Genomic DNA, 57671 nt, shown 5'->3' on the forward strand with positions numbered 1-57671 from the left:
AATGATATCGTGCAATTGTTTAAGGATATATTGACCTTGAATTAATTCAAAGTACGTTCCTTCGTAAAGAGAAGAAATTTTGTCCCATATATCGGACGAATGTATTTCAATATGTAAGAAAAATTCATTTATTGTGTTAAGCCATAATAAGTAATTTTGTTCGTTTTTATAACTATTCCAAAGTGATGAAACCATTTGCGTAAATTGTACTTGATCTACATTATTTAACGTAACTAATACTTCATAAAAATAATCTGGTGAAATATGTTTAGTAAATCTTTTATCGATATATCCTTTTAAAACCTCAAACCACGGATAAGATTCTGTTCGAATTAACTCATTCACAGCAAGCTCTACTGCACTATCAAAATCTTGCTGCTCCTCATAAAAGGAACGGGCAATTTTTGTGACATTTGGATAATCCGGATTTAAAGAAACTGCTTCTTTAATAACAGCGAAGGCAGATTCAAAATTATTTTGCTCTATGTAAAGAGAAAGTAATTGTAATCTAATCTCCGTCATCAATATTATATTATCAGTAGTAATGGAAGTATAAACATTTTCAGCAACTGGTAATTGATTAAGCTCGAAGTAAGCATCGGCAATATTTTTTTGTGCCCATGGTGCTAATTCATTACTAACTTTCTCCCATTTAAAGATAGCTGCTTCAAAATCTTGATGGCGATAATAAAATTCACCTTGTGCAAAGCGAATGTAAGATCCATCAGAAATCTCATTTCTTTCTTCGTTTACATAAGCTTCTCCAAGTACGTCAAGAGGTGATTTTGTTTCATTCTCCATTAGGAATGTTTCATAATACATCTTTTTTATTAATTGTTTTTCTACTCTCATCTTTTCCCCCACTATATCTTGAAAATACATTTTTCAGATATGTCAATACTTTTTGTATGTATGCTTTTTATCTTAACAAAGAATATCTTTTGGAAAATTTCATTTTCCTTTCATTTTTCAAGTTAGATTGAATTTTTATGAGAAAAGTTTCAGTTTTTTTTCATTTTCCTTTCAGTTGTGAAACAGCATTAAATGTTCCTAATAACCTAATAACACTATAATCTCCCGCATTATATTATCAGGAAAAGTCTATATAAACCATATTATAAAAACAATTTATAACGAATATATATGCAATATTTCTTTCCCTAATAAATAAAAGAAGCATTATCATATATTTCTCACATTGTTTTCCTTTAAAATATTTCAGTAGTTACGTAATTTAATTCCATTAACCTCTATAAATAACTAGTCCAAAAAAAATATATATGCATATCATGTTATAGTAAAGAATTCAGGAAATCCTAAAAGGAGGCATTTTCATGTTTGAAGATAAATCTAAAATAAACTACCCATATGAATTTACTGAAACTACAACAATCCCTCTAAAAAACCCCATCAATAAAACATACAAAAACGGCTCTGGTACACATACTTTCCCAATTAAAAAACACTATAAAGAACAGGTGTTATATACGGAAAAAATTAATAATAATAAAAACAAATAACCTTATACACTTTTATAACAATTAATCAAATAAGAATCTATATTAGACCTTGCATAGTTATAGGTAATATATAAATCTTTCTTATACAACCCACGTATTTTTAAAAAGTGCTGATATACGGCGCTTTTTTATACATAGATAATAGAAGAACAAAAAAGGTATGGATATTTTCCACACCTTTTTTTGTTCTTTACTATTTATAAATGGAGTACGTCCATGCTTATTTTACCTAATAGCACTTTAATGGACCTTCTAGAAGAAATAAAAGCTAGTTCAATGAAAAAATAAGTTTCTTAGCTAATGCTCCTACCAGCAGAATTTTACTGGTTGGAGCCATTGGCGAAAGGAGTAGATTTATGATGGATTACAAAGTTAAAGAAGCACCCAAGAATTATATAGGCCATTATTGCTCTATTATATATATTTTAAAATTTACCAAACGTTGTTTCAAAGCTACTTAGTTTTCATAAAATATTTTTTGTTTCCGTTGGAATGGATAGGCTTTAATCTCATCTGTATCTAAATTTTCATGAAATAAATGAATGGCTATAATTTGTCTACAATCGTAGGTATGATAATAATATGTTCCGGACTCCATACACATTACGCTTGTATAAATGGTATTATCTAATGCACCTTCTTCTGTTATTACTCCGCCTTTAGGAACTTCGCAATTTGATAAGATATGAAATAGAGCCGATACTCCCTCTTCTTCACTATCTATACCTTGAATGTTTTGTTTGCCATATGCTGCCCGCACAAACCTTGATGGCGGGGTGAAATCTCCTGGAAGTCCCATTGAGCCTGAACCCTGACCAAAAGCACTTAATGGTACATTACTCCACTCTGTTGGCGCGAATGGCTGCGATTTAAGGCCAATATATTGTCTTAAATTTTGTAAATGCCAACTAAACTCCGGACTATTCGTCATCACTCCTAGTGGGTTGTCATGCATTTTTAATCCTTCATTTGTCGGCTCCAGTACAATGCAATCTCCCCATTTATCCGCTAAAATCCAATGTAGTGGTGGTGTAAGTCCTAAATCCGGTAATGGTATATCCAAAAAGGTAATGCTATCTACAGATTTCTTTAACTCTTTGACAGAATTGAATTGTGTGAGACTCCAAGTCACAAAATCAAATGGAGCCAAATTCGTTTTGTTGTCATCTATGCTTTGACTATAAGTTGCGAATCCTGGAAAATAGAGTGTTGCACATGTCATACCTGCTTCATTTACTCCGTCCGCCATAATGATCCTTCCTTGATGATTAATTCCCATTCCGACAGTAGCATGTTTCGTATTAATGATTTCACCAGTTATATTATTCCACTGGTAATGTCGAGGAATGATTATTACTTCTTGATTCAAATCTAATGTGAAGTCCATCGTTCTTGCAAAAAGGTGCTGACCATTTTTTGTCTGTAATGTCAAACTAGTACACATAAAGAACACCCCATTTTATGGTTTTATCTACACTTTACATAATTCTGATAAATCTGTAAATTAAAACCTCTTTCCTTACAAAAAAATTGAGAAAGCACATATAAAGTACAAATAGGTTAAGGTTATCTCTAGTTTATAAATGATTTTTTAAAATATAGTTGCAAAAGAATTATATTTAAAAGGAGCGACTTGTTACTATCGCTCCTTTTTATTTCACTCTATATTTTATTAAAATAACAAGAAACCATTTTTTCTCTATGAACAGTATCCCTACATAACCCTCTTAAACATCTTCTCCAATTCATAAGTAGAATGATGCACAAGAATCGGTCTTCCGTGCGGGCATGTGTATGGGTTTGTTGTTGTACGTAGTTCTTCCAGTAAAGCAAATATTTGATCGTTCGTTAAATATTGATTTGCTTTAATGGATGCTTTACAGCTCATCATGATGGCTGCTTCTTCACGTAACTTTTTAATATCAACTTTTTTTAGTTTAACGACTTGTTCCATCATTTCGTCGATAATTTCTGTTTCTTGACCTTTTGGGAACCACGTTGGGTGCGAGCGGACGATAAAGGATTGATGGCCGAATTGCTCCAAGAACAGTCCAACTTTTTTCAGTTCTTGTAGTTGCTCTTCGACACGTAAAAATTCAGTAAGAGATAGGTCAATACGGTACGGTACAAGTAGTTCTTGTACTTCTTGCGCTACTCTTCCTACTTTATCACGGAAGTATTCATAATTAATACGTTCCTGCGCGGCATGTTGGTCAATCATATATAAGCCTTTATCATTTTGAGCGAAAATATATGTTCCATGCATTTGTCCAATTGGATAAAGCGGTGGTAAGTCATTACCGTTCATTTCAATCTCTTCTATTTCCTGAACTTCTTCCAATTCCTCTAATTCAAAGTCTTCATCGTTACTGTTCCACGATTGCTCTTCTCGAATTGTTTCTTCCATTATCAGTTTAGTAGATGGCTGCCAACTTTGTTCTTCTCTTACGAGCGACTGTGGTGGCTGCCATTCTTGTTTCGGCGGTTGCCACAGTTGTGCTGGCTGTTTCACTGCCAGTGGCTCTTCTCGTTTTTCATCCATGCCAGTCGGTAAAATAATGTCCGGCATAGATGGCTCTTTCGGCTTCGCATGCTCAAACTTGAACTGTTCTTGCACACTTTCATCTTTTTCTTTTTTCTTCGTTGTTACACCTGCATCTGGAATGAGCTGTATTTTTTTGAATGCCGATTGCAATGTTTCTTCGATAAGCTTTAGCAATTCTTGTTCTTTACTAAAACGAACTTCTAATTTCGCTGGATGTACGTTAACGTCAACAAGCATTGGATCCATTTCAATCGATAGGAAGCCGATTGGATATCGTCCGACTGGCAATAATGTATGATATCCTTGCTGAATGGCTTTCATTAATACGAAATTTCGAACATAGCGACCATTTACGATTGTTGACATATAATTTCGAGATGCTCTCGTTACTTCTGGTAATGTTACATAACCTTTAATTGTGAAATCTAAAGATTCAGCTTCAATTGGAATAAGCTTCTTCGCAACTTGAATACTGTAAATTGATGCAAGTACTTGTCTTACATCACCATTTCCTGAGGTGTGAAGCAATTTCTTTTCATTATGAAACAGCTTTAACGATACTTCTGGGTGTGACATTGCGATACGATACACGATATCTGTAATATTCCCAAGCTCTGTATGAATGGTTTTCATATATTTAAGACGCGCTGGTGTATTAAAGAATAAGTTTTGTACTGTAATATCTGTTCCTTTTCGGCTCGCTGTTTTCTCCTGCTTTATAATGTCTCCACCTTTAATCATAAGGTGCGTACCAGGCGCATCACCTGTGCTAGTGATTAATTCTAATTCACTAACTGAGGCAATACTCGGCAATGCCTCACCACGGAAACCGAGTGTTCTAATGCGAAACAGATCGTTTTCATCTTTAATTTTGCTCGTCGCATGTCGTTCAAAAGCGACGATACAATCTTCTTCTGCAATGCCATCCCCATTATCAATGATGCGAATTTTTGATAAACCAGCTTCTTCTAAGTGGATTTCAATAGATGTACTATTCGCATCGATAGAATTTTCCACAAGTTCTTTTACGACTGAGGCAGGGCGCTCTACTACTTCCCCTGCCGCAATTAAGTTAGAGAGTTGATCATCGAGTTTGCGAATTTTCCCCATCTACTTACTCATCCTTTCTTTAACTTTTTCTGCAAGCGATACAATTCGTTCATCGCCTCTAAAGGTGTCATATCAAGTAAATCAATTTTTTTAATTTGCGCAAGTACTGCCGTTTCTTTTGCATCTAGAACTGACTTGTCTTGTTTTTTCGAAGACTGTTCTCCACCAAAGAATGATAATTGCGATTCTTCCTCAGTCTCTACTTTCGTCTCTTGTATTTCTGCTGGTTCTTCTTTTACAACAGCTGGTTCTGGAGCCACTTCTTGTACTTTCACTTCTGTACGCTTTGGAATAATAATTTCTTCTTGTCCTTCTAGTTGCGCTAACACTTCTTTCGCACGAGCGATTAAGCTATCTGGAAGCTCCGCAAGTTGCGCAACGTGAATTCCGTAACTTTTATCAGCTGCTCCATCTTGAATTTTATGAAGGAATACTACTTTTCCGTTCTCTTCAATAGCTGAAACGTGTACATTCTTCAATTGTCCTAAACTTTCTTCTAGCACCGTCAATTCATGATAATGCGTAGAGAATAACGTTTTCGCACCAATTTGGTCATGAATATGTTCAATGATTGCTTGTGCAAGTGCCATACCATCATACGTAGATGTACCGCGTCCAATTTCATCGAATAAAATTAAACTTCTTTCTGATGCATTTGCAATTGCATTTTTCGCTTCTAACATTTCGACCATAAATGTACTTTGACCCGAAATTAAATCATCCGCTGCACCAATTCTCGTAAAGATTTGATCGAATACAGGTAATACCGCTTCTGTTGCTGGTACGAAACAACCAATCTGTGACATAACAGTTACAAGTGCTAATTGTCTCATATACGTACTTTTACCAGACATGTTAGGTCCTGTAATTAAAAAGACATCCATCTTCTCCGGCATAATACAATCATTCGGTACATACAATTTCCCGTTCAATACTTTTTCAACGACAGGATGACGACCATCTTTAATAAAGATTTCTCGCTTAGTTGTTAAAACAGGTTTTACAAACTGTTCTTCTTCACTAACTGTCGCAAAACTTTGCAGTACGTCTAGTTCACTAATTACTTTCGCTAAATGCTGTAATTTCGGAATGAATACTTTGACTTCTTCGCGAAGCGCTGTAAATAAATCGTATTCTAATTGTACAATTTTCTCTTCTGCTTCTAAGATTAATGTTTCTTTTTCTTTTAATTCATCTGTTATGAAACGTTCAGCATTAGCTAGCGTTTGTTTACGCTCATAGCGGCCTTCTGGAAGCGCTGCAAGATTCGCCTTCGTCACTTCAATGTAGTAGCCGAAAATACGGTTGTACCCGATTTTTAACGATTTAACTCCTGTAATATCACGCTCTCGTTTTTCAAGCTCAGCGATCCACGTTTTCCCATTTTTACTAACGTAACGATATTGATCAAGCTTGTCATTATAGCCGTCTTTAATAATATCTCCATCTTTAATAGAAAGCGGTGGGTTTTCTTGAATACTTCTTCCTAGCAATTCAGTTAAGCTCTCACATGGATCCGCACCTTGAATTAACCTTGCTGCATAAGCATTATCTAACAGACTAATCGCTTCTAAAATGGCTGGTACTTGAAGTAAAGATCGTCTTAACTGTAATAAGTCCCGTGCATTCACATTACCAAATGCAACTTTCCCTGCTAAACGTTCTAAATCATATACTTCTTTTAATTTTTCTTTTAAATCTTCACGTAAGAAGTAATCATTTACAAATGTTTCAACCATTTCTAAACGCTCTTCTACCTTTTCTTTTTGGATTAGCGGACGTTCCATCCACTGTTTTAACATACGACCACCCATAGCTGTTTTCGTTTTATCTAATAGCCATAATAATGATCCTGTTTTTTCTTTCGTTCGAAGTGTTTCTGTCAGCTCTAAATTTCGCTTTGAATGCACATCAATTTTCATAAACTGGTTCGTATAATAAATTTCCACTGGTTGCAAATGGTCTAACGAACGTTTTTGCGTTCTTATCACATAGTTAAATAAGCGTCCAACTGCTTTAATTAACTTTGCTTGCGACACGTTTTTCACAAGATGTTCTAACCCTTCCGGAATCGTTGTTGCATCTTCATACGAAATCGTCATTTTTAATGTTGCAGTTAATTTATTTAATTCATCTTTTGAAAATGTAGAATCTACAACAATTTCTTTTGAACCAGTTGCATACACTTCTAATAAAATATCTTCTACTGAACCTGTTAACAACGTTACTGTATTTTGTCCAGTCGTTAAATCATTACAAGCTAAAGCATACGATCCATCTTCAAAATGTGTTAATGCTGCTAAGAAGTTATTTTCTTTCTCATCAATAGTACGCCCTTCCATCATCGTTCCTGGCGTAATTAGTTGTACGACTTCACGGCGCACTACACCTTTAGCTGTTTTTGGATCTTCCACTTGCTCACAAACAGCTACTTTATATCCTTTTTCAACAAGTTGTTCAATATAATTTTTAGCTGCATGATGTGGCACACCGCACATCGGTATACGATCACTACTACCACCATCTCGGCTCGTTAATGTAATTTCAAGTTCATGAGCTGCTTTAACCGCATCTTCAAAGAACATTTCATAAAAATCACCTAATCGGAAAAATAAAAAGGCATCTTGATAGTCTGCCTTAACCTTTAAATATTGCTGTATCATAGGGGTATATTGCGTCATACTTTTCCTCCATAATTCTTACATAGTAATCAATTTTCATATATGTCACACTTCACGGACATCCATATCTCCTATTTCAGGAGTCTTTCCTCATTATAGCACATTTCATAAGGAATCATGTTCATTCGAGCATCACTTATGTAAAGTAAAAAGCTAGGAAGAACTTCTCCCTAGCTTTCTATTACTCTTCTTCTGCATCGACGATAAAGTTCGGATCTAATTCTTCAAACTCATCATCATCGATTTGGAAATCCTCATCTGTTTCTACGCAACCTTCAGGATTTACACTTACACAAATTTTCGTTTCCCCAACTACTTCTGTTACAAATTCACGTTCTACAGTTACAACAATTTTATTACCATTTGGTGATACAAGGGCTTCTAAACAATTTGGTGGCTGAATGACACGAGCAATAATTTCTAAATCATCACCAGAAAAGTTTTTATCACGATACCCAATGCTCACTTCATCAGTGTAGTTCACACGTTCTGTTACAACTTCTGTCTTTGTATTACCATCAAATGAATACCAAGTGTTCACATCATAGAAACCTTCAATTTCCACATGCTTTCCATTCTTTCTTGCTTCGTACGAGTGGTTAATTACCCAGCACCCTAAAATACTTGTTGGCTCATTATTCGATTCACATGTATGCGTTGACTTTGTATACTTACGTCCTTTTCCAACCACTGCTTTTGTAATAATCTCTCTAAATTCGGACATTCGTAACCCTCCTCAATCACTATTCACTTAATCATATGCGTGACAATAGCGGAATGTGTCATTCTTTTTTCGAGAAGAACTTACGTTTAACCCACTAAAAAAAGAGATGTCAATTCGACATCTCTTTAACAACCACAATTTCCTTTTTTACTTTCTACCGCCGCACCCGTTTCACCCTTCAATACATCGCCATTAGTTGAAATTAATATTTCATCTGTTACGTTGTTAGAAATCGTACTTGCAACTAGCTGTAGTAAGTCATTTACATATGTTTGTGAAGATTTAAATTCTTGCACAACTGGGATACTATCCAACTTATCTTGCAATGCATCAATGTCAGCTTCTACTTTTTTCAAAGCTTCCCATTTCCCGTAATGCTGCAAGTTTACTGCTTGTTTTTGCAGTGCTTTAATTTCATCAATTGCGCGCTTTACATTTTCATTTTTATGAATTTGCGCCTCTGCTTTCTTAAAGAAATCAACTTCTTCTGTTTCAGAAATCATTTTTGCTAATTCTTTCGCTTGTTCAACAATTTCATCTTTCGAATATGCTTTCATCTATTATTCCACCTCAATCGGCTCTTCAACTAATTCCCCGTTAAGAGACCAAGTTTTTGCTTCCGTTACTTTTACTTTCACAAGCTGACCAATTAAAGATTTTGAAGCGACGAAGTTTACAAGTTTATTCGTACGAGTATAACCTGCGAGTACTTCTGGATTATTTTTACTTTCCCCATCAACTAACACTTCTACAATTTGACCTTTGTAACGATTATTCTTTTCAATTGCCAACGTATTTACTAGTGTATTTAAGCGTTGAAGACGTTCTTTTTTCACTTCCATCGGTACATTATCTTTCATTTTTGCAGCTGGTGTACCTTCGCGCGGAGAATAAATAAAGGTAAAGGCAGTATCAAATCCTACTTCACGATATAACGACATCGTTTCTTCAAATTGCTCATCTGTTTCATTTGGGAAACCAACGATAATATCAGTTGTGAATACTGCATTTGGAATTGCTTCTTTAATTTTTCTTACAAGTTCTAAATAATGCTCACGTGAATATTTACGCGCCATAATTTTTAACATATCTGTGCTTCCAGATTGAACTGGTAAGTGAATATGTTCTACTAAGTTTCCAGATTTTCCAAGCACTTCAATTAAGTGATCATCAAAATCACGTGGATGACTCGTTGTAAAACGAATACGGGCAATATCAACTTTACGGAGTTCGTCCATTAAATCGCCAAGTCCGTATTCAAAATCTTCAAAGTCTTTACCATATGCATTTACGTTCTGGCCAAGTAAAGTAATTTCTTTATAACCATTCGCAGCTAAATGACGAATTTCTTGGATAATGTCTTCCGGACGTCTGCTTCGCTCTTTTCCACGTGTATACGGTACGATACAATATGTACAGAACTTATCACAGCCATACATAATATTTACCCAAGCTTTAATATCACCACGGCGTACTTTTGGAAGGTTTTCAATTACATCCCCTTCTTTTGACCAAACTTCAACTACCGTCTCCTTCGAGAACATTGCATCTTTTAGAATATACGGCAATCTATGAATATTATGCGTTCCAAACACCATATCTACATGCTGATTTTTTTGCATAATTTTATTGACAACAGATTCTTCTTGAGACATACAACCACATACACCAATTAAAAGGTCCGGATTTCTTCTTTTTAATGACTTTAAATGACCTAATTCACCGAACACTTTATTTTCAGCATTTTCACGAATTGCACAAGTATTTAATAAAACTACATCTGCATCTTCAGTTGAAAAGGTTGGCTCATATCCAAGTGCGGTGAAAATACCCGCCATTACTTCCGTATCATGCTCATTCATTTGACAACCATATGTACGAATATAGAACTTTCTTCCTGTACCAAAATTGCGAAATTCTTCAGGTAAGCCAAAATCCCGTTCAATTTTAACTTCTTCTTTCCCTCGCTTTTTCGCGTCTTTTAAGGAAGGTGGTTGGTATACACTTTCAAAGTATTTACTATAATCTTTCTCTTCTTTTTTCGTAGAGGAATTTGCTTGTTGACTTGCTAATCGTTGTTGCTCGTTCATCGGTAATCTCCTTTCACCCTTAACTATACACACTCTATAGTCCATTTTAATGCGCTTTGACTCACCTCAAAAATGGTTAGATAGCTTGAGAGATAACTTGTCCTTTGAAACTTGAGTAATCAATCTAATCATTCATAAGAATGAAGTCTTCCCCACACAAATAGACATTCCCTTTTCATACTTCTTTTTGTCCTATCCAAAAGCATATTGCTTTATCCCTATAAACATTACCATAGTATGAAGCGTTGCGCCAATTTTAACAAGAAAGAGGCTCTGTCTGATCTTACATTTCATAAGTAATGAACTCGCCATTTTCATACAACGATTTATATATTATTTTACCATTCTGAATTTTCTAAGTAAATAAGACTATCCAATATTTTTCTCATAAAAAAAGGTTGCCAAATGGCAACCTTCTCTTCTTACATTACATAAATTCAGCAACAAGTTCATCAAACATTTTCTGATCCATATTTAAATCAGCTTGCACTAAAGGCTTCTCACTATAGCCTTTTACAAGTTCTTGGTATGAAGGTTGCGCTGTATTTTGATATATTAAACCTGTTACTAATCCGTTATTTTCCATTAACGTTTGCATAGCCATCATGCGATTAGACGGATCATATCCCTCTACTGTACTTAGTTTTGTTAAATTTTCTTTAAACCAATCGTAAGTATTTACTTTATTGTAAGTAACACATGGGCTGTATACGTTAATTAATGAAAATCCTTTATGGTTAATACCAGCTTCAATAATTTGTGTTAATTCTTTTAAATCACTTGAAAAGCTTTGCGCCACAAATGTCGCACCAGCTGTTAAAGCCATTTCCATAACATTTAATGACGGTTCAATTGAACCTTGTGGTGTGCTTTTCGTTTTAAATCCAGCTTCACTACGCGGTGAAGTTTGCCCTTTTGTTAATCCGTAAATTTGGTTATCCATTACGATATACGTAATGTCGATGTTACGACGAATAGAATGGATTGTATGTCCCATACCAATCGCAAATCCATCACCGTCACCACCTGATGCGATAACTGTTAAATCACGATTTGCCATTTTCACACCTTGTGCAATTGGAAGGGCACGACCATGAATACTATGCACACCATATGAATTAATATAACCTGAAATACGACCTGAACAGCCGATACCGGAGACAACAGCAAGTTCATCTGGATTTAAACCAACGTTAGCTGCCGCACGTTGAATTGCAGCTTGCACCGAGAAGTCTCCGCAACCTGGGCACCAGTTTGGTTTTACGCTGTTACGAAAGTCCTTAAATGTTGCCATTTAATACAACCCCTTTTTTGCATTCGTTGTAAATCTCTTTCGGCAAGAATGGGTTCCCATCATATTTTAAAAGACTAGAAATTTTCTCACCGTTACCAAGATTCATTTTCATAATGTTAGCAAGCTGACCTGTTGCGTTGTTTTCTACCACTACAACACGCTTTGCATTTTTCACAAGTGGATCGATTTCAGCTGTTGGGAACGGATGAATTAAGCGTACATGAGCATGGTTTACTTTCATACCCTCTTGTTCTAAGCGCTCCATTGCCTCTTCGATCGCACCACGAGTTGAGTTAAATCCAACAAGCAATACGTCTGCTTCTTCATGCTTAACATTTTTATAAACAGGGGTGTTAAACTTCAAGTTCTCCATTTTACGGAAACGTTTGTCCATTTGATCTTTACGGTTTATTGCTGATTCAGATGGTTTACCAGTTTCATCATGTTCTACACCTGTAACATGGTGAACACCATTTTTCATACCAGGTAAAACACGTGGTGAAACGCCATCTTCTGTTACTTCATAACGCTTGAAGTATGCTTTATTTTCACGTTCTGGTAATTCCGCTTCTAAATCAAGCTTACCGCGACGGATTTCCACTTTATCTAACGTAAGCGGTTCTACCGTTTGTTTTCCTAAAGAAAGCTGTAAATCTGTTAAGAAAATAACAGGAACTTGATATTCTTCAGCTAGGTTAAATGCTTCTACAATATCATAGAAAGCTTCTTCAACTGTACTTGGCGCCATTACGATTTTTGGAATCTCACCGTGCGTACCGTAAATCATCGCCATTAAATCAGACTGCTCTTGTTTCGTTGGTAATCCTGTACTTGGACCACCACGTTGTGTATCAACAATTACTAATGGTGTTTCTGTAATACCTGCTAAACCAATCGCTTCCATCATTAAAGATAGACCCGGACCAGCAGATGCAGTTAATGTACGAACACCAGCATAATTTGCACCGATTGCCATTGTACAAGCTGCGATTTCATCCTCAGTTTGGATTACTGTCCCGCCAACTTTTGGCAATTTTTTAATTAAGTATTCCATAATTTCAGATGCAGGTGTAATTGGATATGCAGACATAAAGCGAGCACCACCAGCTACCGCACCAAATGCGATTGCATCGTTTCCAATCATAAACATGCGTTTCTTACCATCAGCTTTTTCAAGCTGCATCATGTTTACTTTCTCACCTAGCAATTCTTTCATATATTGAGAGCCGCGCTTAATTGCGTCCATATTCTTTTGAACAACTTGCTCTCCTTTACGACCAAAGATTTCTTCAACAACATCTAAATAAGCTGTTTCATCTAATCCTAATACCGCACTTGATGCCCCAACAGCAACCATGTTTTTCATTAATGATGTGCCTAATTCTGAAGCAATTTCTGTAAACGGTATCACATATAGATTTACATCTGTATTATCAGGTATTGTTGGATTAAATTTCGCATCCGCAACTACAATTCCACCTGGACGTAGTTCGTGGAAGTTAAAATCAATTGTTTCTTGATCAAAAGCAATTAGAATATCTAAATCATCTGAGATCGCACGTACTTCTGTTGTACTTACGCGAATTTTATTATTTGTATGGCCGCCTTTAATACGTGATGAGAAGTGGCGGTAACCGTATAGGTAATATCCTAATCGGTTTAATGCAATACAGAAGATTTCTCCTGTACTTTCAATTCCTTCACCTTGTTGGCCTCCAACTTTCCATGAAAGTTGACTAATCATCTCCTACACCCCTTTTGGCTGCATTCATTGTAGTGTATTTTTTTACAGTAATAGTTTAGCATTTTTTATACAAATAAACTACAACGGACGCAAATTATGCCTCTTCTGATTTCCCTGAATCTTTAGTATAAAGCTATTTTGTTTTTCATTCTAGTATTAGGTCTTAAAAAAAGCAATAACATCAAATGAATTAATTCTAATTTTTCTGGATTTTTAAAACAAAAATCTTAAAAACTTATATGTTCAACAAAATTATCATATAAAAATCGCTCTACAGTAGATGCAGCATAGTGTTTACAAAGCTCATTAATTACATTTTCATATTCTCCATACGCTGATACATTTACAACTGTTTCTAATATCCCATCAAAATCCGAACCAAACCCTATATTGTTCTCTCCACCTAATGAACAAATATATTCGATATGTTTTACTATATCTGCTATATTCGCTTGTTTTTCATTTGTTAGAAACTGCGGTACGAAAGTGACACCTATCATGCCATTTCGCTTTATAAGAGCTTTAAGTTGTTCATCGTTTAAATTACGTGGATGCTGACAAAGTTTCATACAGTTTGAGTGGGAAGCAATAGGATTTTTTGCACTTTCTACAACATCCCAAAAACTTCTTTCATTCAGATGAGACACATCAGTCCATGCATGTAACGTATTAAGTTCTTGTATAACTTCTTTACCGAAAGTCGTTAAACCTGCCCCACGTGTCTCTAGCGCACCATCAGCTAATAGATTGGCATAATTCCATGTTAGTCCAAAAGAACGTACTCCTAGGCGATACAACAACCGTAATTTCATTGCATCTTTTCCAATTGCTTCGCATCCTTCTAGTGTTAATATCGCTCCAATCTCGTCCTGTTTTAACATGTTAATATCATCTTTTGTCTGAATAAATTTTACACCCGGTAATGATAAAATTTCATTATAAAAAATATCTACCATTTGTAATGCCACTTCAAATCGGCTTTCATATAGCACCGTTTCTGGCACATATATAGCAAAACATTGTATACTTCCTTTTCTTCTCTTTAACTGTTCAAATGTAATATGTAATTGCGGATCATGTTTAAAATCCTTTTTCCCTTGTGCACTCCATAACTGAAGAAGCACATCACAATGAGCATCAAAAATTTTCATTTCCATTCCTCCATTATAAAAACAACCTGTTTGCATACTGCATGCAAACAGGTTGTTTAAACTTAACGAGGTTCTACAATTAATTTTATTGCTGTACGCTCTTCCCCATCAATCATAATATCTGTGAACGCTGGGATACAAATCAGGTCCAAACCACTAGGCGCTACAAATCCTCTTGCAATTGCTACTGCCTTTACCGCTTGGTTCAATGCACCTGCACCAATGGCTTGAATTTCTGCTGTTCCGCGTTCGCGAATAACACCTGCAAGTGCACCAGCTACAGAATTAGGGACCGACGTTGCTTTAACTTTTAATATTTCCATTCCGCGTTTCCTCCTCGTTTCTATAAAAAGTATTAGCAATTATTTCACTTTAACTTATATTCACGAGGAATGACGCGTATTCCTGCTAAATTTCTGTAATTTTTCTAAAAAATTAAAAAATAACAACTTTTCTAAAATTTATCCAGGAATTACTCAAAAAATGGCTGATCATCATTAATTAAGATACGCTGGATTTTCTTAGCTTTTCCTGTATTAGGATCCACATCAACTAGCACTGCACTTAATTGTGTTCTACCACTTGTCACTTCAAATCGTACTGGTAAGTTTGTTAAAAACTTCTTCAATACCGCTTCTCGATCCATACCTAAAATCCCATCGTAAGGCCCTGTCATACCAACATCTGTGATATATGCGGTTCCGCTTGGTAAAATACGATTATCTGCTGTAGGAACATGTGTATGTGTACCCACTACTGCTGTAGCACGACCATCTACATACCAACCTAACGCTTGTTTTTCACTTGTAGTTTCCGCATGAAAATCAATAAAGATAATATTCGTACGTTTTTTTGCAATGTTAATTAATTCATCCACTTTACGGAATGGACAATCAATTGGAGGAAGGAATGTACGTCCTTGTAAGTTAATAACTGCAACTTCTGTTCCATTGCAGTTCACAAAGATAAGCCCTTTTCCTGGAGTTCCTTCTGGGAAGTTAGCTGGTCTTGCAAGATATTTTGCGTCATCAATAAATTCAAATACTTCACGGTTATCCCAAGCGTGGTTTCCAAGTGTAACCGCTTGTGCCCCGCATTCTAAAAAGTTTCGATATATTTTTTCCGTAATTCCACGTCCACCTGCTGCATTTTCTCCATTAATAATGGTTACTGTAGGTGTATATTTCTTCTTTAATGCCGGTACGTATTGTTGAATCATACCTCTACCAGGAGATCCTACTACATCCCCAACAAATAATATTCTCATATGTCTTACCCTTCCTATGTACTACATTTTTTATTACTATAGCTTCAAGTGATTCCCTTACAATATATGTATTATAAGTTTGTTTCACTTGTATGCTAATTTTCTTTATTTTAACCAATTCCAACACAAAAAAATAAAGTGGTGTTTCACCACTTTATTTTGCGTATTCCACTGCACGTGTTTCACGAATAACAGTTACTTTAATATGTCCTGGATAATCCAGTTCATTCTCAATACGTTTTCGAATATCACGAGCTAAACGATGAGCTTCTAAATCATCAATTGTATCTGGTTTTACCAGAATACGAACTTCTCGTCCTGCTTGAATTGCGAAAGATTTTTCTACGCCTTCATAAGACTCTGAAATCTCTTCTAACTTTTCAAGACGACGAATATAGTTCTCAAGCGTTTCACTACGAGCTCCAGGTCTTGCAGCTGATAATGCATCTGCTGCTGCAACTAAAACTGCAATGATAGAAGTTGGTTCTGTGTCCCCATGGTGAGATGCAATACTGTTTATAACTACAGGATGCTCTTTATACTTCGTTGCGAGTTCAACACCAATCTCAACGTGGCTACCTTCTACTTCATGATCAATCGCTTTACCGATATCATGTAATAGGCCAGCACGTCTTGCTAGTTTTTCATCCTCACCAAGCTCCGCTGCCATAAGTCCAGTTAAATATGCAACTTCCATAGAGTGCTTTAAGACGTTTTGTCCGTAACTTGTACGGTATTTTAAACGACCTAAAATCTTAATTAAATCTGGATGTAATCCGTGAACACCCACTTCAAACGTTGTTTGCTCTCCGACTTCGCGAATATACTCGTCCACTTCACGTCTTGATTTTTCGACCATCTCTTCAATACGTGCTGGATGAATACGTCCGTCCTGTACTAGTTTATCAAGAGCGATACGAGCTGTTTCACGACGAATTGGGTCGAATCCAGAAAGGATAACCGCTTCTGGTGTATCATCGATAATAAGGTCGATACCTGTTAACGTTTCTAACGTACGAATATTTCGACCTTCACGTCCGATAATACGTCCCTTCATTTCGTCATTTGGAAGATTTACAACCGAAACGGTTGTTTCAGCAACATGATCAGCTGCACATCTTTGCATTGCAAGAGATAAGATTTCTTTTGCTTTCTTATCCGCTTCTTCTTTCGCACGAACTTCACTTTCTTTTACCATTACGGCAATTTCATGAGAAACTTCACTTTCTACTTTACCAAGAATAATTGCTTTCGCTTGTTCGCGTGTCAGATTGGAAATGCGCTCTAATTCTGTTTGTTGCTTTTGAACTAACTCTCCCACTTTGCTTTCCAACTCTTCAATCTGTTGTTGTCTCGCTACAAGAGAATCCTCTTTCTTTTCTAACTGTAGCTCGCGTTTATCGAGCGTTTCGTCTTTACGATCAAGGTTCTCTTCTTTTTGCATTAAACGATTTTCTTGTTTTTGTAATTCGCTTCTACGGTCACGAATTTCTAATTCAGCTTCTGTACGAAGTGTATGAATTTCATCCTTTGCTTCTAAAAGCGCTTCTTTCTTAAGTGCTTCAGCCTCACGATTCGCTTCGTCTATAATACGTTTCGCTTCGTTAGCTGCACCATTAATCTTCGCTTCAGCAATAGACTTTCGAACAAAAAAGCCAACAACTGCACCGACTGTTGCAAGCAAAATGGAGATGAGTATCCAAACTGTAGTACTACTCATGATTTCACCTCCCCTTGCTATGAATGAAAAAAGACTGTCGGCATGTACATTGAATACCAACATACAGCAAAGACCGTCGTCCCACTTTTTTAAGGGACTTTCTTCATTTCACAATTAAAATGTCATATTATTATTTCGGCAAGATTTAAGTCTTACTCCGAATATTACTTCTCTTCTTGAGAAGAGTGTTTCGTATATAAGAAAAAATATACATTCTCATTGTATCTATCGCAATTTTCATTGTCAAGCGTTGTCTACTTTTACTTTCTTTACCTTCAGCGCTAATTCATATATGAATTTAAAAAGAAGACAACATATTATCCTGGAAAACCTTAGTAAATTCCAGTTTATGCATACAAAACATGCATATATCCCTCTTTATACATAGACTTTTAGGCAGATTAAATATTTTATCTCCAACGATATACAACGCTTTCATAATGATTAAAAATAAAAGACACGGAACCGTGTCTTTTATTTTTAATCTTGAAGATTTGAATCTTCCGTGTCTTCAGCACCAGAGTCTTCACCAATTCCGTGATGGTCACGAACAAAGAAGGCAATTTCCTCTCTTAAATCCGTATTCTCTTTTAAGAATTGCTTCGAATTTTCACGACCTTGCCCTAAACGCTCTTCATTATAAGAGTACCAAGCACCACTCTTTTGAACGATATCAAGTTCAGAAGCCATATCTAAGATTTCACCTTCTCTTGAAATACCTTCTCCGTACATAATATCAACTTCAGCAACACGGAATGGTGGTGCCACTTTATTTTTAACTACTTTTACTTTTGTTTTATTACCAACGATGTCGTTACCTTGCTTTAATTGCTCCGCACGACGTACTTCAAGACGAACTGTTGAATAGAATTTCAACGCACGACCACCTGGAGTTGTTTCTGGGTTCCCGAACATAACCCCAACTTTTTCACGAATTTGGTTAATAAAGATTGCGATTGTTTTTGATTTATTGATTGCACCTGACAGCTTACGAAGTGCTTGAGACATTAAACGAGCTTGTAAACCTACGTGTGAGTCACCCATGTCTCCTTCGATTTCAGCTTTCGGTACAAGAGCTGCTACAGAGTCAATTACGATAATATCAACCGCGCCACTTCGTACAAGTGCTTCTGCGATTTCTAGTCCTTGCTCCCCTGTATCAGGTTGTGATAATAGTAATTCATCTATGTTAACGCCTAATTTTTGTGCATATACAGGATCCATCGCATGCTCCGCATCAATAAACGCTGCTTGTCCACCTTGACGCTGTACTTCAGCGATTGCGTGTAATGAAACTGTTGTTTTACCTGAACTTTCTGGTCCATAAATTTCGATAATACGGCCACGTGGGTATCCGCCTACCCCTAGTGCCACATCAAGTGCTAAAGAACCACTTGAAATTGTAGAAATTCTACGCTCCGCTTGTTCTCCTAATTTCATAATTGAACCTTTACCGAATTGCTTCTCTATTTGTTTTAACGCCATATCTAACGCCGCTTGACGATCACTCATTCAAAATTCCTCCTTAACTGAATTGCTAATCTTATTATACCTATTTTCAATTCAATTTGCCAACAAAAATCGAACATTTATTCGATTTTTTTATTTTCCATTAAATAAAACTGCATTTAAGCATCAAAAAAAGCTAGAAGAAACTTATATCTCTTCTAGCTTTTTATATAAATGATAAAATCCATATTTCGCTGAACGTTCCCTAATTTGTTGACGACTTCCACTTAAATTTAGAGAAAAGACTACAGTTGGTTCATCCTTCATTGCCAATCCAACGAACACTGTTCCCGGCTCTTTATGTTCTGAAGCATCCGGCCCTGCTACCCCAGTGAAACTAATTCCGATATCCGCTTTTAATAAGCCCTTAACGTTTTCAGCAAGATAACGAGCACATTCTTTACTAACTGCACCATCAGTAGCTAACACTCCCTCAGGTACCTGTAAAACATGTTGCTTCACATCATTATGATAACAAATGACACCGCCTTTAAATACTGAAGACACACCAGCACTTTCTGTTACTTGATTGCCAAAGAGACCACCTGTTAAACTTTCTGCACACGCTAAAGTTAATCCTTTTTTCTTCAATAGCTCTATCGCCTTATCATGCAGAAACTCTTGATCATACCCGTAGAAAAATTCTCCTACTCTTTCTAAAATCAAATCTTCCATATACTGAATGAGTTTCGCCGCTTCATCAGCATTTTGATGTTTGGCAGTTAAACGTAGTGTCACTTCTCCATCATTCGCAAGGGGGGCGATTGTCGGGTTCGTTTGTCCATCAATTAAATCTTGAACTTTCACCTCTAATTGAGATTCCCCAATCCCGAAGAAGCGAAGCACACGAGAATAAATGTTTTCTCCTGTTGTAAAGTTACGTAAAAAAGGCTCTACATAACTTACATACATCGGCTTCATCTCTTTCGGTGGTCCTGGTAATAAAATATAAACTTTTTCGTTCTTATTTAACCCCATACCAGGTGCCATGCCGTGATCATTCGCAAATATAGTTGCTCCATTCAAAACGAGCGCCTGCTTTTTGTTATTCTCCGTGAACTCGCGACCTGTACGCTTAAAGTAATCGCTTATCGATGCTAATGCCTTTTCATCATACACAAGCTCTTCACCCAAACTAGAAGATATCGTTTCTTTCGTCAAATCATCTTTTGTCGGGCCTAATCCACCTGTGAAAATAAGTATGTCAGCACGTTCTTCCGCAACTTCAATCGCCTGCTGTAATCGCTTGTTATTATCTCCAACTACAGTATGGTAGTACACATCAATTCCAATTGAAGATAACTTTTCAGATAAAAACTGGGCATTTGTATTTGCAATTTGTCCAAGTAATAATTCAGTTCCAACCGCAATAATTTCAGCATTCATCCCAATTCCCCCATAAACTTCTATTTTGAGTTTACAAAAGCAGCTCTATTTTTCCAGAAATAATCCCATCCTGAAATAACAGTAAAGAATAATGCAATCCATATAAAGATATCAGCAACTGGGATATGGATTAGATTTAAAGGTACATCGTGTAATAAATACGCTGCAATCGCAATAATTTGTGTCCACGTCTTAATTTTCCCTAACTGATTTGCTGCCACTACTTCTCCTGTTCCAGCAAGTACAAGGCGTAAACCTGTTACTGCAAACTCACGGCTTATAATTACAATAACGATCCAAGCAGGTACGTATTGCATCTCAACTAACGTGATAAGTGCTGCTGAAACAAGTAATTTATCAGCTAACGGATCAAGAAACTTCCCTAAATTCGTTACAAGATTATACTTTCTTGCGTAATATCCATCAATCCAATCTGTAGCCGAAGCAATAATAAAGATAAGTGCCCCTACTAAATGTTGAATTGGTAAATCAACATCACCAATTGTGTATGAACCCCAATCAAAGGGCGCTAACATAATTACCATAAAAATTGGAATTAAGAAGATTCTAGATATTGTAATTTTATTTGGTAAATTCACAGCTATTCCTCCATCATATCAAAAACATTTGTTCATTGAAAAAAGTCATCGAGGCGATGACTGTTATTGTGCAGGTTGCTCTATCCCTTGGTTTTTTATCACCAATCTTTGGTGAAGTTCTTTTTCTGGATCCAATGGATAAGCGACCACTTGGCCATTCAGTTTAACTTCAATATTCGTTGCATTTCCAATATTAAGTCGCACTTCTTTTAATGTTGATACATTATGTTTTTCTACTTGGCCCTCTTGTACTGTAGTGTTTAGAATCACATTCCCAGCATCATCTTTAACATCTACATAACTCGCACCTTTACCCGATATTTCCAGTTCTAATGTTTTATTATTATGAATTTCCAAAGTAGATACCTTACCAGTTGTCCCAACTACTTTCACTTCTTCTTGCCCAGTTGGCTGTGCTGGTTGTTCCTCTTTCTTTGGCTCTTCTTTCTTTGGTTCCTCTTTTTTCGGCTCTTCCGCTTTCACTTCATCTTTCTTCGTATCTAACGGAGAGTTTTCCGCTTTTTTAACTTCAATTTTCTCACTTTGAGCATTCGGAACTTTCTCATCACCTTTTCCAGTTAACGCTTGGAAAACAAACCAAATCACCACTCCAAATGCAATTACTAATAGCGCAACTAAAACTTTCGGCATATGATCTGCAATTGGCCATGATGAAGATTTTTGCATTGTTTCTTGTGTTTTTTGTCCTGTTGATACTTGTGGAACGTCGCGTTTTTCAGATTGTGGTATCGTACTCTGATATTCTACAAGCAGTTCCTCTCCATTTAACCCAACCGCATCTGCGTATTGTTTAATGAATGCACGCGCATAAAAAGCTCCTGGCAATACATCATAATTGCCTTCCTCAATCGCTACTAAATGGCGTTTTTGAATTTTTGTAATCTCATGCAGCTGATCCATAGACAAGCCCTTCGTTCCTCTTGCTTCTTTCAGCTTTTGTCCTAATTCTGTCACTACTAACACCTCAATATTTCTTTAAAAGTCAAACATAGAGAAATTATTTTGCGTACCTTGCTCAATTTCATCTACTAAATTATATTGAATTTCTTCATCATAATCGTTACGCAACTCAATAATATAATCAAAATCATCCAATGTGTATTCTGACTGACTCACAAATACGTCAGGATGTTCCACAACTTTCGTTGCAGGTAATCTCATAATTTCACGAACAAGCTGCCAATGCCTTTCGTTAGCACGCTTTGTTGACACGATTCCATCTAAGATAAAAATATTGTCGTCGCTATACTCATCTTCAATCAATTGACTGCGAACAGTTTGCTTAATAAGAGTAGATGATACAAATAGCCATCTTTTATTTGCACAAACACTTGCGGCAACAATGGATTCTGTTTTTCCGACACGAGGCATTCCTCGTATCCCGATTAGTTTATGACCTTCTTTTTTCATTATTTCAGCCATAAAGTCTACAAGTAACCCTAATTCATCACGTACAAATCGAAATGTCTTCTTATCATCTGCATCTCGTTGTATGTACCGACCATGTCTAACCGCTAGCTTATCTCTTAGCTTTGGCGGACGATATTTCGTTACCGTTATGTTATCCATCGTATTTAAAATTGATTCAAGTCTAGAGATTTGCTCTTGATTATCACACATAAGGAGTAATCCACGTCGTGCATTATCTACACCATTAATTGTGACAATATTAATGCCGAGCATACCGATTAACGAAGAAACGTCACCAAGCAAGCCAGGTCGGTTTTTATGTATTTCATATTCAAAATACCATTCAATCATCCAAGATCACTCCCCTTGCTTACTTTACACCTACGTACTATATTATATGATTTCACCTTAATAGGGAAGCTAAATGTATAATCTATCCCGCGTTATTATTATACAAAAAAAATAGAGAGGAGATTCTCCTCTCTATTTTTTACTTATGCTGTACAAACTTCACCATTAAGTTTGCGATGGTATGTTGCTCTTGTTCATCAGCGACTTTCCAAAGCTCAGACAATAATTTCTCTTGATCGTTGCGCGCTTCTACTTCATTTGCTAAATAATCTCCAACACGAAATGCCATATCTGATACAGCACCACCATCAAGACCTTTTCCTGATGCCTGTTCTAAACGTTCTCCTAAAAAGCTCTTCCATTGATCAAAATTATCTAAAACTGACATGTTTAAGCACCTCACTACTTAGTAATAGAATCATGCTTAATTTGTACAGTTTTTTATTTTTTATGTAACATTTTTTTAGCAGTGCCAACCGCCATTCACTCCGATAATTTGTCCAGTTATGTAAGATGCACCTGGTGACACGAGAAATGACACTGTTTTCGCTACCTCTTCTGGTAGTCCTAATCGACCTAACGGAATCTCTTCAGCAATTTCATTCTTATCCTCTTCTGAAAATACATGTAACATTTCCGTTTCAATTGCACCTGGCGCCACCGCGTTAACCCTTAATCCACTTAATGAAACTTCTTTCGCTAAAGCTTTCACATATGAATTTTGCGCACCTTTTACCATCGAGTAAAGCACTTCACATGATGCGCCGATTTGGCCCCATATAGACGAAACAAGTATAATATTACCACTTCTCCGCTGAATCATTGATGGCAGTGCCATTGATAATAGTTTATAGATGCTCTTCACTTGAAGTTCTACCATATAATTTAATTCATCGTTCGTTACATCTGTTACGAGTCCAAAGATACTCTTCCCAGCTGCATATACGACAACATCAAGAGGATGTTCAATTTGTTCCCACAATTGCTCTGCTCCATCACTAGAAGCTAAATCCGCTTGAACAGGAATCACTTCCCTCCACTCTTTCTGTAACTCATTCACTTGCCCTTCACCGTTATTATAATGAACATATACTGTATATCCATCTTGAATTAATTGTTTTGAAATAGCAGAGCCAATCCCTCCGCTTCCTCCAGTTACTAATGCATACTTTTTCATATAATTCCTCTCTTATCTCAACAAAATCTTTTTCCTACAAATAAATAATACCCTCATCTTACAATTTATCAATGATAAGATGAGGGTATTATTATGAAACCTTTTATTTTTTCGGTAAAACTTGACAAACACTCATTCTTTCTTCTGATAATAATAATTTGGCTACTTCTTGTAAATCTTGAACAGTTAAACTTTCTAATACAGTCAATGCCTCAAACAGACTAGATTCATTAAACGCATATCGTGTAAATTGATTCGCGATATATTCCGGCGAATTCAACGAGCGTAAAAAGCCACCTATTTTCTTTTTCTTTACTCGTTCTAATGCCGCCTCATCTAATTGATCATAATTTGTATTTAGTAAAATGCTTTTCAAACGCTCTTCCAGCTCATCAGGTTGCTTCGTATCGCCACCAACCATTGCAAAACCGAAGTTATTCTCTTCCGTATAATCATACGAGAACGAATCATCAATAAGACCTTCATTATATAAAGATTCGTAATGAACGGAGCTTTTCCCAAATAAATAATCTAAAAGTAACGTAAGCGCAATTTCTTGTTTTAAAAGGGCTTCCCCTTTTTCTTTTAAATTTGTCGCTTTAATACCAACTAAACATTTCGGTGTTTGTACAGGCATTGAAATAATTTTCTTCTTTTCATTTACCTCATCTGGTTCTTCCTCAAATGAACGTACAATTTCTGACTGGTTTTTATAATCTTTTTTCGCTTGATTTTCACGCACTAAATCCATTGTTTTCTCTGGATCAATTGCCCCCACAACGAATAATAACATATTGCTCGGATGATAAAATGTTTCATAACATTCATATAATAAGTCTTTCGTAATTTTACTAATAGACTCGATTGTCCCTGCAATATCAATTTTAATTGGGTGCTTTACAAACAAGCTATCAATTAATCCAAAGTATAAACGCCAATCTGGATTATCTTGATACATTTGAATTTCTTGCCCAATAATCCCCTTCTCTTTTTCAACTGTTTTTTCAGAGAAGTAAGGCTCTTGTACGAAGTTTAACAATGTATTTAAATTTTGTTCTACATTTGATGTACATGAAAACAGGTAAGCTGTTCTTGTGAAAGATGTGAAAGCATTTGCTGATGCTCCTTGTTTACTAAACAATTGGAAAGCATCGTGATCTTCTTTTTCAAATAATTTATGCTCAAGAAAATGAGCAATTCCATCAGGCACACGAACCATTTCCTCTTTACCTAGTGGCACGAATGTATTATCCATAGAACCATATTTTGTCGTAAACGTTGCAAATGTTTTATTAAATCCTTGCTTCGGTAAAATATATACATCTAATCCATTAGGAAGTTTTTCATAATAGAGTGTCTCTTTTAATTGCTCATAAACAATTTTCTCCATTTATTCTCCCTCCGTTCCATGTAAAAAGTAAATTGTATCTAGTTCAATATTTTTAGCAACTTTCACAATCTCTTCTTTCGTCACGCTTTCAATACCTGAAAGCCATTCTTCAACCGGACGCGTACGGTCTGAAATAATACCATGATACAGCATTTCCACAAATCCCCGCGGTGTATCAATCGCTTCTAATATTTGATTTTGAATGACACTTTTCGTTTGATGCATCTCTTCTTCAGAAAAATTACCATTTTGCATCGCCAACATTTGTTCTTTAATAATCTCAACAGCTTTTTCATAATTTTTCGCTTCGATTCCTGACATGACAAACAATAAGCCTTTATGACTTTCAAAGCGGGACGCTGCATAGTACGCTAAACTATTTTTTTCACGAACATTAACGAATAACTTTGAATGAGAAAATCCTCCAAACAATCCATTGAACAATTGTAGCGCAAAATAATCTTCGTCCTTATACGTAATAAACGTACGATAACCGATGTGTAATTTACTTTGTTTTAATTCTTGTTTTTCAACAACTTCTTTTTCTTCATTATTTCTCTTATGAAGAAGTACATTTCTTTCTCTCACAGGACGCGCTGAAATAGAAAAATACTTACTTACAAGATCAACTGCGTTTTCTGAAATATCACCAATAATGTATAGATCCATTTCATCTTCCGCTAACACTTTTTGATAATATTGATACAAACTTTCATTTGTAATAGATGCAACACTCTCTTTTTTTCCATTTGCACTTAATCGATACGGTTCTACTTTGCACATTTCTTCAATTAAACGCTCGTTTGCATAGCGCATTTTATCATCATACGTAGCTTCAATTCGTTGCAAGAGCGCTCTCTTTTCACTTTCTACGATAGAAGGTAGAAAACTATCCCCCTCTGTTGCTGGATGTAAAACTATATCCGATAACATAGAAAGCGCTTTTTCAAATAACGGTGGTGCATCATGTAAATATACTTCATTTGCAATGTCTACATAAATAGAGATGATATGGTCTTCTCCTTTTTTACTTACATCTACTGCCAAAGAAGATCCGTATAATTCTTCTAAATATTGACGCAGACGAATTACAGAAGGAAGCTTTTCTGTTGCACTTTGCAATACGTATGGCAATAGGGCACGCTCTGTCACCGTCTCCTCATTTAAAGGTGCTTTAAAACGAAATACAAAAGTATTTGTTTTATATTTATCAGTCGGAATAATATGTACTCGCAAACCACCTAACTCATGTAACTGTTGTTCCATTAGTTTCATTTATAGCCCTCCTTTACGTATATAGGAATATTCCTCTTCAATATACAGTTTTTAGAAATGAAAAATCAACTTTTCTTCCTCACTATACTTACATCAGGCTCTTTCTAAAAACTTTTATATGTAAGGAACATAGTAAAATTCCGTATTACATATATTCTATGTAAAAAAGCCCGCACTAATGTGCGAGCTTTTTTATACTTATCGTTTTCCTTTTTCATACGGCGTTCCTAACGCTTTCGGAGCTTCAGAACGACCTACAAAACCAACAAGTGCTAATATTGTGAATACATACGGTAATATCGTTAAGAATACACTTGGAATTTCCTTTAGTACCGGAATCGTACCACCTGTTATTCCAAGTGATTGAGCAAATCCGAAGAACAGAGCCGCTCCAAGAGCACCGAGTGGATTCCATTTACCGAAGATCATAGCTGCTAGCGCTAAGAAACCTTGTCCAGTAATTGTAGCACCTGAGAAGTTACCAGAAATCGACATCGCGAAGACCGCTCCACCAACCCCTGCAAACATTCCAGATATAGCAACTGCAATATAACGCATTTTATATACATTAATACCCATCGTATCTGCTGCCATTGGATGTTCACCAACCGCACGAAGACGAAGACCGAACGGCGTTTTATAAATGACATACCAAACGACAAACGCTAAAATAATAGCAATATACGATGTTAACGGTACATTTGAGAAAAAGATTTTTCCAATTACCGGAATATCTGAAAGACCTGGAACATCGATTTTTTCAATACGGTATTGAATGAAATCAGTTTGTCCTTTGCCAAAGATTTTCTTAATCGCAAATACCGTTAAACCAAGAGCTAAGAAATTAATCGCTACCCCGCTCACTACTTGATCCGCACGGAATGTAATGGATGCTACCGCATGAAGAAGTGCAAATAACCCACTACCAATCGCTGCAAATAATAGAGCTATCCAAGGAGTCATCGCTCCCCACGTATCACCCATTAATAACGTTGTAACAATACCAGTAAACGCACCGAATAACATTAAACCTTCTAACGCTATATTTACAACCCCAGAACGTTCACTAAACACTCCACCTAACGCCGTAAAAATAAGTGGCGCTGCCGTATATAACGTACCCGTCACAAGAATGGCTAAAATATCTAAAAAGCTCATTTATTTCCCCTCCTTGCTCATACGTGTAAGTGCCCAGCGTAATACATAACTGCACGCTACAAAGAAAATAATACATGCAATAATAACGTTAATTAGCTCAGAAGGTACATCTGCTTCAAAATTCATTTGTGGGGCTGCACTTTTCAAGCCACCGAACAGTAAAGCTGCTAATAATATACCAAACGGATTATTTCCCCCAAGTAGAGCTACCGCAATCCCATCAAATCCAATGCCAGTAAACGAAGACATCGCTGTCATGTTTTGGAATGTACCAAGCCCTTCCATAGCACCACCAATCCCTGCAAATGCACCCGCAATCGTCATAGATAGTACAACATTTCGAGAAACTTTCATCCCCGCATACTGAGAAGCATGTTGATTAAATCCAACAGATTTTAATTCGTATCCCAATGTCGTTCTGTCCAATAAGAACCACATAATGATTGCTACTAATATCGCTACGACAATCCCCCAGTGCAAACGAGAACCATCTGTTAAAGAAGATAACCATTCAGAAGATAAAGAAGCACTAGATTTTATATCATATGACTTCTCATTCGCCTCATGTAAAAAGCGTTTAATTAAATCATACGTCACGTAAAGTGCAATATAATTCATCATAATCGTTACGATTACTTCATTTACTTTAAATTTCCCTTTCAAATATCCCGGGATAAATCCCCATAGCCCACCAGCTATTGCCGCTACTAAAATTGACAACGGAATATGTAAAATTGCCGGTAATGATACTGCATATCCAAACCAAACCGCAGCAAGCCAACCGACTAATAACTGCCCTTCTACTCCGATATTAAAAAGGCCTGTACGGAATGCAAATGCTACAGAAAGTCCTGCTAATACAAGCGGAATCATCGTACGTAATGTCTCACCAATTGCTTGTGGATTTCCAACCATTCCTTCCCAAAGCGCTGCATACCCAACAATTGGATCATATCCACTAAATAACATTACAATGGCACCAACAAGTAAACCAAAAATAACGGATAATACAGGAACTAAAATATTAATTGTTCGCTCCGTTAAAAAATTTTTAGCCATTTGTATTCACCTTCTCTTTCTCCGTTCCGCCAGCCATCAACAAACCAAGCTGTTGTTCATTTGTTTCTTTCGCATCAACAATTGCTACAATTTCCCCTTCATATATAACAGCAACTCGATCACTTACATTTAAAATTTCATCCAGTTCTAGCGATAGAAGCAATACTGCTTTCCCCTTATCTCTTTGCTCGATTAATTTTTTATGAATAAATTCAATCGCACCTACATCTAAACCACGTGTTGGCTGTGCTGCAATCAATAAATCTGGATTACGATCCACTTCACGTGCGATAATTGCCTTCTGCTGGTTTCCACCAGATAGTGCACGAGTTAATGTGTGTTCACCAGGTGTACGCACATCAAACTGTTCAATAAGCGCTTTTGCTTTTTGTGTAATTTGACTAAAGTTTAAAATCCCTTTCTTTGAGAATGGATTTTTATAGTACGTTTGTAAAACTATATTATCTCTAACAGAAAAATCAAGCACAAGACCGTGTTTATGACGATCTTCTGGAATATGACCAATTCCTTCCTCTGTAATCCTTCGAACAGGCCAATTTGTTATTTCTTTTCCTTTAATTGCAATAGAACCTGACTCAACTTTTCGTAAACCAGTAATTGCCTCTATTAATTCACTTTGTCCATTTCCATCAATCCCTGCAATACCAACGATTTCTCCTGCACGAACAGTTAAGTCAAGGCCTTTTACAGCAGGTAATTGGCGTGCATCCTGAACGACAATATTCGAAACAGATAGAACCTCTTCTTTCGGTTTAGCCTCTATTTTTTCTGTTTTAAAATTCACTTGACGTCCGACCATTAATTCTGCAAGTTTATGTTCATTCATTTCCGCAACGTCAACTGTACCAATTCCTTTACCTTTACGAATAATTGTGCAACGATCGCAAACTTCCATAATTTCTTTCAATTTATGTGTAATAAGAACGATAGATTTTCCTTCTTGCACAAGCTTTTTCATAATTTGAATCAACTCGTGAATTTCTTGAGGAGTTAACACCGCAGTTGGTTCGTCGAATATTAAAATCTCCGCACCACGATAAAGCGTTTTTAATATTTCAACCCTTTGCTGCATCCCAACCGAAATATCTTCAATCTTTGCATTTGGATCAACCGCTAAACCGTACTGTTCAGACAATTGTTTAATTTCTTTCGCAGCCTCTTCAACAGCAATTCTTCCTTTTTTCTTCGGCTCATTTCCAAGAATAATATTCTCTGTAACTGTAAAATTATGAACAAGCATAAAATGCTGATGGACCATCCCGATACCAAGGTCATTTGCTATATTCGGATTTGTAATTTTCACAGGTTTTCCTTTAATCTTAATTTCTCCCTGTTCTGGTTGATACAAACCGAACAGTACATTCATCAATGTTGATTTCCCTGCACCATTTTCTCCAAGTAAAGCGTGTATCTCTCCCTGTTTTACTTGCAGCGTAATATCATCATTCGCTACAATGCCTGGGAATACTTTTGTAATATTGTTCATCTCAATTACGTATTCCATTTTGTTCCTCCTTCTAGCAGGGAACACTCCCCAATTGCAGTCTATTAAAGGTATTTTTATATATACAAAGGTTAGTTCTAAGAACTAACCTTTGCTATTTCTCTATTATTATTTCTTTAGAGAAGCTTCATATGTTTTATATTCTTCGTCAGTTGCAGGTACTTTAATTTCACCGTCAGTGATTTTCTTCTCAAACTCTTCTATTTTTGTTAAGATTTCTGGATTTACTTTTTTCACATTGTCAGTAGTTTTCGCAATACCAATACCGTCATCTTTTAATCCGAACTCTTCTACTTTACCGCCTTTTAATTTACCGTCTTTCGCTTCTTGTGCTACTTTTGCTACTGCAATATCAACACGTTTTACCATAGAAGTTAAAGTTACGTTTTCAGGCATACCTTCTTGATTTTGGTCACGGTCAACACCGATTACCCAAACGTTTTCACCTTTTTTCTTACGATTTTTCGCTTCTGTGAATACACCATTACCAGTTGCACCTGAAGCATGATAAATTACGTCAACTCCACCACCGTACATTGCTGAAGCTAATACAGATCCTTTTTCTGGTTTGTCAAATGCATCTGCATATTGCGCTACAATTTCGATATTTGGATTTACTGCTTTTGCACCAGCTTTGAAACCTGATTCAAACTTTGTAATTAATGGACTCTTCACGCCGCCAACAAATCCAACTTTATTTGATTTTGTCGTCATTGCTGCTACAGCACCAACTAGGAATGAACCTTCATGGTCTTTAAATGTAATACTTGTTACATTCGGCTCTTTCACAACAGTATCTACAATAGCAAATTGCTCTTTCGGATATTGTTTTGCAACCTTTTCAATCGAGTCTTGCATTAAAAATCCAATTCCGAATGTTGTGTTATAATGATCTTTCGCAAATTTTGTTAAGTTTGGAATATAGTCTGCATCTTTACTTGATTGAAGATAACGATATCCTTCATTTTTCTTTAAATCGTTGTCTTTACCGAATTTCGTTAAACCTTCCCAAGCTGATTGGTTAAATGATTTATCATCAACGCCTCCAACATCTGTAACCATACCAACTTTGAACTCTTTTTTGTCGCTACTCGCTTTATCCGAGTTACCACACGCACCTAAAACCGCACTTGCTGCTAATGTTAATGATAATAAAAGACCTGTTTTTTTCTTCATACTAGAAACCCCTCCTAAAATTATATATATCTCTTTATTCTTACGCTGCTGTCCCTAACTTCTTGCTGTCACCTCCCTAAAATGGAACTTACCTACATACGTTTTCTTAAGACGTGGAAGCTAAACTTATCAGCTCTAAAGTAATTGATAGAATATAAGATTGGCTCATCATTTTGATCATAGTGCATTTGTTTTAAAACTAGCAGTGCCGTTTCCGGTTCACATTCTAAAATCGGTGAGATTTTAGAATGATAGCCAATTGGCTCAATGTGCGCAACCGCATATGTGATACGTTTGTGCGTGTTATTATGTATCACCGTTAACAATGATTCCTCATTGTATCCCGATAAATCCGGCAAGATTTCTTTTGCAAGTTTATCGATACAATATACAACAGGTTCCCCATCTGCTGTACGCACACGCTCAATCATTACTGCATTAAAACCATCTTCACTATTAAACTTCTCTTTTTCTTCTTCTGTTAAACTTGTTGTAGATGATGATAAAAAGATAGTTCCTGGTGTTTTCCCCACACTAGAAATCATATCTGTAATACTAGAAAGTTGTTCAATCCCAGAAGAAAATAAGGGCTTTGCATTTACAAATGTTCCTACACCATGTCTACGAATGACAACATTTTCTTCTTCTAAAATACGCAGCGCTTCCCTTAAAGTCGCCCTACTTACACCAAGTTCTTTCGCTAAATCAAACTCTGATGGTAACTTCTGTCTTTCTTTATAAGCTCCATCTTTAATTTTTTCTTTGATGTGATCAATCACCCGTAAATATAGGTGACGACTATCGGATTTTACTGACATAAGACTCCCCCGCATTTCAATTATTCGACCTCTGATGTAAGACTTCTTTTCTCTTTTTTCAACTTACAACATAATAAAAATTGCTAAATACTAAAAATAAGCTTAATTGTCGAATAAATATTAATAATTTTTTAAAATGAAATTTTCACTCTTTACTGCATAAAAAAAACTTTGCACCATAAACATTCCTCATTTCGAGAAAAAGTTCGGCACAAAGATCTCTTACATCCTTTGTTACACACTTTTCCCCTCATAGTCCAGCAATTCATGGTTGCCAGGTAGAAACTTATGGACCTTATCTCCAAGATTATATGAGGCAGTGATTCTTTTCGAAGTAATCTTACCACTTGCTCCCATACGTGTCAACAAAATTTAACATTTTTCTACATTAAATATCGAACATTCATTAAAAACATAATCAAAGTATTCGTATTCTAAAGAACCACTTTAAATGTAAGCCCTTTCTTCATCGCTGAATATAGTATATAACAAAACTAGCATATAAAAAAGCCTAATTGTAAAAACAATTAGGCTTTTTTTATGAACTTTTTTCTTGTACATCATTAATGAGCACTTCTCGTGGTTTACTACCTTCATACGGACCTACTACACCATTCATTTCCATTGCATCAATTAAACGGGCAGCTCGCGTATAACCTACTCTAAACCTACGTTGCAACATAGAAACAGATGCTGTTTGCATTTCCACTACGAGCTGAACTGCTTCATCATATAATTCATCTTCTACTTCCTGCTTCGTATCAGGAACATCTTGTGGAATCATATCTTCTTGATATTGCGCTTTTTGCTGACCAATAACATATTCTACAACTCTCTCAACTTCATCATCTGATAAAAATGCACCTTGTACACGTACAGGCTTCGATGCACCAATTGGTATAAACAGCATATCTCCACGACCTAGTAGTTTCTCTGCACCACCACCGTCAAGAATTGTGCGAGAATCTGTTTGAGAAGATACAGCGAATGCAATACGTGATGGAATATTCGCTTTAATAACTCCCGTAATAACATCAACTGACGGACGCTGTGTTGCAATAATTAAATGAATACCAGCCGCACGAGCCATTTGTGCTAAACGCATAATTGCATCCTCTACATCCGATGAAGCAACCATCATTAAATCTGCTAACTCGTCCACAATTACTACAATATAAGGTAATTCCGGTTGTTTTGCTTCCGATTGACTATTATGTTCTTTAATATGATCATTATATCCTTCAATGTTACGCGTGCCACTATGAGCAAATAACTCATAACGACGTTCCATTTCACTCACGACTTTTTTCAAAGCTTGTGATGCTTTTTTCGGATCAGTTACAACGGGTGTTAATAAATGAGGAACACCGTTATATACATTTAACTCTACCATTTTCGGATCAATCATCATTAATTTTACTTCATGTGGTTTTGCACGCATTAAAATACTAACAATAATACCATTAATACATACACTTTTCCCGCTACCTGTCGCACCAGCTACTAGTAAATGGGGCATTTTATTTAAACGAGCTAATACAGCTTCACCTGTAATATCTCGTCCAAGACCAATTAACAACTTCTCTTCCGGGTGATTATTAGCCTTAGAATCAAGAACTTCTCTAAGCGTTACCATAGAAACTTCTGAGTTCGGAACTTCAATCCCTACAGCTGATTTCCCGGGAATAGGTGCTTCAATACGAATATCTTTCGCAGCTAAAGCAAGTGCTAAATCATCACTTAAACTAACGATTTTGCTTACCTTTACTCCCATATCAGGATACACTTCATATTTTGTAACTGCAGGACCTCTATGTACTTTTGTTACTTTCGCTTTCACTCCAAAGCTTTGGAATGTACGTTCTAATTTACGAGCATTCTCATAAATTTCTGCATTTTCATTTGTAACTTGCTTATTCTTAGGAAATTTCAATATATCAATTGCAGGAAGCTGGTAATCTTTATTTTCTACATTTGAAAATTGCATTGGTGGGGCACTTGTTTCCGCCTCTAAAGATTCTACAATCTTTTCTCCACGCTTTTTCTTAGCTTCTTCAACAGGCGGTGTCTCTTCAATAGACGGTGAAGTTATTAACTCTGCTTCCTGTTCTTCGCCAATTCGTTTATCCTCTTGTTCATTTACAGAATAATTCTCAGTGAAATTCGAAATAATGGGAGGATCAATTGAAATTTCTTCCATCGGCTCAACAATTTCTTCTTGTTCCACAGCACGTTTACTCCTTGTGCTTCTCGTTGTTTTTTTCTTTTCTGTTTGTTCAGCCGTCCTTTTGGATCTCCAATCTTTATAATCCCCTTGCATGACTTCAAATTGACTTCTAAGGATTCTTCCTACAGGGGCAAGCACTTCCCCAATATGCTTATTTGTTATACAAAGTATGCCGAGAATCACTAAAATAATACCAATGATATAAGCTCCTACTTCGTCAAATAAGAAGTAACAAGTCGCGAACATAAGCGCACCAAACATGCCACCACCTAAATGAACGCTATCTGGACCCTTTTTCATTTCAAGAAAGAAGTTATCTTTCGTACTCACAATAACAGAAGTATTTTGCACTGCTCCATCTTTCGTAAGAAGGTTAAATAATGTAATATGACTAAACATTAATATCGCCAATACTATTAAATAAAAACCGATTAACCGCTTATTTAAAAGGTTCGGCCATCCACGTTTGATAACAAACGAAACCGATAAAGCTATTACACCTAACACACCAATTATGTACCACTCACCAAAGAAGAAGCGAAAAAATAACACAAACGATTTCCCTACAACGCCTAGCTGTAAAATCGTAATGATTGAAAGTGCAAAAAGAGTTAAACCGACGATTTCATAATACAAAGTTGGCTTTATCGTGCGTCTTGCTTTTGCCTTCGTCCCTCTTTGCTTTTGTTTTGCCATTTCTTCACCTCGTGTTCTACATATAAGTAGGGCTTCCTTAAAAATGCTCTACTTATATGTCTGTTTTCTCTATTTTTCAGGTCTTATATCTTCTATTTTTACACTTCTTGTAAATTGTTAAATAAACAGAAGAAAGCAGCCCTCTCATGGCTGCTCAACCGTCTTGTTTTTTATATTATACCATAGCTTCTAAACAAAATCCTTCTTTTTGCTAAAAGGTTATTTTCTGGCCGGGCTCAAACTCTAAGTAGTGTAGCGGATCCGTACTTAACACACGTACAATAGAATAACACCCATGTTCTTCTTCAGAAACCATTAATTCAACGCCGTTTATATTTATAACTTTTTGGCTTTCACATTGCGAATAATCAGCTGGATATACAAGTTGCTCTGGCATAATTGTGTATAAAATCATTGTAACATTGTCCCTTCTGTACTATCATCCATGCGAGCATCTATTAATTCATTCAGTTTTCGAATCGCATTCCCAATTCCACCGACATCATCTATAAGACCATATTTCACTGCATCGCCACCAATTACATTCGTCCCAATATCTCGCGTCAAATTCCCTTTCGCAAACATAAGTTCTTTAAAACGATCTTCGGTTACTTTCGAATGCTTCGTCACAAATCGAATGACTCTTTCTTGCATTTTATCTAAATACTCAAATGTTTGCGGCACACCTATAACAAGACCTGTTAGACGAATGGGATGAATTGTCATCGTCGCAGTTTCCGCAATAAATGAATAATCCGTAGAGACGGCGATTGGTACACCGATAGAATGCCCTCCTCCCAGAACAAGTGATACTGTTGGCTTTGAAAGCGAAGCTACCATCTCAGAAATTGCTAACCCTGCTTCAACGTCACCTCCGACCGTGTTTAATATTAAAAGCAAACCTTCAATTTTCGGATTTTGTTCTATCGCAACAATTTGCGGAATAATATGCTCATATTTTGTTGTTTTATTTTGCGGCGGCAACTGAACATGACCTTCCACCTGCCCAATGATTGTTAAACAATGAATACTCGATTCATTCATTTGTGGTACATTCGTTTGCCCTAGCTGTTGAATTTTTTCCACTATCGAGGCTTCTTTCCCAGTTTCTTTCGGCTCAGCCTCTTTCCCTTCATTTGTATAACGATCACGTTCTGTCATATCGCATCCCCTTTCACTCGTATATAACTATTATTTCTTAAGTTATAAATTTCATTCGATAGAGTTTAAAAAGAAAAAAGATCACCCGTAAAGGTGATCTTTTTTATACTTCCATAATAATCGGTAAAATCATAGGTTTTCTCTTTGTCTCTTCGTACAAGAACTGCCCTAATAATTCACGAATATTTTGTTTTAACATAGACCATTCAATTGTATACTCTTTAATCGATTGCTCAACAATCATACGTACAATCTCTGTAGAGCGGTCAATTAACGCTTCTGATTCACGTACATACACAAAACCACGTGAAATGATTTCTGGACCAGAAACAATTTTCTTTTCATCTTTACCAAGTGTTACAACAACTACTAATATTCCATCTTGAGATAACATTTTTCTATCTCGAAGAACGATATTACCAACGTCACCTACACCTAATCCATCAATTAATACATTGCCCGCTTGCACTTTACCAACTAAGTTCGCTTCATCGTCACCAAAACCGATTACATCGCCTTTTTCTACGATAAAGATATTATCTCTTGCAATACCTACATCTTCAGCTAAATATGCATGTGCTTTTTGCATACGGAACTCACCATGTACGGGTACAAAATATTTCGGTTTCATTAAATTTAACATTAATTTTAATTCTTCTTGGCTACCGTGACCTGAAACGTGAACTTTTCTTTCACCGTAATAAATAACATCAGCCCCAGCTCTAAATAACAAGTCAATAATTTTCGATACAGATATTTCATTACCCGGAATTGGAGAAGCCGCAATAATAACCGTATCGCCTTTACGAATTGAAATTTGTTTATGAGCTTGCTTCGCCATTCTAGAAAGGGCTGCCATCGGTTCACCTTGGCTACCTGTCGTTAAAATAGCTACCTTTTTCTCTGGGAAATTGTCTACTTCTTGTAGTGAAATAACCATACCTTCTGGAACATCTAAATAACCAAGACGTCTTGCGATATCTACCACTTTCACCATACTACGCCCTACAACCGCTACTTTTCGTCCTGTTTCAGCAGCTGCATCAAATACTTGTTGAATACGATGTACATTCGATGCAAATGAAGCAACAATAATACGTCCTTCTGCGCCGTAGAACACTTTAGAAATTTCTACACCAACTTCTTTTTCAGAACCTGTATAGCCTGGACGCTCAGCATTTGTACTATCAGATAATAAGCACAGTACGCCTTCATTTCCGATTTGTGCCATTTTCCCAAGGTCTGCTCCACTATTTCCAATTGGAGTTTGATCGAATTTAAAGTCTCCCGTATATACGATAGCACCTTTTGATGTATGGAAACAAACACCAACAGAATCTGGAATACTATGTGTCGTTCCAAAGAATGACACCGTTGTAGTATTAAACTCTACTGTTGAATTTGAATCGATCGTTTTTAAGTCTACACGGCCTAACATACCCGCTTCGCCAAGTTTTTCTTGTATAAGTCCTACTGTTAATTTCGTTGCATACACTGGAATTGATAATTTACGAAGTACGTAAACAATGCCACCAATATGATCTTCATGACCGTGAGTAATAAATAAACCTTTTACTCGCTCTTGGTTTTCCACTAAATATGTAATATCAGGAATAACGATATCAATTCCAAACATTTCATCTCCCGGGAACATTAACCCTGCATCTACAATAAAGATTTCAGAATCAATTTCAACACAGTACATGTTTTTCCCAATTTCACCTACTCCACCAAGAGCAAATACTTTAACAGACTCATTCTCTTTTCTCTTCATGTTGTTGCCTGGTTTAAAAATCTTTCAAACACTGATTTCACTAAAATTGCAGAGACACCAGGGGAAACTCTACAACCACCATATATTCACCGTCCAAGACGAATGTCCTTACCGTTATGCGATATCATGTCCTTGTTTATTTTTTAAACCAGGTTTCACCTCTCTTTCATTATATAAATCAAATATCTTATTCGATATGATATGAAAATGTAATCAAACTATAATTTTTACCAATTTTGCTAAGCATACCCGTACTAAGCTACTTAGCCATATTATACCTGATACAAGAAATAGAACACAAGTTAAATCGTGCGAAAGAGAAAGTAAAAGAACGGAATTACAACAAAAGTATCGAACGTATTTCCTTTATATTTGCTTCGATTTTGTACTCCATATTTTTTTGAAAAAATATCCATAAATACGCTAAATTAATTTCATAATATGGATTTTCAAAACATATTTTTCTAGAATCGAACAAAAACACTTATAAAATGAAGCTTTTTTATGAATCACGTCACATTTGAGACAATCCCTCTAAAAAACAGAATCGATAGTTTATTACGTTTATACAAATGTTTATCCTATAATAACTATGTTTTTTGATTCATTTAAAGGGGTACAATTATTTTCTTATACATGTTGCAATACATAATGAAAAAGCGATCAAACATATAGGATAATATGGTAAAAAAAGAACAACAAAGATTTTCATACCATAAAAAAATGACCTAGTGCTACACTAGGTCATTTTTTATTAACGAGGGATAGATTGCATAACAGATTGTAACGTTACTCTTTCTTCTTCTGTTAATGGAAGAAGTGGTAAACGTACAGAGCCTACATCTAATCCAACCATTTGTAACGCTGTTTTTACTGGCGTTGGGCTTGGCGCCATAAATAATGAATCCGTTACTCTTACAAGTAATTGATGTAATTTTTGCGCCTTTTTAAATTCTCCTGCTTGGAATGCTGCAATCATTTCTTGCATTTCATTTCCGATCACATGAGATGCTACAGAAACGATACCTTTCGCTCCAACTGCCATAGCTGGTAACGTTAAGCCGTCATCACCGCTGTATACTGCAAAGTCGTCCGCTGTTTTTTCAATGATTTCTGTCATTGTTAACACATCGCCGCCTGCATCTTTAATCGCAACAATGTTTTCTATTTCTGATAAACGAACAACTGTATCAACGGAGATTTGTACAATAGATCGTCCTGGAACGTTATATAGCATAACCGGAAGCGGCGTGCTTTCAGCAATTGCTTTAAAGTGCTGATACATTCCTTCTTGACTCGGTTTGTTATAATACGGTGCTACTAGCATTACTGCATCAACACCAACCTCTGTTGCCTTTTTAGTTAAGTCAATAGAAGCATGCGTATTATTACTACCTGTTCCAGCGATTACGGGCACCCTTTTATCGACAACAGATACGACATGGCGATATAACGCTACTTTTTCTTCTGAAGTTAATGTAGGAGATTCTCCTGTCGTTCCTCCTACCACGATTGCTGTTGTACCGTTATCTATTAAATAATTTACCAATTTCGTTGTCTTTGCAAAATCGATATTTCCGTTTTTATCAAACGGAGTTACCATCGCGGTTGCAATTGTCCCAAAATCTATCATGGTCTCACTCCTTATTGTTCCAGTTGCTTTTCTTTTGAAAGCTCAAACGCACTATGTAATGCATTTACAGCCTCCACTAAATCAGTTTCTTTTACAAGAACCCAAATCGTCGTATGGCTATCTGCCGATTGCAAAATTTGAATACCTTTTTCCGCTAAAGCTGTAACGATTTTCGCAGTAACCCCTGGGTATCCTGCCATTCCAGCTCCTACAATAGATACTTTTGCACAATGCTCTGTCACAATTGGCTCATATCCAAGGTTTTTTAATAATTCAACTGCACGACTTGATACACTATCACTCACCGTATAAGCTACCCCAGTAGGTGAAATGTTAATTAAATCGACACTGATTCCTTCATTCGCCATTTCTTTAAACACATGCTGTTGTAAATCATATGCCGTTTCTTTTGCAAGCACTTTAATTTGCGTCACATTTGACACATGAGCGATACCTGTAACAGGACGTTCTTCTACATCACGGCCTTTTGTCGCACCGTCCGATGCTGAAATAAGCGTACCTTCACTATCAGAATACGTAGAACGTACACGAAGTGGTACTTTTGCATGCATCGCAATTTCAACTGCACGTGGATGAACGACTTTTGCACCTTGATATGCCATGTTACAAATTTCATTGTATGTTACCGTTTGAAGATGACGTGCATCTTTTACAATGCGAGGATCCGCAGTCATAACACCTTCTACATCTGTAAAGATATCAATAAATTCAGCATGAAGCGCAACACCTAATGCAGAAGCTGAAGTATCGCTACCTCCGCGTCCAAGTGTTGTCGTATCACCTTTTTTCGTTTGTCCTTGGAATCCTGTAACGACGATTACATCTAGATTTTCTAGCTCTTCATGTATACGATCGCAGTTCATTTCAATAATCTTAGCATTTGTAAAATCATCATTTGTTACAAAACCAGCTTGTGCACCATTTAATGCCGCTGCTTTTATACCGTTCTCATTTAACATGTTAGAGAAGACGATTGCTGAGATTAATTCTCCGCATGATAATAATAAATCTTGCTCACGATTAGAAATGCGAGATTCCTCTTGATTTACAAGACTTAACAAAGTATCAGTTGCATATGGTTCACCTTTACGGCCCATAGCAGATACGACAGTAACTACTTTATAACCCGCATCTAGCGATTTTTTTATATGATGAAGCGCATGCTTACGTCCATTTTCATCACGTACGGATGTGCCACCAAATTTTTGAACAATAATTTTCATATTTTGCACCTTCTCTTAGCCGTTTACACTAATTGTAATTTTACTAAGCGCTCTGCAATTTGAACAGAATTCCATGCAGCGCCTTTTAATAAGTTATCAGATACGACCCAAAGATGGAATCCTTTATCGTTATTTAAATCTTTACGGATTCTTCCAACGAATACTTCATTTTTACCTACTGCAGTAGCTGGCATTGGATATAACTGCTCTTCTGGATTATCTTGCAGAACAATACCTTCCGCATTTGCAAGTAAGCTCTTGAATTCTTCTACTGTTACACCTTCTTTTTCTACTTCGATGTAAACAGACTCCGAGTGACCTGATACAACTGGTAAACGTACACATGTTGCCGCTACTTCTAATTCAGGCATATGCATAATTTTTTTCGTTTCATTAATCATTTTCATTTCTTCAAACGTAAATCCATTATCTTGGAATTTATCAATCTGTGGAATCGCGTTAAAAGCAATTTGGAAATGTTTTTTATCACCTGATACAGGTAAAACATTTGCCTTCACTTCTTCACCATTTAAGATTGCTTGTGATTGTTCATGAAGTTCTTCAATCGCTGCCGCACCAGCACCTGATACAGCTTGATATGTGGAAACGATTACTCGTTTTAAACCATATTGCTGACGAACTGGCTCAAGAGCTACTACCATTTGAATTGTAGAACAGTTTGGATTTGCAATAATACCATTATGTTCTTTTAAGTCGTTTTCATTTACTTCAGGTACAACAAGTGGCACGTTTTCTGTCATACGGAATGCACTTGTATTATCAACAACAATCGCACCGCGTTTTGCTGCTTCTGGCGCTAATTGTTTTGATACAGATCCACCAGCACTAAATAGTGCGATATCTACTCCTTCAAAACTTTCAGGAGTTGCCTCTTGAACTGTAAATTCTTCGCCTTTAAATACAAGTTTCTTACCTGCAGATCGTTTAGATGAAAGTAACGTTAACTTCCCGATTGGAAATTCTCGTTTCTCTAAAGTATTTAACATTTGTTCACCAACTGCGCCGGTTGCTCCAACTACAGCGACATGAAAAGTTTTTTGCTTTTCCATCACTATGCCCCTTTCTAGATACCAATCCTTCTATAACTTAGAATCAGAAGGAGTATACAATACCCCTTCTAATCTTAATAACGTTAATTTTATCATATTCTACAGTAAGAATGATGGTTTCATCAAAAATTGTCCGTTTTTTTTCGTTTTTTAATTCATATATCTGAATTTTTCTACGACAACCGGTTGCAATTGCTTCCCTTGCAGCGCTTCTAACACTGTATCTTCAAGTAGCTCCATGCGAGCTACCATTGAGTTCGGTTTTTTCTCTGGTGCATCTTGACCGAATGGGACGAAGTAGATGTTTTTTGTTGCCATTAGGCGCATGAGGTTGACGCCATTAAGCCCTAAAGCATCATTCGTCGAAACAGCCAACACGACAGGCTTGCCATTTCTTAGCGTCGCTTTTGCTGCCATTAATACTGGAGAGTCTGTCATTGCATTTGCAAATTTACTCATAGAATTTCCTGTTAGTGGTGCAATCACCATACAATCTAGTGGAATTTTAGGTCCTAGTGGTTCTGCACCAACGATGGAATTAATCGCTTTAAAGCCTGTTACTTCTTCAATCTTTTTAATCCACTCTGCTCCTTCGCCAAATCTCGTATTTGTTGATTGAACAGTGTAAGAAACAACGGGGCGTACTTCTGCTCCCTCAGCAATTAATTTTTCTAAATGAGGCATTACTTCTTCGTACGTACAATGTGAACCAGTAAAACCAAATCCTATTCTTTTCCCTTTTAAGTTCATTCCCCATTCTCCTTTCTTGCTATTACGTCTTCTGCTAGTAACTGAGAAAGAACGTTCGCTAAAATTTGTCCTGCTGTTTTTGGAGCAACAATACCTGGTAATCCAGGTGCTAACAGCGCTTTGACTCCTCTTTTTTCCGCATATCTAAAGTCGGTACCACCTGGTTTAGAAGCTAAATCAATTACTAACGTATGAGCTGGCATTTTTGAAATGACATTCGCTGTCACGACGAGATGCGGAATTGTATTAATGACAATATCGATATTTCCTACTTCTTTCTCAATGTTTTGCATATGAAAAGGAGAAAACATCATTTCTGTAATACGTGCAATATGTTCCGATCGTCTTGCTCCAACTTTGACATGGGCTCCTAATGATTGAAATGCTCTGGCAACACTCATCCCTGTTCTACCAAATCCTAAAACCATTACATTGGAACCATGAATTGTATAGTCGGTATGTTGAATTACCATCATTAATGTACCTTCTACAGTTGGAATAGAATTGTAGATTGCCACATCATCACGATCAAATAATTTAACAAGTTTGCGGTTTGTAGTAGATACGAGATTTTCCAAGTAAGGCGTACCAATACCTGAATATATAGTAAAGTGTTCTGGTGTATTTTCAATTTGTTCTTTCGTTATAGAAACTTTTTCGTTTGAAAAAATAGTATCTACTTCTCCCTTGGCATTTGTGCCTGCAACTGGCAAAATAATTGCATCTACAGAAGTGAAATCTAAATTTTGTATACTTTCTTTTGCTGCCCCTGTGAAGCCATGATCTAACTGATCAAACCCTATCAATGAAAGTTTCGCATCCAATTCAACTAGCTTGCGAATTACTTCTAGCTGTCTTGCATCTCCTCCTATGACAGCAATATGCATCTCAGTCAACATTCCCTAATTCACCTTCTTTTTCTGTCATTTATAAGAAAAGTGCCTACTTTTTCTTTTTCCTCCACATCATATGTAATGTACGAGTTTTAGGTGATTGAAAAACAAAAAGCACGTATGATTTATCCCGCTATTTGTACGCAGTTAGACCCCACCTCAAAATTCGGCATATGAGAGGACATTATACGGGAAATTGATTTCCGGTATAAGCTCGATTCATGTGAGCTTTTACTCAGCGGCGAATGAACAAAAAAAGATGACCAAAATGGCCATCTTTCAATTCGAATTTGAACGATCCGTAATATCACAAAGGATCATATCATGCCCCACTTTCTTAATTTGACTCCACGTTACTCTTACTTCTTGTGGTTCCTTTTTAAAACCTCCCCATTTCCCAGCCGGTATGATAAGAGCCTGTATTTGCCCATTCTTCTCATCGATTTCTAAATCCACATGGCCTAAAACTCCCATTTTTTCTGCTCTTTCTAAATTTACGATTTCTTTACCACTTAATTCGCTTAAACGCATACACTCTCCCCCTACCGAATTATGAATTTAAGTTATCCATAATTAGTACCTATTCTGTATATCAAAAAAAAATAACCGTATCTCTTTTAAAAGAGATACGGTTATTTTTACATACTTCATATAAAGCAATTATAGTTTTATTCCTTTTGGAAGTTTTCCATCTGGACTAATTAATGCTGCAGAGAATTCATCTGTAAACATGTTACGAATTAACTCATCAACATTTTCTTTTGTTACTGTGTTTACACTTTCAATAATCTCATCAAGTGAACGATGCTTACGAAGTAGCAATTCATTTTTACCATTACGGCTCATACGGCTATTCGTACTTTCTAAACTTAACATTAAGTTTCCTTTTAATTGCTCTTTACTATTAATAAGCTCTTTTTCTGTAATACCTGTATTTTTCAATGTGTCTAATGTTTCTTGCATTGTTTCATACAGTGTATCTAATTGTTGGCTACCTGTTCCACCATACAGTGTTAACATACCTGTATCTTCATAAGAAGAATGGTAAGAAAATACTGAATAGGCTAACCCGCGTTGCTCACGTACTTCTTGGAATAAACGGCTACTCATACTACCGCCTAAAACGTTATTTAATACAATTAAGTTATAAATATCTTCGTGTCCCATTTGTAAGCCTTTATATCCTAAACATAAATGAGCTTGTTCTGTTTCCTTTTTACGTGCTACTTTATTAAAATGGAAAATTGGGCTATGTACTTGTTCACGGTTTGTTGTTCCTTCATAACTACCGAAATATTGCTCTACCGTTTGTAAGAAGGCTTCATCAATATTTCCTGCAACTGAAACAACTACATTTTCAGGTGTGTAATGATCCTTAATATATTGGCGTAGCGTATCACCTGTAAACGTATCAAGCGTTTCTTCTGTTCCTAAAATAGGATATCCAAGTGGATGCGTTTCATATGTTGCTTTCGTTAACATATCATGCACAATATCATCTGGAGCATCTTCATACATTTTAATTTCTTCACATACGACATTCTTCTCTTTTTTCAGTTCTTCCTCATCAAATGTTGAATTAAAGAACATATCTGCTAATACATCTAAAGCATATTTAGCATGCTCATCTAGCACTTTTGCATAGTAACAAGTGTATTCTTTTGAAGTAAAAGCATTCACTTGCCCACCAATGCTATCAAATGATTCTGCAATTTCGCGTGCACTACGTGTTTCTGTCCCTTTAAAGAACATATGCTCTAAAAAGTGAGAAACCCCATTATTTTTTTCATTTTCATTTCTTGATCCTGCATGGATCCAAATACCAATCGCAACCGATCTTACGGTTGGTATATTCTCCATAACGATTCTTACACCATTTTTACAAGTATATTTTTTAATCAAAAACTTTCCTCCTACTGCCAGTTTCTCTAAATAAGTGCTATTATTTAATGATAACAAGTTTAAGGATGAATGTCATGCAAATGTATTTAATCCACACGTTTTTCATCCAGTAATTCTGTTATATTCCCTACTTTATATCCTTGTTCCTTCAATTTTGTAATCATTGTATCTAATGCTTCTGCTGTAGATGAAGTTGGATGCATTAATACGATAGCACCTGGATGTATTTTTCTCATCACTCTCTGCAATAGTACATCTGGATCTGGTCGCTTCCAATCAATTGTATCTACAGTCCACATAATCGTTCCCATTTGGAAATCATCTGCAATTTTCACGACTTCATCCCGAAAACTTCCACTCGGCGGAGCAAACCATCTTACCTTTTGATTCGTAGCTGCTTCGATCATTCGATTTGTTTTTTGTAACTGATCTCGTATTTCATCAGAAGATAGCGTTTTCATATTAGGATGTGTGTAAGAATGATTTCCAACTTCTTGATTTGCATCGACAATCATTTTTGCAAATCGTAAATTTTCTTTCACCCAACGTCCTTCTAAAAAGAAAGTCGCCTTCACATCATGTTTTTTCAATATTTCTAATATACGAGGCAAATACTCGTTTCCCCACGCCACATTTATTGTTAATCCCACCATCTTTTTATTTGGATGTCCCCTATAAATTGGGGCTGGTGATAAATCTTCTAAGTGGACACCCGGTGATACTTCCCTAAATTCTAGATATTTTTGATCAAATTTCTTTAGCTTCTTCATATTATTATAGGATGCTTCGATATCAACTTTTCTTCCATTATATCCCGGTGTTGATTTCCATATTTTATCAATCATCGCATTTTGAGGTGCAATCTCATATTGTTTTGCATATTTTTGAATTTCTTCATACAAATTATCCTGTGCAAAAACGGAATAAGAGCCTACACTGACATATAAAAAGAATATACATATGTATGCCAATATACGAGCTTTCATATAAACCCTCCCATTAACTATATAAAAACCTTTTTTCTTCTTATCTTTGTTAATTTGAGCGTTATAATGAAAACTATACCTATACTGACATAAAAATATATATAAACCATATTTTTTACATAACAAAAAAAGCCAGTTTAACTGGCTTTTACTTATTGCTGCTCTTGTTTGTTTTCTTCTTTAGCAGCTTCTTTTTCTTGCTCTTCTTTTAGCAATACTTTTCTAGATAGATTCACGCGACCTTGCTTGTCAATCTCGATAACTTTAACTGTAATTACATCACCGATTTTCACAACGTCTTCTACTTTACCTACACGCTCAAGTGCAAGTTCAGAAATGTGCACTAATCCGTCTTTACCGCTGAATAATTCAACGAAAGCACCGAATTTCTCAACACGTTTCACTTTTCCTTCGTAGATTTCACCTACTTGTACTTCGCGAACGATATCTTCGATAATTTTCTTAGCTTTGTCATTCATTTCTTGATTTATTGAAGAAATGAATACTGTACCATCTTGCTCGATGTCAATTTTAACGCCAGTTTCTTCAATAATTTTATTGATTTGTTTACCGCTCGGCCCAATAACGTCACGGATTTTATCTGGGTTAATTGTCATTGTAATGATCTTTGGAGCATAAGCTGATAATTCAGTACGTGGCTCTGCAATAACAGATAACATATGATTTAGAATGTGCACACGACCAACTTTCGCCTGTTGTAATGCCTCTTCTAAAATTTCACGAGATAGACCATCGATTTTAATGTCCATTTGCAGTGCAGTTACACCTTTTGCTGTACCTGCTACTTTAAAGTCCATATCACCTAAATGATCTTCCATACCTTGAATATCAGATAAAATTGTGTAATGCTCACCAGTTTTAACTAGACCCATTGCAATACCTGCAACTGGAGCTTTAAGTGGAACACCAGCATCCATCATTGCTAAAGTACTACCACAAATACTTGCTTGTGAAGTAGAACCATTTGATTCTAAAACTTCAGATACAAGACGTACTGTATATGGGAAATCTTTTTCAGATGGAATTACAGGCTCAAGAGCACGTTCTCCTAGTGCACCGTGACCAATTTCACGACGACCTGGTCCACGCATCGGTCTTGTTTCACCAACACTAAATGATGGGAAATTGTAATGGTGCATAAAGCGTTTTGATTCTTCTACACCAAGACCATCTAAAATTTGCACATCACCTAATGCACCTAATGTACAAATACTTAATGCTTGTGTTTGTCCACGTGTGAATAAACCAGAACCGTGTGTACGAGATAAAATACCAACCTCTGATGCTAATGGACGGATTTCGTCACCTTTACGGCCATCTGGGCGGATTTTTTCAACTGTAATAAGACGACGTACTTCTTCTTTTACAATTTTATATAAAATCTCACTTACTTGTCCTAATGTATCAGCGTCAGCTTCCTGCGCTTCGTAATGCTCAATTACACGCTTTTTCACTTCGTTAATTGCATCTTCACGTGCATGTTTCTCATGTACTTGAATTGCAGAATGCATATCCTTCTCAGACATTTCACGTACAGCTTGATTAAGATCAGCGTCAACTTCATAAAGTTTCACTTCTGTTTTCTCTTTACCTACAGCTTGTACAATCTCTTCTTGGAATGCAATTAGACGTTTAATTTCGTCATGTCCAAACATAATTGCTTCTAACATTGTTTCTTCAGGCACTTGATCTGCTCCTGCTTCAACCATGTTAATTGCATCTTTCGTACCAGCCACAACAAGGTGAATATCACTTTGTTCTTGCTGTTCTACTGTTGGATTAATAACGAATTCGCCGTTAATACGACCAACTGTTGCACCCGCGATTGGGCCTTCAAATGGAATATCTGAAATCGATAACGCTAATGAAGAACCAAGCATAGCTGCCATTTCAGAAGAACAATCTTGATCAACACTCATTACAATGCTGACAACTTGTACTTCGTTACGGAAACCATCTGCGAAAAGTGGACGAATTGGACGGTCGATTAAACGACTTGCCAAAATTGCTTTTTCACTCGGACGACCTTCACGTTTAATGAAACCGCCAGGAATTTTTCCGACTGCATATAAACGCTCTTCATAGTTTACTGTAAGTGGGAAGAAATCTACATTTTTTGGTTCTTTTGATGCAGTTGCTGTAGATAGAACCGCTGTATCGCCATATCTTACTAATACTGCTCCGTTCGCTTGCTTCGCAAGCTGACTTGTTTCAACTGTTAGCTGGCGACCAGCTAAATCTATCGAGAAGACTTGCTTTTCTTGACTCATTTAAGTACCCCTCTCAATTTAAAGTATTCAATTCTTCTATGTAAATGGATAGTATATCACAATATTCTACCTCTAGTATTACCGAAAATGAAGTAAGCTATAAAGGGTAGAAGATATATTTTTACCTAACAAAAAAGCGGGAATATTCCCGCTTCTTTGACTATCGACGTAAGCCAAGCTTTGTGATTAATTCACGGTAACGTGTGATATCGCTATTACGAAGGTAAGTTAGTAAGTTACGACGTTTACCAACCATCTTTAATAGACCACGACGTGAATGATGATCTTTCTTGTGAGTACGTAAGTGCTCGTTTAGAGTGTTAATTTGCTCCGTTAGGACAGCAATTTGAACCTCTGGAGAACCAGTATCAGTCTCATGAGTTCTAAATTGTGCAATGATTTCATTTTTACGCTCTTGTGTTAAAGCCATCCTATTTCACCTCCTATTAATTAAACCCCCAATTACCTAGCAAGCGTCGGTGAGTCGCAATGCCAAGCAATGGTTGTCATAAAGTACATAACATAGAATACTACTTTTCATTTGAAAAAGCAAGTATATTCTTTTCGTTCGCAAAATATTCTTGTGCTGTTTTCTTATCTTTTGCAATTTGTTCAACTAATTCTTCGATGCCATTGAATTTCTTCTCTTCTCTTATACGCATATGCCACTCTACTGTAACGTTTTGATCATATATGTCTTTGTTAAATTCAAATAAGTGCACTTCAATAGATAATTGACGCTCATCTTCTTTAAAAGTTGGTTTATATCCAATATTACATACACCATCGTACCATTCATCGTGAACTTTTAATCTCACTGCATAAACACCTACAGGTGGTAATAGATACTCATCACTTAAACCTACATTAGCTGTGGGAAAACCAATTTGGCATCCACGCTTATCACCGTGTACAACCGTTCCCCCTACTGTATATGCTCTACCTAAAATAGATGGAATTTGTTCCATTTCGCCATTTCGAATTAACTTTCGTAATGCTGTAGAACTTACTTTCTCTTCTTGAAATTCAACTTTTTCAATCACAGTCTGTGTAAACTCCCCTCTTGCATGAAATGGTAAAGTCTCCATCTTTCCTTTTCCTAAACGTCCATATGAATAATCAAAACCTGCTACTACATGCTTTACATTCAAACCAATAATATAATCATCTACAAATTGTTGTGGCAATAAGCCTGCAAACGATTCATCAAATTTAATAACATATAATATATCGATCCCTAAGTTTTCGACTATTTTTTCTTTATCACACATTGGTGTAATATACTCCGCATGCGCTTCCTTTTTTCCTAAAACAACAGATGGGTGCGGATAAAATGTCATAACTGCACTTTTATATCCTCGTTCATCAGCTATTTGTTTCGCAGTTCGAATCACACATTGATGTCCTAAATGAATGCCATCAAAAAATCCTAATGCCATTACAGTAGGTGGTAATTCTACTTTTTTTTGTTCATGTGGATGAGTTAAATGAATAAGTTTCACGCTTGAATTCACCTTTTTCTGTAATAATCCTTCCAATAATTCATTATAGCTTTAGTTCTTGATTATTCACAAGTACTTTCATCGGCTTTAGCATACCAGGGTGTTTTGGATGGTGCTCAAAAATTGCAAGGCAGCGATCATTTTTATCAAACACTGTTATAAATGGCGCTGTTATTTGCAATTCATTTTTTAAGAACATACCATTCTTTATTTTCTCTGCTTGCTTTTCATCTACAACCATTTTCGGGAACTTACTTAACGCCTCATCAATTGAAATGAAGATAGACTCTACTGTTCCATTTTGCACGTTTTCTTCAATTTCTTCAAATGATATGCAATCTTCTAATAAAAATTCACCAGAAGCTGTTCTTACAAGGTGAGACATATGTGATGGAAAACCAAGTTTTTCACCAATCATTACTGCTAACGTTCTTACATATGTCCCTTTACTACACGTTACACGGAAACGGAATGAAATATTTTCCCCCTCAAACACTTCACGGTCATCTAGTAATACAAATTCATGAATTGTAATTGTACGAACTGGACGTTCAACTTCTTGTCCTGCTCTTGCATATTCATATAATTTTTTCCCGTTAACTTTTACAGCTGAAAACATCGGAGGCATTTGTTCAATCGTACCTGTTAATGCAGCAAGAACCCCCTCTATTTCCTTACGAGTAATAACACGATCTACATTTTTCGTTTCAACAACTTCACCAGAAGCATCTTCAGTTGTCGTTGAAAATCCAAGTGTTACTTCACCTTCATAAGTTTTCGTCTCACTTGTTAAAAATTGTGCAATCTTCGTTGCTCGTCCTACACAAATAGGTAATACTCCTGTTACATCTGGATCTAATGTTCCTGTATGACCAATTCGTTTCTCACGCAATATCTTTCTTAATTTAAATACACAATCATGTGATGTCATGCCTTTTGGCTTATGTAATAATACTACACCTTCCATATATGTTCACCTCGTCATAATTCTTTCATAGTAGTTATCCGAAATTAATTTTGCATTGAAAAAATGGATAGACAAATGTCTATCCATTATTCTTCACGTTTACCGTCTTTATTAATTTGATGTAAAAGTGTATCAATTCGATGACCATATCCGATAGACTCATCAAACTCAAAGGAAATTTCCGGTGTTTTACGAAGACGAATACGCTGGCCAATTTCTGAACGAATGAAGCCTTTTGCCTTCGCTAAACCTTTTAATGTACTTTCTTTCTGTTCCTCATCACCTAAAACAGAAATATATACTGTAGCAATTTGTAAATCTCCACTCACTTGTACATCTGTTACTGTAACAAATCCAACACGTGGATCTTTAATTTTACGACTGATGATGTCGCCTAATTCTTTTTTCATTTGCTCGCCTACACGGTTTGCACGTAATTTCATAACTCTTCACCTCATTCAATACCATTCCAATTGTGTTATTGTACGTTCAATTTCAGGAAATGAATCGATGTACTCGAGTACACGATTCATTTCTTTTTCACAAATAACACGATTAGAGGATACAGAAACAATTGCAATTTCTGTACGTTGCCATACATCTTGATGCCCTACTTCTGAAACAGCTACATTATAACGCTGCTTCACACGAGTTAGCACCCGTTGCAAAATTGCTCGTTTCTCTTTTAAAGAATGCACATCGTAAATCATACACTCGAATGAGAGTGAAGCGATAATCATCGCTTCACTTCTTCCATAATGTACGCTTCAATGATGTCCCCTTCTTTAAGATCATTATATCTCTCAATTGTAATACCACACTCATAGTTTTGTGCAACTTCTTTTACGTCATCTTTGAAACGTTTTAACGTATCAAGTTGTCCTTCGAAAATTACTACGCCATCACGGATAATACGCACGCCACTATCACGTGTAATTTTACCGTCAATTACGTAACAACCTGCGATTGTTCCAACTTTTGTTACTTTGAATGTTTGGCGTACTTCCGCTTGACCGATTACTTTTTCTTCGAATTCTGGATCCAGCATACCTTGCATTGCTGATTCGATTTCTTCGATTACTTTATAGATAATACGGTGTAAACGAACATCAACATTCTCTAATTCAGCTGTACGCTTCGCATTCACATCAGGGCGTACGTTAAATCCAATTACAATTGCATTAGATGCAGAAGCTAAAATAACATCAGATTCTGTAATCGCACCTACGCCTGTATGGATAATTTTAACTTTAACACCTTCAACATCAATTTTACGAAGTGACGCTGCCATTGCTTCTACAGAACCTTGTACGTCTGCTTTCACAATTAAGTTAATTTCTTTTACATCGCCTTCTTGGATTTGTTGGAATAAATCTTCAAGGCTTAATTTAGATTTTTCACCACGTTGAGCAACTAACGCTTCTTGTGCACGTGATTCACCGATTTGACGAGCTTTCTTCTCATCAGCGAATGCCATGAAACGATCTCCCGCTTGTGGTACTTCGTTTAAACCTGTAATTTCAACAGGAGTTGATGGACCAGCAACTTTTACACGACGACCAATATCACTTACCATTGCACGAACACGTCCGAATGAAGTACCAACAACGATTGGATCTCCAACTCGAAGTGTACCGTTTTGAACAAGTAATGTCGCGATAGTTCCTTTACCTTTATCAAGCTGTGCTTCGATTACAGTACCAGTTGCATAGCGGTTTGGATTTGCTTTATATTCTTCTACTTCACTTACAAGAAGGATCATTTCTAGTAAGTTGTCAATTCCTTCACCTTGAATTGCAGAAATTGGTACGAAAATTGTATCTCCGCCCCAAGCTTCTGGAACTAATTCATATTCTGTTAATTCTTGCATTACACGATCAGGATTTGCCGCTGGTTTATCCATTTTATTCACAGCTACAATAATTGGTACTCCAGCTGCTTTCGCATGGCTAATCGCTTCAACTGTTTGTGGCATAACACCGTCATCAGCTGCAACAACAAGGATTGTAATATCCGTTACTTGCGCACCACGAGCACGCATCGTTGTAAATGCCGCGTGACCAGGCGTATCTAAGAATGTAATCTTCTTGTCATTTACTTCAACTTGGTATGCACCAATATGCTGAGTAATTCCACCTGCTTCGCCTGCAGTTACTTTTGAATTACGGATAGAGTCAAGTAAAGTTGTTTTACCATGGTCAACGTGCCCCATAATTGTAACTACAGCTGGACGCTCTTTTAAGTTCTCTTCATCATCTTGCTCATCGATGAACGTTTCAAATTCAGTTTCACTTACAACTACTTCTTCTTCTACTTCAATACCATAATCAGTAGCAATTAACTCAATTGTATCTTTATCTAAGTCTTGGTTAATTGTTGCCATAATTCCAAGCATAAAGAGCTTCTTAATAATTTCAGACGGCTCTTTGCTTAATTTTTTAGCAAGCTCACCTACTGTAAGACTTCCAGAGAAAGTAAGTTTATCTGGTGTTTCTACAATTTGTGTTTGTTGTCTTCCAGCAAAGTTATCTTGACGTTTGTCTTCATTTCCTTTGCCTTTTTTCTTTTTCTTATTGCTGTTCTTTTTACTACGAACAACTTTTTCTTCTACTTCAAACTCATCTGCAACAGAAGGTTTTTCAGTTTGGTACGCATTATCTAATTTGTTTACTACTTCATCGTCTAACATTGTCATATGATTCGAAACCTCGATATTCATTTCTTTTAGTTTTGTCATAAGATCTTTACTTGAGATATTATGTTGTTTTGCATATTCATGCACTCGAATTTTACTCATACCTTCACCCCCGGTAATTTGTATCGAGCATGCTACGCAGCTTTTTCGCAAAGCCCTCATCTAACACAGCTACAACGACTCGCTCGTCTCTCCCAATCGCATGCCCTAATTGTTGTCGATTTTCGACCTTTCTCATTGGTACGTTGTAATACGTCGCTTTATCCGTGATGCGTTTTGTAGTATTTGCTGACGCATCTTCAGATAGCAATACAAGTTTTGCTTTGCCACTTCGTACTTCTTTTAAAACAAGTTCTTCACCCGAAATAATTTTCCGAGCCCGGTTTGCTAGTCCTAAAAACGATTTCCAATCGGACACTTATTTCGACTCCTTCTCAACAAGCTCAAGAAGCTCTTCGTATAGAGAACCGTCGATTTTCGCTTTTAGATGATGTTCCAAAACATTTTTCTTTTGGGCTTGAAGAATACTTTCTTTATCTTTTGATAAATAAGCACCTCGTCCTGATTTCTTTCCAGTTAAATCAATGGACACTTCTCCCTCTTTGGAACGAACAATGCGAACGAGCTCTCGTTTTGATTTCATTTCTTGCGTTGCAACACATTTTCGTAACGGAACTTTTCGATTGCTCATACTCATCACCTCTATTCGATTTCGTCTTCAACTGAATCGAATCCGAATGCGATTACGCTATCTTCTTCTGTTACAATACCAAGTTGTTTCGCATCAGACTCACTCTTAATATCAATTTTCCAACCTGTTAATTTAGCTGCAAGACGTGCATTTTGTCCACGCTTACCAATAGCTAATGACAGTTGGTGGTCTGGAACAACAACTGTTGTTGCTTTTTCTTCTTCATCTACAAGCACTTTAACAACTTGTGATGGGCTTAAAGCATTTGCAACATATTCTACTGGATCATTTGACCAGCGAACGATGTCAATCTTTTCGCCTTTTAATTCGTCTACAATGCGTTGTACACGTTGTCCTTTCGGTCCTACACAAGAACCTACTGGATCAACATCAATGTTCTCTGCATGTACAGAAATTTTAGAACGATCGCCAGCTTCACGTGCTACAGAACGAATTTCAACAGTTCCATCATAAATTTCAGGAACTTCCATTTCGAATAAACGTTTTAAAAGACCAGGATGTGTACGTGATACGTAAATTTGTGGTCCTTTCGTTGTTTTTTCTACTTTCGTAATGAATACGCGAATACGATCATGTGGTTTGTACTGTTCGTTTGGCATTTGCTCACTTACAGGTAATAAAGCTTCTACTTTCCCTAAGCTTACATAGATGAAACGAGCATCTTGACGTTGTACAATACCCACCATGATATCTTCTTCACGGTCACTAAACTCAGAGTAAATAACACCACGCTCTGCTTCGCGCACTCGTTGTGTTACAACCTGTTTTGCAGTTTGTGCTGCAATACGACCGAAATCTTTTGGTGTTACTTCAATTTCTAGTACGTCACCATCTTGATAGTTTGGATTAATTTGTCTTGCTTCTTCAACAGAAATTTCAAGACGTGGATCAAACACATTATCAACAACATCTTTACGTGCTAATACTTGAATTGTTCCCACTTCTGGGTTAAAGCTCACACGAACGTTTTGTGCTTGGTTAAAATTGCGTTTATAAGCAGAGATTAACGCTGCTTCAATCGCATCAATAATAATATCTTTGCTAATTCCTTTTTCTGACTCTAATACGAGCAAGGCATCTAACAACTCAGTGCTCATGAAGATCCCCCTTCTAACTAAAACGTAACAGCAAGTCGCGCATTTGCAACTTTATCCATTGGAATTTGGATTTCTTTTTTACGTGTTTTAATTGTTAATAATAGTGTAATTGTAGTACCATCGTAGGAAAGTAGCTTTCCTTCAAACATTTTTTCACCATCAATCGGCTCATATGTTTTAATTGCCACTTGTTTTCCTACCGCTTGCTGGAAGTCTTTCTCTTTCTTTAATGGGCGTTCCGCTCCAGGAGATGATACATCCAAAAAGTAAAGATGAGGAATTGGATCCTCTTTATCTAAAGCTTCGCTTAAACGTTCACTTACCGCACCGCATTCTTCAATGTCGACTCCCTTTTCAGAATCGATGAATACGCGTAAGAACCAGTCTTGTCCTTCTTGCACATACTCTACATCTACAAGTTCAAGATTTAACTCTTCAACGATCGGCTGCGCAAATGCTTCTACAACTTCTGTGACTTTCTTATCCATAAACAGCCTCCTTCCTGCCGCCATGTACCATTTACAAGAAAAGACCCCGTTCATAAAAACGGTCCATCTTATTCTTTCTCGTTAGCTAACAAAAGCCCCTGCCGTTTAGCAGGGAATATCTGTCTTAGTATTACCAAATTTAAGAAGTAAAACTTGTAACAAAATATGTATATACGACAGAAATTTCTTACCTCTCCACATCAATAAAACGTAGATAGTAACACGAAAGAGTGGGTTTCCCCACTCTTTTTTTTACACAATATACATGACATGGTTATCTCGGTTAATAGTATACCATAGCAAATGTTGATTTGCAAAGACTTTTCCTACCTATTAGAACAGTGATAACTGGTTTTGATCCGGTAGATCGCCTAAGCAACCTTGACTATCTAAATACTCAATAATTGTTTTCGAAACCTTACTTCGCTGCTGTAAATCTTCTTTTGATAAGAAATCTCCATTTTTGCGTGCTTCTACAATACTTAAAGCTGCGTTTGTACCCAGTCCAGGCACTGCATTAAATGGAGGAATTAAAGTATCCCCATCAATAATAAATTCTGTTGCATGCGAACGGTATAAATCAACCTTTTGGAATGAGTATCCACGCTCACACATTTCCAGTGTCATTTCTAGTACTGTTAATAAACTTTTCTCTTTCGGCGCTGCATCCAAACCTTTTTGCGCAATTTCATCAATTCTTACACGTATAGATGCTGAACCTTTCGCCATCGCCTCTATATCAAAGTCATCTGCACGAACTGTAAAGTATGCCGCATAGAATAAAAGCGCGAAATGTACTTTAAAGTATGCAATACGTACAGCCATAAGTACGTAAGCAGCCGCATGGGCTTTAGGGAACATGTACTTAATTTTCTTACATGAA

Annotated in this window: 52 protein-coding genes and 1 riboswitch (2 of these 53 running past the window's edge); of the genes, 1 reads left to right on the plus strand and 51 read right to left on the minus strand. The window is 36.5% G+C overall.

The features are described 5' to 3' along the window. A protein-coding gene (locus tag J0835_RS18400) for a dynamin family protein (protein WP_087981632.1) crosses the window boundary here: on the minus strand, positions 1-852 show its 5' end (the start). The gene continues 1932 nt to the left of window position 1, outside the view; 852 of the gene's 2784 nt are visible here — the first part of the coding sequence; its start codon is at positions 850-852; its stop codon lies beyond the left edge, outside the window. 482 nt (positions 853-1334) lie between these two features. Here J0835_RS18400 and J0835_RS18405 point away from each other — a divergent pair, with 482 nt between their 5' ends. Continuing rightward, the gene (locus J0835_RS18405; RefSeq protein ID WP_000461131.1) at positions 1335-1520 is read left to right on the plus strand and encodes a hypothetical protein; all 186 of its coding nucleotides are present in this window, start codon (positions 1335-1337) and stop codon (positions 1518-1520) included. A gap of 457 nt (positions 1521-1977) precedes the next feature. Here the strand turns inward: J0835_RS18405 and J0835_RS18410 are convergent, their stop codons facing one another. The 50 genes from J0835_RS18410 to J0835_RS18655 all read right to left on the minus strand — a co-directional run. Continuing rightward, positions 1978-2964, minus strand: a complete 987-nt coding sequence (locus J0835_RS18410) for a choloylglycine hydrolase family protein (RefSeq protein ID WP_087981633.1) — start codon at positions 2962-2964, stop codon at positions 1978-1980. A gap of 270 nt (positions 2965-3234) precedes the next feature. Next, positions 3235-5175: a DNA mismatch repair endonuclease MutL gene (mutL, locus tag J0835_RS18415; protein ID WP_087981634.1), complete on the minus strand. Its 1941-nt coding sequence runs from the start codon at positions 5173-5175 to the stop codon at positions 3235-3237. An 8-nt stretch (positions 5176-5183) separates the two neighbouring features. After that, complete coding sequence (gene mutS, locus J0835_RS18420) at positions 5184-7856, minus strand: DNA mismatch repair protein MutS (protein WP_076539630.1); 2673 nt, start codon at positions 7854-7856, stop codon at positions 5184-5186. A 181-nt stretch (positions 7857-8037) separates the two neighbouring features. After that, positions 8038-8580: an outer spore coat protein CotE gene (gene cotE, locus J0835_RS18425; protein WP_087981635.1), complete on the minus strand. Its 543-nt coding sequence runs from the start codon at positions 8578-8580 to the stop codon at positions 8038-8040. Between the two features lie 125 nt (positions 8581-8705). Then, entirely contained in the window at positions 8706-9137 is a 432-nt protein-coding gene (locus tag J0835_RS18430; RefSeq protein ID WP_000649386.1) for a RicAFT regulatory complex protein RicA family protein, read from the minus strand. 3 nt (positions 9138-9140) lie between these two features. Then, on the minus strand, positions 9141-10670 hold the full coding sequence (gene miaB, locus J0835_RS18435; RefSeq protein WP_087981636.1) for a tRNA (N6-isopentenyl adenosine(37)-C2)-methylthiotransferase MiaB: 1530 nt from the start codon (positions 10668-10670) through the stop codon (positions 9141-9143). Between the two features lie 427 nt (positions 10671-11097). Next, a complete protein-coding gene (locus J0835_RS18440; RefSeq protein WP_000190162.1) occupies positions 11098-11964 on the minus strand; it encodes a 2-oxoacid:ferredoxin oxidoreductase subunit beta in 867 nt (288 codons plus the stop codon). Beyond that, complete coding sequence (locus J0835_RS18445; protein ID WP_087981637.1) at positions 11951-13708, minus strand: 2-oxoacid:acceptor oxidoreductase subunit alpha; 1758 nt, start codon at positions 13706-13708, stop codon at positions 11951-11953. Before J0835_RS18445 ends, J0835_RS18440 begins: the two co-directional genes overlap by 14 nt. 227 nt (positions 13709-13935) lie before the next feature. Then, positions 13936-14859, minus strand: a complete 924-nt coding sequence (locus J0835_RS18450; RefSeq protein WP_087981638.1) for a dipeptidase — start codon at positions 14857-14859, stop codon at positions 13936-13938. Positions 14860-14921: 62 nt separating this feature from the next. Then, positions 14922-15182, minus strand: a complete 261-nt coding sequence (spoVS, locus tag J0835_RS18455; protein ID WP_000404341.1) for a stage V sporulation protein SpoVS — start codon at positions 15180-15182, stop codon at positions 14922-14924. 149 nt (positions 15183-15331) lie between these two features. Then, the gene (locus J0835_RS18460) at positions 15332-16126 is read right to left on the minus strand and encodes a TIGR00282 family metallophosphoesterase (RefSeq protein ID WP_001221093.1); all 795 of its coding nucleotides are present in this window, start codon (positions 16124-16126) and stop codon (positions 15332-15334) included. A 154-nt stretch (positions 16127-16280) separates the two neighbouring features. Beyond that, positions 16281-17846, minus strand: coding sequence for a ribonuclease Y (gene rny, locus J0835_RS18465; protein WP_016086643.1), 1566 nt, complete (start codon positions 17844-17846; stop codon positions 16281-16283). Between the two features lie 480 nt (positions 17847-18326). Continuing rightward, positions 18327-19358 (minus strand): recombinase RecA, encoded by a 1032-nt coding sequence (recA, locus tag J0835_RS18470; protein ID WP_046956499.1) that lies wholly within the window; start codon positions 19356-19358, stop codon positions 18327-18329. Between the two features lie 144 nt (positions 19359-19502). Continuing rightward, the gene (gene cinA, locus J0835_RS18475) at positions 19503-20741 is read right to left on the minus strand and encodes a competence/damage-inducible protein CinA (protein WP_333728157.1); all 1239 of its coding nucleotides are present in this window, start codon (positions 20739-20741) and stop codon (positions 19503-19505) included. A 20-nt stretch (positions 20742-20761) separates the two neighbouring features. Then, the gene (gene pgsA, locus J0835_RS18480) at positions 20762-21340 is read right to left on the minus strand and encodes a CDP-diacylglycerol--glycerol-3-phosphate 3-phosphatidyltransferase (RefSeq protein WP_001052972.1); all 579 of its coding nucleotides are present in this window, start codon (positions 21338-21340) and stop codon (positions 20762-20764) included. Between the two features lie 63 nt (positions 21341-21403). Next, a complete protein-coding gene (locus J0835_RS18485) occupies positions 21404-22315 on the minus strand; it encodes a helix-turn-helix domain-containing protein (RefSeq protein ID WP_087981640.1) in 912 nt (303 codons plus the stop codon). Positions 22316-22336: 21 nt separating this feature from the next. Beyond that, the gene (locus J0835_RS18490) at positions 22337-23122 is read right to left on the minus strand and encodes a DUF3388 domain-containing protein (RefSeq protein ID WP_000574107.1); all 786 of its coding nucleotides are present in this window, start codon (positions 23120-23122) and stop codon (positions 22337-22339) included. A 139-nt stretch (positions 23123-23261) separates the two neighbouring features. Then, on the minus strand, positions 23262-23510 hold the full coding sequence (locus J0835_RS18495) for a DUF3243 domain-containing protein (RefSeq protein WP_000114455.1): 249 nt from the start codon (positions 23508-23510) through the stop codon (positions 23262-23264). 75 nt (positions 23511-23585) lie between these two features. After that, positions 23586-24299 carry an elongation factor P 5-aminopentanone reductase gene (gene ymfI, locus J0835_RS18500; protein WP_087981641.1) on the minus strand — a complete coding sequence of 238 codons (714 nt, stop codon included), beginning with the start codon at positions 24297-24299 and terminating at the stop codon, positions 23586-23588. 103 nt (positions 24300-24402) lie between these two features. Further along, positions 24403-25689, minus strand: coding sequence for an EF-P 5-aminopentanol modification-associated protein YfmH (gene yfmH / locus J0835_RS18505; RefSeq protein WP_087981642.1), 1287 nt, complete (start codon positions 25687-25689; stop codon positions 24403-24405). Continuing rightward, positions 25690-26964 carry an EF-P 5-aminopentanol modification-associated protein YfmF gene (gene yfmF / locus J0835_RS18510; RefSeq protein WP_087981643.1) on the minus strand — a complete coding sequence of 425 codons (1275 nt, stop codon included), beginning with the start codon at positions 26962-26964 and terminating at the stop codon, positions 25690-25692. Positions 26965-27162: 198 nt separating this feature from the next. Beyond that, positions 27163-28122 carry an ABC transporter permease gene (locus tag J0835_RS18515; protein WP_000008847.1) on the minus strand — a complete coding sequence of 320 codons (960 nt, stop codon included), beginning with the start codon at positions 28120-28122 and terminating at the stop codon, positions 27163-27165. Next, the gene (locus J0835_RS18520; RefSeq protein WP_087981644.1) at positions 28123-29181 is read right to left on the minus strand and encodes an ABC transporter permease; all 1059 of its coding nucleotides are present in this window, start codon (positions 29179-29181) and stop codon (positions 28123-28125) included. After that, complete coding sequence (locus J0835_RS18525) at positions 29174-30706, minus strand: ABC transporter ATP-binding protein (RefSeq protein WP_000456917.1); 1533 nt, start codon at positions 30704-30706, stop codon at positions 29174-29176. Before J0835_RS18525 ends, J0835_RS18520 begins: the two co-directional genes overlap by 8 nt. Before the next feature lie 108 nt (positions 30707-30814). Continuing rightward, positions 30815-31882: a BMP family lipoprotein gene (locus tag J0835_RS18530; RefSeq protein WP_087981645.1), complete on the minus strand. Its 1068-nt coding sequence runs from the start codon at positions 31880-31882 to the stop codon at positions 30815-30817. Between the two features lie 92 nt (positions 31883-31974). Next, the gene (locus J0835_RS18535) at positions 31975-32700 is read right to left on the minus strand and encodes a GntR family transcriptional regulator (RefSeq protein WP_000114178.1); all 726 of its coding nucleotides are present in this window, start codon (positions 32698-32700) and stop codon (positions 31975-31977) included. A gap of 233 nt (positions 32701-32933) precedes the next feature. After that, a riboswitch (purine riboswitch) is annotated at positions 32934-33035 on the minus strand. A gap of 203 nt (positions 33036-33238) precedes the next feature. Next, the gene (locus tag J0835_RS18540) at positions 33239-35623 is read right to left on the minus strand and encodes a DNA translocase FtsK (RefSeq protein WP_087981647.1); all 2385 of its coding nucleotides are present in this window, start codon (positions 35621-35623) and stop codon (positions 33239-33241) included. Between the two features lie 211 nt (positions 35624-35834). Further along, a complete protein-coding gene (locus tag J0835_RS18545) occupies positions 35835-36038 on the minus strand; it encodes a YlzJ-like family protein (RefSeq protein ID WP_087981648.1) in 204 nt (67 codons plus the stop codon). Further along, positions 36035-36784: a translocation-enhancing protein TepA gene (tepA, locus tag J0835_RS18550; RefSeq protein WP_087981649.1), complete on the minus strand. Its 750-nt coding sequence runs from the start codon at positions 36782-36784 to the stop codon at positions 36035-36037. Before tepA ends, J0835_RS18545 begins: the two co-directional genes overlap by 4 nt. 103 nt (positions 36785-36887) lie before the next feature. Next, a complete protein-coding gene (locus J0835_RS18555) occupies positions 36888-38558 on the minus strand; it encodes a ribonuclease J (RefSeq protein ID WP_087981650.1) in 1671 nt (556 codons plus the stop codon). Between the two features lie 754 nt (positions 38559-39312). Beyond that, positions 39313-40191: a 4-hydroxy-tetrahydrodipicolinate synthase gene (dapA, locus tag J0835_RS18560; protein WP_000564777.1), complete on the minus strand. Its 879-nt coding sequence runs from the start codon at positions 40189-40191 to the stop codon at positions 39313-39315. Between the two features lie 11 nt (positions 40192-40202). Beyond that, positions 40203-41435, minus strand: a complete 1233-nt coding sequence (gene dapG, locus J0835_RS18565) for an aspartate kinase (RefSeq protein WP_000692477.1) — start codon at positions 41433-41435, stop codon at positions 40203-40205. A gap of 23 nt (positions 41436-41458) precedes the next feature. Continuing rightward, a complete protein-coding gene (gene asd, locus J0835_RS18570; RefSeq protein ID WP_000414854.1) occupies positions 41459-42505 on the minus strand; it encodes an aspartate-semialdehyde dehydrogenase in 1047 nt (348 codons plus the stop codon). Between the two features lie 150 nt (positions 42506-42655). Further along, a complete protein-coding gene (gene dpaB, locus J0835_RS18575) occupies positions 42656-43255 on the minus strand; it encodes a dipicolinate synthase subunit B (RefSeq protein ID WP_001049480.1) in 600 nt (199 codons plus the stop codon). Beyond that, positions 43252-44154 (minus strand): dipicolinic acid synthetase subunit A, encoded by a 903-nt coding sequence (dpaA, locus tag J0835_RS18580; RefSeq protein ID WP_000954740.1) that lies wholly within the window; start codon positions 44152-44154, stop codon positions 43252-43254. The genes dpaB and dpaA overlap by 4 nt, the downstream gene beginning before the upstream one ends. Before the next feature lie 273 nt (positions 44155-44427). Continuing rightward, positions 44428-44679, minus strand: a complete 252-nt coding sequence (locus J0835_RS18585) for a YlmC/YmxH family sporulation protein (RefSeq protein WP_087981651.1) — start codon at positions 44677-44679, stop codon at positions 44428-44430. Between the two features lie 129 nt (positions 44680-44808). Beyond that, a complete protein-coding gene (locus J0835_RS18590) occupies positions 44809-46050 on the minus strand; it encodes a M16 family metallopeptidase (protein WP_000593005.1) in 1242 nt (413 codons plus the stop codon). 86 nt (positions 46051-46136) lie between these two features. Further along, on the minus strand, positions 46137-47036 hold the full coding sequence (locus tag J0835_RS18595; RefSeq protein WP_087981652.1) for a polysaccharide deacetylase family protein: 900 nt from the start codon (positions 47034-47036) through the stop codon (positions 46137-46139). 152 nt (positions 47037-47188) lie between these two features. Further along, a complete protein-coding gene (gene pnp / locus J0835_RS18600) occupies positions 47189-49327 on the minus strand; it encodes a polyribonucleotide nucleotidyltransferase (protein ID WP_000076761.1) in 2139 nt (712 codons plus the stop codon). 160 nt (positions 49328-49487) lie between these two features. Continuing rightward, the gene (rpsO, locus tag J0835_RS18605) at positions 49488-49757 is read right to left on the minus strand and encodes a 30S ribosomal protein S15 (RefSeq protein WP_001229392.1); all 270 of its coding nucleotides are present in this window, start codon (positions 49755-49757) and stop codon (positions 49488-49490) included. A gap of 100 nt (positions 49758-49857) precedes the next feature. Continuing rightward, on the minus strand, positions 49858-50829 hold the full coding sequence (gene ribF, locus J0835_RS18610; RefSeq protein WP_087981653.1) for a bifunctional riboflavin kinase/FAD synthetase: 972 nt from the start codon (positions 50827-50829) through the stop codon (positions 49858-49860). A 43-nt stretch (positions 50830-50872) separates the two neighbouring features. Then, positions 50873-51796, minus strand: coding sequence for a tRNA pseudouridine(55) synthase TruB (gene truB, locus J0835_RS18615; protein ID WP_087981654.1), 924 nt, complete (start codon positions 51794-51796; stop codon positions 50873-50875). 86 nt (positions 51797-51882) lie between these two features. Further along, positions 51883-52239: a 30S ribosome-binding factor RbfA gene (gene rbfA / locus J0835_RS18620; protein WP_000776445.1), complete on the minus strand. Its 357-nt coding sequence runs from the start codon at positions 52237-52239 to the stop codon at positions 51883-51885. A gap of 15 nt (positions 52240-52254) precedes the next feature. Then, complete coding sequence (locus tag J0835_RS18625) at positions 52255-52536, minus strand: DUF503 domain-containing protein (RefSeq protein ID WP_000582364.1); 282 nt, start codon at positions 52534-52536, stop codon at positions 52255-52257. Next, positions 52533-54593, minus strand: coding sequence for a translation initiation factor IF-2 (gene infB, locus J0835_RS18630; RefSeq protein WP_087981655.1), 2061 nt, complete (start codon positions 54591-54593; stop codon positions 52533-52535). Before infB ends, J0835_RS18625 begins: the two co-directional genes overlap by 4 nt. Before the next feature lie 4 nt (positions 54594-54597). Next, positions 54598-54909 (minus strand): YlxQ family RNA-binding protein, encoded by a 312-nt coding sequence (locus tag J0835_RS18635; RefSeq protein WP_001286521.1) that lies wholly within the window; start codon positions 54907-54909, stop codon positions 54598-54600. After that, positions 54910-55182, minus strand: a complete 273-nt coding sequence (rnpM, locus tag J0835_RS18640) for an RNase P modulator RnpM (RefSeq protein ID WP_000071127.1) — start codon at positions 55180-55182, stop codon at positions 54910-54912. 11 nt (positions 55183-55193) lie between these two features. Next, entirely contained in the window at positions 55194-56300 is a 1107-nt protein-coding gene (gene nusA, locus J0835_RS18645) for a transcription termination factor NusA (protein WP_000102596.1), read from the minus strand. 17 nt (positions 56301-56317) lie between these two features. Further along, positions 56318-56788, minus strand: coding sequence for a ribosome maturation factor RimP (gene rimP / locus J0835_RS18650; protein WP_000359098.1), 471 nt, complete (start codon positions 56786-56788; stop codon positions 56318-56320). 333 nt (positions 56789-57121) lie between these two features. Next, positions 57122-57671, minus strand: partial view of a PolC-type DNA polymerase III gene (locus tag J0835_RS18655; RefSeq protein WP_087981656.1) — the 3' end only. 3752 nt of this gene lie beyond the right edge of the window; only the last 550 of its 4302 coding nucleotides appear in the window; its start codon lies beyond the right edge, outside the window; its stop codon occupies positions 57122-57124.

The sequence above is a fragment of the Bacillus cereus group sp. Sample62 genome (assembly GCF_036851315.1).
Classification (GTDB): domain Bacteria; phylum Bacillota; class Bacilli; order Bacillales; family Bacillaceae_G; genus Bacillus_A; species Bacillus_A wiedmannii.

Coding starts and splice junctions, on each gene's coding strand:
- dpaA (WP_000954740.1), bottom strand. CDS start 44,154: ATGTTGACTGAGATGCATATTGCTGTCATAGGAGGAGATGCAAGACAG.
- J0835_RS18530 (WP_087981645.1), bottom strand. CDS start 31,882: ATGAAGAAAAAAACAGGTCTTTTATTATCATTAACATTAGCAGCAAGT.
- truB (WP_087981654.1), bottom strand. CDS start 51,796: ATGGAAGGTGTAGTATTATTACATAAGCCAAAAGGCATGACATCACAT.
- rpsO (WP_001229392.1), bottom strand. CDS start 49,757: ATGGCTTTAACACAAGAGCGTAAAAATGAAATCATTGCACAATTTAGA.
- J0835_RS18625 (WP_000582364.1), bottom strand. CDS start 52,536: ATGATTATCGCTTCACTCTCATTCGAGTGTATGATTTACGATGTGCAT.
- mutS (WP_076539630.1), bottom strand. CDS start 7,856: ATGACGCAATATACCCCTATGATACAGCAATATTTAAAGGTTAAGGCA.
- J0835_RS18440 (WP_000190162.1), bottom strand. CDS start 11,964: ATGGCAACATTTAAGGACTTTCGTAACAGCGTAAAACCAAACTGGTGC.
- rbfA (WP_000776445.1), bottom strand. CDS start 52,239: ATGAAATTACGTGCAAACCGTGTAGGCGAGCAAATGAAAAAAGAATTA.
- J0835_RS18410 (WP_087981633.1), bottom strand. CDS start 2,964: ATGTGTACTAGTTTGACATTACAGACAAAAAATGGTCAGCACCTTTTT.
- pnp (WP_000076761.1), bottom strand. CDS start 49,327: ATGAGTCAAGAAAAGCAAGTCTTCTCGATAGATTTAGCTGGTCGCCAG.
- yfmF (WP_087981643.1), bottom strand. CDS start 26,964: ATGAAACTAATGGAACAACAGTTACATGAGTTAGGTGGTTTGCGAGTA.
- recA (WP_046956499.1), bottom strand. CDS start 19,358: ATGAGTGATCGTCAAGCGGCGTTAGATATGGCGTTAAAACAAATAGAG.
- ymfI (WP_087981641.1), bottom strand. CDS start 24,299: ATGAAAAAGTATGCATTAGTAACTGGAGGAAGCGGAGGGATTGGCTCT.
- J0835_RS18525 (WP_000456917.1), bottom strand. CDS start 30,706: ATGGAATACGTAATTGAGATGAACAATATTACAAAAGTATTCCCAGGC.
- J0835_RS18450 (WP_087981638.1), bottom strand. CDS start 14,859: ATGAAAATTTTTGATGCTCATTGTGATGTGCTTCTTCAGTTATGGAGT.
- dapG (WP_000692477.1), bottom strand. CDS start 41,435: ATGAAAATTATTGTTCAAAAATTTGGTGGCACATCCGTACGTGATGAA.
- mutL (WP_087981634.1), bottom strand. CDS start 5,175: ATGGGGAAAATTCGCAAACTCGATGATCAACTCTCTAACTTAATTGCG.
- J0835_RS18535 (WP_000114178.1), bottom strand. CDS start 32,700: ATGTCAGTAAAATCCGATAGTCGTCACCTATATTTACGGGTGATTGAT.
- J0835_RS18515 (WP_000008847.1), bottom strand. CDS start 28,122: ATGAGCTTTTTAGATATTTTAGCCATTCTTGTGACGGGTACGTTATAT.
- J0835_RS18520 (WP_087981644.1), bottom strand. CDS start 29,181: ATGGCTAAAAATTTTTTAACGGAGCGAACAATTAATATTTTAGTTCCT.
- J0835_RS18495 (WP_000114455.1), bottom strand. CDS start 23,510: ATGTCAGTTTTAGATAATTTTGATCAATGGAAGAGCTTTTTAGGAGAA.
- J0835_RS18555 (WP_087981650.1), bottom strand. CDS start 38,558: ATGAAGAGAAAAGAGAATGAGTCTGTTAAAGTATTTGCTCTTGGTGGA.
- J0835_RS18405 (WP_000461131.1), top strand. CDS start 1,335: ATGTTTGAAGATAAATCTAAAATAAACTACCCATATGAATTTACTGAA.
- J0835_RS18490 (WP_000574107.1), bottom strand. CDS start 23,122: ATGATTGAATGGTATTTTGAATATGAAATACATAAAAACCGACCTGGC.
- dpaB (WP_001049480.1), bottom strand. CDS start 43,255: ATGAACTTAAAAGGGAAAAGAATAGGATTTGGTTTTACTGGTTCACAT.
- tepA (WP_087981649.1), bottom strand. CDS start 36,784: ATGACAGAACGTGATCGTTATACAAATGAAGGGAAAGAGGCTGAGCCG.
- J0835_RS18585 (WP_087981651.1), bottom strand. CDS start 44,679: ATGCGTTTAAGCGAATTAAGTGGTAAAGAAATCGTAAATTTAGAAAGA.
- rimP (WP_000359098.1), bottom strand. CDS start 56,788: ATGGATAAGAAAGTCACAGAAGTTGTAGAAGCATTTGCGCAGCCGATC.
- cinA (WP_333728157.1), bottom strand. CDS start 20,741: ATGAATGCTGAAATTATTGCGGTTGGAACTGAATTATTACTTGGACAA.
- J0835_RS18430 (WP_000649386.1), bottom strand. CDS start 9,137: ATGAAAGCATATTCGAAAGATGAAATTGTTGAACAAGCGAAAGAATTA.
- J0835_RS18445 (WP_087981637.1), bottom strand. CDS start 13,708: ATGATTAGTCAACTTTCATGGAAAGTTGGAGGCCAACAAGGTGAAGGA.
- spoVS (WP_000404341.1), bottom strand. CDS start 15,182: ATGGAAATATTAAAAGTTAAAGCAACGTCGGTCCCTAATTCTGTAGCT.
- J0835_RS18540 (WP_087981647.1), bottom strand. CDS start 35,623: ATGGCAAAACAAAAGCAAAGAGGGACGAAGGCAAAAGCAAGACGCACG.
- J0835_RS18595 (WP_087981652.1), bottom strand. CDS start 47,036: ATGAAAGCTCGTATATTGGCATACATATGTATATTCTTTTTATATGTC.
- nusA (WP_000102596.1), bottom strand. CDS start 56,300: ATGAGCACTGAGTTGTTAGATGCCTTGCTCGTATTAGAGTCAGAAAAA.
- J0835_RS18460 (WP_001221093.1), bottom strand. CDS start 16,126: ATGAGAATATTATTTGTTGGGGATGTAGTAGGATCTCCTGGTAGAGGT.
- infB (WP_087981655.1), bottom strand. CDS start 54,593: ATGAGTAAAATTCGAGTGCATGAATATGCAAAACAACATAATATCTCA.
- rny (WP_016086643.1), bottom strand. CDS start 17,846: ATGAGTAGTACTACAGTTTGGATACTCATCTCCATTTTGCTTGCAACA.
- cotE (WP_087981635.1), bottom strand. CDS start 8,580: ATGTCCGAATTTAGAGAGATTATTACAAAAGCAGTGGTTGGAAAAGGA.
- asd (WP_000414854.1), bottom strand. CDS start 42,505: ATGGAAAAGCAAAAAACTTTTCATGTCGCTGTAGTTGGAGCAACCGGC.
- rnpM (WP_000071127.1), bottom strand. CDS start 55,182: ATGAGCAATCGAAAAGTTCCGTTACGAAAATGTGTTGCAACGCAAGAA.
- yfmH (WP_087981642.1), bottom strand. CDS start 25,689: ATGGAGAAAATTGTTTATGAGCAATTAAAAGAGACACTCTATTATGAA.
- dapA (WP_000564777.1), bottom strand. CDS start 40,191: ATGATAGATTTTGGGACAATTGCAACCGCGATGGTAACTCCGTTTGAT.
- miaB (WP_087981636.1), bottom strand. CDS start 10,670: ATGAACGAGCAACAACGATTAGCAAGTCAACAAGCAAATTCCTCTACG.
- J0835_RS18545 (WP_087981648.1), bottom strand. CDS start 36,038: ATGATTTTATACACAATTATGCCAGAGCAACTTGTATATCCAGCTGAT.